This window comes from Methylobacterium sp. Leaf91 (assembly GCF_001422815.1).
In the GTDB taxonomy this organism is placed as follows: Bacteria; Pseudomonadota; Alphaproteobacteria; order Rhizobiales; family Beijerinckiaceae; genus Methylobacterium.
Genome location: NZ_LMMP01000011.1, coordinates 109,299 through 150,269, shown reverse-complemented (window position 1 = coordinate 150,269; position 40,971 = coordinate 109,299). Strand labels below are relative to the sequence as shown.

The following is a 40,971-nucleotide window of genomic DNA, read 5'->3' as shown; positions in this document are numbered from 1 at the left end:
ACGGCATGGCAATCCTCCCTCATAAGCCCGTCCAGTGAATCACACGCCAGCCAGATCGCCTACCCCAAGCGATTCAACCCGCCAGGGCACGGCTCTAGGGTCGCAGCACCCACCTCATGTCGTCCTTATCGATCAGGCAGGGCAGGTCATGTTTCAAGCTGGTGCTTGGACTCGGACACTGTCCGACATAGCCGTCTTCGATGACATGTTCGTTGCCGCCAATGTCTGTTCCGGCGTCGAAATTGGCTCAGAGCACCGCGAAAACCTCCATGAGCTGATTATCGGTGAGCAAGGCGTAGCTCTGAACGCCATCCTTCGAAGCCATGTTTCCGCTATTGAGAATCATAATGGTAACCTTCGCGCCTTGGGCGAAAGAGTTCCGCGTGATGCGCGGGGGCCGTTCGGTTTGGACGCCTTTTGCGATCTTCCGGCGCAGCCCGACATCGACACTGTGCTTGAAGATGCCGAACGTAGTTTCGCGGCGGCCATGGCTGAGGCCGCGGTTCGCGAACGGCCGATATTCGCTCCGCTCGCACTTCCGACCTTCGACCTCGAAGGCATTGAGGCCGTGTTGGCTCGCGACCTTCCAGGGCTAGAAGCTGCCGCTGCCGAACGTGCGCAGGCTCACCTGTCGGCGTTAGGCAAGGGCGCCGAGGCATGGGTTGCCGAAGGCATGATGAAGATTGCGGACGGGGCCGCCAGTGGCGATCTCGAAGCATGCCCTTTCTGCGCTCAGAACCTAAGTGGTTCTCCTTTGATTGCCCACTATCAAGCGTATTTCAGCGATGCATACGCTGAGCTGAAAGCGGCGATAACGGCAGCAGGCAAAGCGGTTCGTGCCACGCACCCCGACGAGGTGCCTGCGGACTTCGAGCGCCACGTGCGAGTGGCGTCGGAGACGCGAGAGTTCTGGTCCGACTTTGTGAGAGTTCCCACTTTTCAGCTCGATACGGCGGCAATCTCACGGGCTTGGAGAGAGGCGCGCGAGGGCATGTTAACTGCGCTCCGCGCAAAATACGCAGCGCCGCTGGAGCCCACTTCGCTATCACCCACCGTCCGGGCTGCGGTTTCATCCTACGAGGAGTATAGGGCGGTCGTGGATATAGTATCGGCAGCCCTACAGGAGACCAACGGCGAAATTGAGCTTGTTAGGGAGAAGGCCGCTTTAGCAAACCTTTCAACGTTGGAGGCGGCTCTACCTCGCCTTTACGCGGTGCGGTCACGGCACACGCCTGAAGTTGCCGCCGCATGTAATGCCTACTTGGCCGAGAAGGTGGCCAAAGACGTGACCGTAAGGTTACGTACCGACGCGCGTACCGCGCTCGATGCCTATCGCAATGCGGTCTTCCCAGCTTACGAGACTGCCATCAATACCTACCTGAGCCGGTTTGGTGCCGGTTTCAGATTGGGCAGTGTGAGGCAAGCCAACAACCGGGGCGGCTCAACCTGCACATATAACGTGTTGATCAATACGATTGCGGTCTCGGTTCCCTCATCGAGCGGACCATCTTTCCGCAACACACTGAGCGCCGGCGACCGCAACGTGCTCGCCCTAGCCTTCTTCTTTGCATCGCTTCACAACGATAGTGATATTGGCAGAAAAATCGTCGTTATTGATGATCCGATGACAAGCCTTGACGAGCACCGCAACCTGCACACTCTGAACGAGATGAAGCGCCTGCTCGGTCGTGTCGACCAGATGATCGTTCTGTCACACTCGAAGCCCTTTTTATGCCCGCTGTGGGAAAGCACTACGACGAACGACCGGGCCGCTATCAAGATTGGCCGCATTCGCACCCAGCAAAACGAGGACGCCTCCGACCTCACCGAATGGAATGTCCACGCTGATTGCATTTCTGAGCACGACCATCGTCATGGATTGGTGCGCTCCTATCTGCAAAACAGTGCAAGTGCCGACGAGCGCGCTGTTGCAGAGGCCCTACGCCTCATCCTTGAGGCGTTTGTCCGCGTCGCTTATCCCGCGGACTTCAAACCCGGGGACGCGTTGGGTGCGTTCGTGAACGTTAGCCGTCAGCGCTTGGGGACTCGTGGGCAAATTATGAACCAAGTGGATACCGACGAGCTGCGTGAGATCCTGGAGTACGCCAACCAATTTCATCACGACACGAAAACGACCCGTGGAACGGTCTTTATAAATGGCACCGAACTGGCCGACTTGGCTACTCGAACCCTTGCGTTCACTCGCAGAACCTAACGACTGCGAACCTGCCCCGTTATGAGTTGGGGCAGCTAAGGCAGCTTTAACCGTCATCACTGTCCCTGCCACCATATCGAAGTGATGACATTTGATCCTGCGTGCTACGCCATTTGAACCTGCGGGCTGCCGGGGGGCTCCGTGGACCCGGCTTCTCCACCCGGGTCAGCGGGTCGTGAGGGCGGCGATCAGCTTGTGGGTCGTGCTGGTCAAGGCGGAGAACGCCGCGAAATCGATGCTGTTGATGACGACGAAGACCCCGACATCGCGCCCCGGTGCGAAGGCGACGTAGCTCATGAAGCCGGCGCCTCCGCCGCTCTTGGCCAGCATCGCCGGTTCGTTCCCCTTGGCCGCCAGGGCCACCCAGCCGAGGGCCAGACCCGCCATGGGCGACGCTTCGTCGAAGCCGATCGCCGCCGGCATCGATTGGCGCTGGCGGTAGACCGCGTGGCTCAGGGCGAGCGCGCCGCTCGTGGCGGTGACGTTGTGCCGGAGCCAGCGGGCCATGTCGTTGCCGGTGCTGTAGAGCCCGCCGCTTCCCCCCGTCGCCTGGGTGTCGACGCAGGTGGCCGGGCCGCCGAGGCCCGAACCGATCATCAGCCGGGCGCATTGCTCCGGTGTCGGCGAGAGAACCGTATCCAGCATTCCGAGGGGCGCGGTGACGTGGCCGCGCAGCACGTTCGCATAGGACGCGCCGCCTGCCGTCCCGACCGCATCGGCCAGGAGGTCGAACCCCACATTCGAATAGGACGTGACGGTGCCGGGGGCCCAAGGCAGCGAATATTGGCCGAGCCAGGACCAGCGGTCGTCGCGGGTCGGCCAGGCGCGGGGATTCGTGCCTTCGGGAGCGTGTCCCATCTCGCGCGGTAGGGCGCCCGAATAGGTCGCGAGGTCGAGGAGGGTGATGGGGCGCCCTTCGAAGGCCGGAACCTTCATCTGCGGCGCGAAGCTCTGCAGCGGATCGGCGAGGGAGAGCTTCCTCTCCGTAGCGAGGGAGGCGAGCACCTCCGTGGTGAAGACCTTGGTGATGGAGTTGAGCCGTACGAGACTGGTTCCGTCGGGCGTGATGCCGTTGCCCTTCTCGGTCTCGCCGTAGCCGCGGATGAAGGTCCCGTCCCCACGCACGACCACCAGGATCATGCCGGGCGCCCCGGATTCGAGGAACAGGACGTCACCGGTCAAGTCCGTCGCCGCCGCGATCACCGGATCGTCGGCGCTCGCTGCATGTGTCGTCGTCGCGAGCGACAGGGCGAGGGCGAGGGCAACGAATCGCTTGATCACGGCGTGGCTCCGATTCTGGTCGGAACTCTACACGCATCGCACGTGGTGCAAGCCTATCGGGCGTGGGGGCCACCGCGTCGATTCACAGATGTTTGGTCGTGACACTGTTCCCAGGGGCGTTCGCGCATCCGGGAGCCTTTGTTTCAGCCCTCGCCTCCCTTGCCACGATCGCCGGCCAGGGTGGCGCTCTCGCGCCGGAGCGGGCGACCGACGGGGCAGACCTCAGCATCCTCCCGGTGAAATGGAAGCCGCGCCTTGTCCGATGAAGGCCGACCGATTGTCAGATCGCCAGCTTGTCCGGCTCTGGCGTTGCCGCGACCGCTTCAAGCCTGTGCAGCCGCAAAGCCTCGCCCACCATCAGCAGGGCCGGCCCGTCGTAGCCCGATGCCTCCACCCGGTCCGCCAGGTCGGCGGCTGTGCCCGACACGACGGCTTGGTTGGGGCGCGTGGCGTTGAAGACGAGGAGCGCGGGGGTGGCCGGGGCCAGACCCTCGGCAACGGCGCGTTCGAGAAGCTCGCGCAGGGTCTTTTTCGGCATGTAGACCACGGTGGTGACGCTCGGATCGGCGAGCGCCCCCCAGTTCAGGTCCGCCGGCAGGGCACCGCGCCGGTCGTGGCCGGTGACGAATTGCAGGCGTCGCGCCGAGTCGCGGTTGGTCAACGAGACGCCCAGCGATGCGGCCGCCCCCTGCGCCGCCGAGATGCCCGGCACTACGCTCACGGGGATTCCCGCCTGATGGCAGGCGTCGATCTCCTCGCCGGCTCGGCCGAAGACGAGGGGATCGCCGGATTTCAGGCGCACCACCTGCTTGCCGGATTTGGCGAGCTGCACCATCAGCGCGTTGATGTCGTCCTGGCGGCAGGAGGGGCCGTGCCCGGTCTTGCCGACCAGCATGGTGCGCGCCTCGCGACGGGCATAATCGAGGATCTCGGGTGCCACGAGATCGTCGTAGAGGATCACGTCGGCGTTGCGGAGCGCCCGCAGGGCCTTCAGCGTCAGGAGTTCGGCATCACCCGGCCCCGAGCCAACGAGTGTCACCGCCCCACCCTTCGGTGCGGCGTCCGTCTGGCCGAGAAGCTCGGCGAGGTCCGCCTCGGTGGGAACCCGGTCCGGCTCGGCGAAGGCGCGATCCGTGAATCGCTCCCAGAAGGCGCGGCGGTCGGAGAAGGCGTGGAAGCGGCTCGTGACCTCCTCGCGCCAGTCGCGGGCGGCACCAATCCAGGCCTTGAACCCGCGCGGGAGCATGCCCTCGATCCGGGCGCGCACCGTCTGCCCGAAGACAGGAGCCGCGCCCTCCGTCGAGATGCCCACCACCATGGGCGAGCGGTTGACGATGGCACCGAACTTCACGTCGCAGAGATGCGGCCGGTCGACGGCGTTGACGATGGCGCCGGTCGCCCGCGCCGCGGCCACGAAGGCGATGCAATCGGCCTCGTCCTCCATGGCGCCGATGCAGAAGGCCGCGCCCTGGAGGTCGGAGGGGTGCCACTGGCGTTCATGCAGGGTGACGCTGCCGGCGACGATCTCGCCCGGTACCGCGCGCAACTCGTCGCTGGGTTCGGGTGCGTAGACGTCGACATCGGCCCCGGCGGCGGCGAGCAGCTTCACCTTCCACGGCGCGCCGCCATTGGACCCGGCCAGCACCGCGCGCTTGCCCTGCAGCGGCACGAAGACCGGCAGGACCGCCAGCGGTTCGAGACCGGCATGTCCGGCGCCCTCACGGGCGGCGATTCCGGCGGGTCGGGTTTCCCGGGGCTGGCGGGGCGTGCTCATCCGATGAAAATGAGCTTATGCGGCGTCGCGCGCAAGCGCCTGCGGCAGCAGCTTGCGGATCTCTGGGATGCATGAGCCGCAATTCGTGCCCGCCTTGCAGGCGGCACCCACCGCCTCGACGCTGTGGGCGCCGGCCGCGATGGTGGCGGTGATGACATCGAGGCCGATACCGTGGCAGGCGCAGACGGTTGGCCCGGCCGACGCCGTCTCGGCCCGGCCTGAGAGCAACGCGCGTCGGGCGGAGGGTTCGAGATCGGGCGCGGCGAAATACGTCTTCTCCGATTCCCAGCCCGGCTTCGCGTCGCCGGGTGTCAGGGCCAGACAGGCGACGAGACGCTCCCCGTCATAGGCGGCGAAACGGTAGCGGCCACGGGCGTGGTCGGCATATTCGGCGATCTCGAGGCCCTGGAACATCCCCCTCAGCATCAGCGCGACTTCGCGCGAACTCTCCTGGGTGGCGAAGTGCAGCCCGGATCCGCCCTGGATCGTGGCACGCGCCCACCACCAACCGGCGGGAAGCGACCGCTGCTCGCGGGTCAGCAGGAAGCCGCGGCTGCGATAGACGGCCGGCGCGATGGCGGACGGCGTCGCCTTCAACTCGGGCTGCCCGGAGACCGGATCGGGGATGCCGCGCGCGAGGGCGCCGACCCGCCCCTCCGACGCGGTGGCCCCGCTCCAGTGGAAGGCCGCGAAGAGGTCGCCCCGGCGCATACCCTCCCCCACCATCACCTCCAGTACCGCCGCGCCATGCGCGGTGGAGACCGTGGCGAGGCCGCCATGGGTCACGCCCATCGCGGTTGCGTCATCGGGGTGGATCTCGACGAAGGGCACGTCGCGATGAGCCGAGAGGCGCTGGCTCTTCCCGGTGCGCGTCATCGTGTGCCAGTGATCGCGGACCCGTCCGGTATTGAGCACGAAGGGGAAGTCCGCGCTCACGGCCTGGGCCAGCGCCGGGGGCTGCACGGCGACGAAACGGGCGCGCTTGTCGAAGGTGAAGAACTGCCCGTCGGCGAAGAGCCTCTGCCGGCCCTGCTTTCCCCCACGCTTCGTCAGGGGCCATTGCACGGGCGCCGCCCCGGCATAGGCGGTATCGGAGATGTCGCTCACCGCGCCGATGTCGAAGTCGCGGCTGCCGTTATTCTCGAAGGCCGAGAGCGAGGCATGTTCGCGGAAGATCGCGGCGGCGTTCGGATAGGCGAAGGCCTCGCCGTGGCCAAGGCGCTTGGCGACGTCGCTGATGATCGCCCAATCCGCCCGCGCCTCGCCGGGAGACTTGAGGAAGCTGCGCTGACGCGAGATGCGCCGCTCGGAATTGGTGACGGTGCCGTCCTTCTCGCCCCAGGCCTGGGCCGGCAGCAGCACGGTCTTCCGGCCCGTCGTCATGGCGGTGTCGCTGTCGGAAACGGCCTCGGAGACGACGTAGAGATCGAGCCCCTTGATCGCTTCGCGGATCGCGTCGGCACGGGGCATCGACACGACGGGGTTGGTGCCCATCACCCAGAGGGCCTTGATCCTGCCGCGCTCCACCGCCTCGAACAGGGCGACGGCCTTCATGCCCTCGCCGGTGATGATGTTGGGCGCCGACCAGAAGCGGCGGACCCGGTCCACCTCCTCGGGCGCGAAATGCATGTGGGCGGCGAGCATGTTGGCGAGCCCGCCGACCTCGCGGCCACCCATGGCGTTGGGCTGGCCGGTGAGGGAGAGCGGCCCCGCGCCGGGCTGGCCGATGCGGCCGGTGGCGAGGTGGCAATTGATGATGGCGTTGCCCTTGTCGGTCCCCTGAGCCGACTGGTTCACCCCTTGCGAAAAGCCGGTGACGACGCGCTTCGTACGCGCGAACAGGGTAAAGAATTGCCCGACATCCGCCTCCGACAGCCCAGTGGCGGCGGCCGTCGCGGCGATGTCCGGCGCGATCGAACGGGCGCGCTCCAGGGCCCCGTCGAGGCCGGTCGTGTGGTCGAGGACGAAGCGGTAGTCGAAAGCACCTGCGCTCGCGAGATGGACCAGGAGGCCGGAGAACAGGGCGGTGTCGGTGCCCGGCTTCAGGCCGAGGAAGAGGTCTGCCTCCTCCCCCGTCTGTGTCCGGCGCGGGTCGATCACCACGAGCTTGGTGCCGCGCTTGGCGCGGGCATCGACCATGCGGCGGAACAGGATCGGGTGGCACCAGGCGGTGTTGGACCCCACCAGCACGATGAGATCGGCCTCGTCGAGATCCTCGTAGCAGCCCGGCACCGTGTCCGAACCGAAGGCGCGGCGGTGGGCCGCCACCGCGCTCGACATGCAGAGGCGCGAGTTGGTGTCCACATGGGGCGTGCCGAGGAAGCCCTTCGCGAGCTTGTTGGCGACGTAGTAATCCTCGGTGAGGAGCTGGCCGGACAGGTAAAAGGCGATCGAATCCGGGCCGTACTGCTCGGCGACCTTCCGTAGCCCGCCGGCCACGGTGCCGAGGGCCGATTCCCAGCTCGACCGTACCCCATCGACGACGGGATGCAGCAGGCGGTTGTCGAGGGACAGGGTCTCGCCGAGGGCGGAGCCCTTGGAGCAGAGGCGGCCGAAATTGGCCGGGTGCTCGGTATCGCCGGCAATCCCCGCGCCGCCTGCCCCGTCCGGCGTGGCGATCACACCGCAGCCGACGCCGCAATACGGGCAGGTGGTCTTCACGGCGGCGGCGGGTGCCTGGACGTGCGCGTTCATGGCGAAATCCTCGGCGGGTTCCAGGGTTCGAAGGACAGCAAAAGTCGGGCCGGCTGTGCGCATCTCCCTCCCCCCTTGTGGGGAGGAGTTGGAGGTGGGGGTGGTTGGGCGACCCTCAGAGGGCAGAGGCCAGCGGCGCCACCCCCACTCCTAGCCTCTCCCCACAAGGGGGAGAGGGACATGCTCTGCCAGCAAGATCAGGTGTTTGAATTCGATAGCCCGCAAAGGAGGGCTCTTCCCGTTTTCAGTACACGTCGGCCTGATACCGCCCGGTCTTCTTCAGATGGGCGAGGTAGGCCACGGCCTCGTCGGGATTCTTGCCGCCGAACTGACCGGCGACGTCGATGATCGCCCGCTCCACATCCTTGGCCATGCGCTTGGCATCGCCGCAGACGTAGAAATGGGCGCCGCCTTCGAGCCATTTCCACAGGTCAGCGCCGTTCTCGCGCATGCGGTCCTGCACATAGGTCTTCTCGGTGCCGTCCCGCGACCAGGCGAGGGACAGGCGGGTGAGCACCTTGCCGTCCTTCAGCGCGTTCAGCTCGTCCTTGTAGAAGAAGTCGCTGGCCTGGCGCTGATGGCCGTAGAACAGCCAGTTGCGTCCCGGCGCCTGGGTCGCGGCGCGCTCGCGCAGGAAGGCGCGGAACGGTGCGATGCCGGTGCCCGGCCCGCACATGATGACGTCCTTCGACAGATCCTCCGGCAGGGCGAAGCCGTGCGCCTTCTGCAGGTAGACCTTGACCGTGGTCTTCTCGGCAATGCGTTCGCCGAGATGGGTCGAGGCGACACCCAGACGGAGCCGTGAGCGGTGGTTGTAGCGCACCGCGTCGACCGTGAGCGAGACCCGGCCCGGATCGGCCTTCGGCGATGAGGAGATCGAGTAGAGGCGGGGCTGCAGCTCGTCGAGGGCTTCCAGGAAGACCTCCGCGTCGGGCCGGGCGCCGGGAAACTTGTGAAGCGCGCCGAGCACGTCGAGATAGGCGGCGTCGCCGTCCGGGTCCTCGCCCGCCGAGAGCGCCCGCGCCTTCTTGCGCGCCTCCCCCGAGGTGAGGAGGGAGAGGAGCTGGTAGAGCCCATCCGGGGCGGCGCCCAGCGAGTAATCCTTGATCAGCCGGTTCCGCAGGGTCTGGCCGCCGATCATGCGCTCGGGCCGGGTGCCGAGTTCGGCGATGATCGCATCCACCAGGGCCGGCGGGTTCGAGGGGAAGAGCCCGAGGGAATCGCCGACCACGTACTCGATGTGCGTGCCCGTGAGATCGATCTCGACATGCCAGGTCTCCTTCTCGCCGCCCGGCTCGTTGAGGCGGGTGCGGGACAGGAACACGGCCTCCACCGGGTTCTCGCGGCAATAGCCGAGCGGTCCGAGGGGCGCCTCCGCCTTGGCCTCGCCCTCCCCCGCTTCGGCCGCTTTCGCGCCGCCGCTCGCGCCGAATTCCTCATCCAACTTCTTGAGCATGCGGAGGGTGTCTTTGCCCCCCGGCTGGCACAGGTTGAGGCGCTCTTCCTTCTTCAGGAACAGGGCGTTGGCGTAATCCGCGCAATTGTAGCCGCACTGGCCGCAATCCTGCTGCGCCATGGCGGCCATGAGCTTCTGCGCCTCCGGCCGCTCCTTGGCCAACTCCATCCGGTCGGGCAGCGGCATCGACGGATCGTGCCAGGGCGCGTCGTCATTGTCGGCGAGCTTCGGCCCGCCACCCGTATCGCCGGGGGCGAGGGCCGTCGCGCCCTCCACGGCGGGGCCGAGCAGGGCGGCGAAATAGCCGGACAGCCAGGAACGCTGGTCCGGGTTGAACGGGGCGTTCTCGGGGATGAGAACGAGCGGGGGGATGACGTGCTCGCTCATGCTGCGGCCTTCAGGACGGGTTGATCTTCGGCGAGGCTGCGGAGGCTCTCCGGGCCGGTGCGTGCGGTGAAGGCCTGGAAGCTCTCGGCCTGGCTCTCGCGGCGGGCGAGGTAACTGCGCAGCAGCGCCTCGATCCGGGACGGACAATCCTCCGCCTTCACCGCCTTCCAGATCTCGGTGCCGATCTTCGGGCTGTCGCCGAAGCCTCCGCCGACGACGATGTCGTAGCCCTCGACGGTGTCGCCCTCCTCCGAGACGACGACCTTCGCGCCGATGAGGCCGATATCGCCGATGTAATGCTGGGCGCAGCTATGGTGGCAGCCGGTGACGTGGACGTTCACGGGCACGTCGAGTTCCGGCAGGTGGGCCTCCATGTAATCGGCGATGACGAGCGCGTGGCCCTTCGTGTCCGAGGCGGCGAACTTGCAGCCCTTGTTGCCGGTGCAGGCCACGAGGCCGGCGCGGATGCTGGAGGCTTCCGTGGTGAGGCCAAGCGCTGCCACGCGGGCCTGGACCTCGGCCACCTTGGCATCGGGCACGCCGGAGAACAGGAAGTTCTGCCACACCGTCATGCGGATGGCGCCGTCGCCGCATTCCGACGAGATCTTTGCCAATTCCCGCATCTGGTCGGAGGTCATCTTGCCCACGGGCAGGATCACCCCGATCCAGTTCAGGCCCGGCTGGACCTGTTTGTGGACGCCCACATGGGAGAAGCGGTCCATGGGCCCACGCGGGGCGAGATGGGCGGGGTCGACGCGGTCGAGCTTGTAGCCGAGCTCGTCTTCCACGGCGGCGAGGTACTTGTCGAAGCCCCAGGCATCGAGGACGTACTTCATCCGGCTCTTGTTGCGGTTGGTCCGGTCGCCGTTCTTGATGAAGACCCGCAAGATCGCGTCGGCGACCTTGTTGCAGGCCTCGGGCTTCAGCACCACACCGGTATCGCGGGCGAGATCGCGGTGGCCGGAAATGCCACCGAGCACGAGGCGCATCCAGATTCCGGGCTCCACGGCCGCGCCGTCGAGAACCTTCACCGCCTGGAAGCCGATATCGTTGGTCTCCTCCAGCACCGGCATCACGCCGCCGCCGTCGAAGGCGACGTTGAACTTGCGCGGCAGGCCGTAGAGCGAACGGTCGTTGATGATCCAATTGTGCCAGGACTTGGCCAGGGGCCGCGTGTCGAGGAGTTCCTGGGCGTCGATCCCGGCCACCGGCGAGCCGGTGACGTTGCGGATGTTGTCCGCGCCCGAGCCGCGCGCCGTGAGGCCGAGGTCGATCAGCCCGTCGAGGAAGGGCTGGCCATGCTCCGCCGTGATCTCGCGGACCTGGAGGTTGGCGCGGGTGGTGACGTGGCTGTAGCCGCCGCCATGGGCATCGGCGAGATCCGCGATACCGGCGAATTGCCAATGCTGCAGGATGCCGTTGGGGATGCGCAGGCGGCACATGAAATCGCCGCTGGCCGGGGCGAGCCAGAACAGGCCGTGATAGCGCCAGCGGAAATTGTCCTCCGGCTTCGGGGCCTTGCCGGTGGCGGCTTCCGCGATGAGGCGGTTGTGGCCGTCGAACGGGTTCTCCGCCCGCTTCCACTTCTCCTGGTCGCAGAGCTTGCCGCCGGCCTTCACCGTGGCGTCCTGGGCCTTGATGTGGATGGCGTCCGGGCCGGTCGGCTCGGAGGGCGCGGCGGCACCCTGCCCGAGGGCGAGGCCGCCGGTGATGCGCGCGGCTGCGATGCCCGAGGCGAAGCCTTCCAGGTAGCGCTTCTGCTCGGCGTTGAAGTCGTCGGCCATGGAAGCCTCCATCATGCTGCCAGGGATTGGGAATCGGGGGCGTGGACGCGCCCGAACATCAGGTCGTCTCGGTGATCGGCGATGGGTTCGCCGGTGCGGATCAGCGTCTTGCACCAGCCCTGTTCGGCGATGTCGCCGACGAAGACGGCGCCGAGGAGCTTGCCGTCGCCGATGATCAGCTTGCGGTAGAGGCCGAGGCCGGGATCCGACATCACCACCGTCTCGGCATGTTCGGGCGCTTCGATCTCGCCGGCCGAGAAGACCGGCAGGCCCGAGACCTTGAGGCTGGTGGCCAGCGAGGTGCCAAGATAGGCGGCTTCCTCGCCGACGAGGTGGCGGCTCAGCACTTCGGCCTGGTCGTAGGCGGGCTCGACGAGGCCGTAGACCATGCCGCGATGCTCGGCGCATTCGCCGAGAGCGAAGATGCGCGGATCGGAGCTCGTCATCCGGTCGTCGACCTTGATGCCGCGCCCGACTTCGAGCCCGGCGCCCTGGGCGAGGACGGCATTGGGGCGTACCCCCACCGACATCACCACGAGGTCGGCCGGCAGCACCGTGCCGTCCGACAGGACGAGGCGCTCGACCCGGCCGTCGCCCTCCACATGGGCGGTATCGGCCTTGAGGAGGACGCGGATTCCGCGGGATTCCATGGCGCGCTTCACCAGGCCGGCGGCGTGGTGGTCGAGCTGGCGCTCCATCAGCCGGTCCATGACGTGGAGCAGGGTCGTGTCGACCCCGAGCCGGGCGAGGCCGACGGCGGCCTCCAGCCCGAGCAGGCCGCCGCCGATGACGATGGCTTTTGCGCCGGTGACCGCCGCTTTCCGGATGGCCGCCACGTCCGCGAGATCGCGAAACGTGATGATGCCGGGCAGGTCCATGCCGGGCTTCGGCAGCCGGATCGGGAGCGAACCCACCGCGAGGACGAGCTTGTCGAAGGGCAGGACATGGGTCTCGCCGACCATGACGAGGGCGTTCTCCCGGTCGACCTGCGTCACCGGCGCGCCGGTGATGAGGCGGATGCCGTGCGCCTCGTACCAGTCAAGACCACGAAAGGCGCAGGCGGCCTCGTCGACCTCACCGCCCAGCAGCGACGAGAGCAGCACGCGGTTATACGCCGCCTGCGGCTCGGCACCGACGACGGTGACGTCGTAGCGACCGGGCGCGCGCTCGGTCAGCCGCTCCAGAAAGCGCAACGACGCCATGCCGTTGCCGATCACCACCAGACGCTCCTTCATGACCTGCGTCCGATCCTCACGCCGCCATGGCGGGCTTGGCGTGGCGGGCATAGAGGAACTCGAGCACGGCGGCGCGGGCATGGGTGTAGGTCGCGTCCTCCACCAGATCGAGGCGGCGGCGGGGCCGCTCGAGATCGACCTTCAGGATCTCGCCGACCGTGGCCGAGGGGCCGTTGGTCATCATCACGATCCGGTCGGAGAGCAGCACCGCCTCGTCGACATCGTGGGTGATCATGATGACGGCGTTCTTCAGCCGCGCATGGATGTCCATGAGCGAGTCCTGCAGATGGGCGCGGGTGAGCGCGTCCAGCGCCCCGAACGGCTCGTCGAGGAGGAGCACCTTCGGCTCCATGGCCAGCGCCCGGGCGATGCCGACGCGCTGCTTCATGCCGCCCGAGATCTCGTTGGGGCGGCGGTCCGCGGCATGGGTCATGTTCACGAGGGCGAGGTTGTGGTCGATCCATTCGCACCGCTCGGCCCGGGTCTTCTTGCCCTTCAGCACCTTCTCGACGGCCAAAGCCACGTTCTCGCGCACGGTGAGCCAGGGCAGCAGGGAATGGTTCTGGAACACCACGGCGCGGTCCGGGCCGGGGCTGTTCACCTCCTTCTCTTCCAGGAGGACGCCGCCGGTGGAGGCCTTGAGCAGCCCGGCGACGATGTTGAGCACCGTCGACTTGCCGCAGCCGGAATGGCCGATCAGCGAGACGAACTCGCCCTTGTCGATCTTCACGCTCACGTCGCGCAGCACTTCGTTGGTGCGCCCGGAGCGGGTGAAGCTGATGCCGACATTCTCGATGCTGAGATAGCTCATGGGTCTCGTGTCCCTCTGCGAGAGGCGGTCGGGGCACGGCGCGACGGGAAGACCCCGGCGCGCCGCGCGGAGGCGTTCAGGCGGTGGCGCCGCGGGTAACGAGGGTGCCGATGAAAGCCACGAACCGGTCGAGGAAGAACCCGATCACCCCGACATAGACGAGGGCGACGATGATCTCGGAGATGTGCGACGAGTTCCAGGCGTCCCAGATGAAGAAGCCGATGCCGACGCCGCCGATGAGCATCTCGGCCGCCACGATGGCGAGCCAGGACAGGCCGACGCCGATGCGAAGTCCGGTGAAGATGTAGGGAGCCGCCGAGGGCAGCATGATCTTCACGAAGAATTCGAGCGGGTTAAGGCGCAGCACCGCCGCCACGTTGCGGTAATCCTGAGGGATGTTGCGGATGCCCACCGCCGTGTTGATGATGATCGGCCAGATCGAGGTGATGAAGATCACGAAGATGGCCGAGGGCTGGCCGTCGCGGAACGCCGCGAGGGAGAGCGGCAGCCAGGCCAGCGGCGGGATCGTGCGCAGCACCTGGAAGATCGGGTCGAGGCCGCGCATGGCCCAGTCCGACTGGCCGATCAGGGTGCCGACCATGATGCCCACGACGGTGGCCAGGGCGAAGCCGAAGGCGACGCGCTGGATGCTGGCATAGATGTGCCAGAACAGGCCCTTGTCGGTGCCGCCATTGTCGTAGAACGGGTGGGCGATGATGTCCCACGCCTCGGTGACGACGCGCGAAGGCGGCGGCAGGCCGGCGGTGGGCCGCGAGCACAGCAGCTCCCAGATCACCAGGAAGGCGATCAGCACCACGATCGGCGGGATCAGGTTGACGGCGATCTGGCGGAACGTCGCCAGGGTCACGAAGGGCTTGCGCGGGGCCTTGGCCGCCGGCTTCGCGGCGGTCCCCGTCACGGCGATGGTGGAGGTGTTGGCCATCACGCGATCCTCTTGATGCCGAGGCTGGACAGGTAGGCGGCGGGATCGGCGGGATCGAAGACCTTCCCGTCGAAGAAGGTCTCCTTGCCGCGCGACGTGGAGCTCGGGATCGCGGTGACGCCCAGCGCCTTGGCGGCGTCGCGCCAGATATCCTCGCGGTTCACCTTGGCGATGAGCGCCTTGGTGTCGGTCTGCGCGTCGAACTTGCCCCAGCGGATGTCCTCGGTGAGGAACCAGAGGTCGTGGCTCTGGTAGGGGTAGGAGGCGTTGTCGGCGAAGAACTTCATGACGTAGGGGCTGTTCTCGACCACGCGGCCGTCGCCGTAATCGATGGTGCCCTTCATGCGGCCGGCGACGTCGCCGACGGGGATGTTGATCCACTGGCGCTTGGCGACGATGGCGGCGAACTCATCCCGGTTCTCGGGCTTGTCGCACCACATCTGCGCTTCCAGCACGGCCATGGTCAGAGCCTTGGCGGCGATGGGGTTCTTCTCGACCCAGGAGGCGCGCATGGCGAACGCCTTCTCCGGATGGTCCTTCCACAACTCGCCGGTGGTCAGCGCGGTGTAGCCGAGGCCCTGCTGCACGAGCTGCGCGTTCCACGGCTCGCCGACGCAGAAGCAATCCATCGTGCCGACCTTCATGTTCGCCACCATCTGGGGCGGCGGCACGACGATGGTCTCGATGTCCTTGTCGGGGTCGATCCCGCCAGCGGCGAGCCAGTAGCGGATCCAGAGGTCATGGGTGCCGCCGGGGAAGGTCATGGCCGCCTTCACCGACTTGCCGGCGGCTTTCTTCTTGTCGATCGCGGCCTTGAACACCTTGGAATCGAGGGCGACCTTGGCGTCCAGATACTCCTTGGCCACCGAGACGCACTGGCCGTTGGTATTGAGCCGGGCCAGGATCTGCATCGGCACGGGGACGTTGTTCTGCGTCACCCGACCGGCGCTGATGAGGTAGGGCATCGGCGTCAGGATGTGCGCGCCGTCGATGCCGTTGCCCTCGGAGCCGAGCACGAGGTTGTCGCGGGTAGTGCCCCAGCTCGCCTGTTTCAGCACCTCGACGTCGGGCATGCCGTGCTTGGCGAAGAACCCCTTTTCCTTGGCGACGAAGAGCGGGCCGGCATCGGTGAGCGCGATGAAGCCGAGCTTGGCGCCCTTCACCTCGGGGCCCGCCCCCTGCGCGAAAGCACCGCCGGGCAGCGCAGTGCGCGCCAGGGCTGCCAGCGACAAGGTCGCGGCGGCGCCCTTCAAGAGGCTGCGGCGGCTGTTCTGAAACCCGTCAGTCATGGAAAACTCGATCCCTCGAAGCTTAAGCAGTCGACCCGAAGACGAAAAAAAACCGCCGCCCAAACGCAACCGAAGGCAGCCGCGAAAGCGCGCCAACGGGTTACTTGGGTCAGCGGCTCTGCCGACATTCGTGCCCGTCGCCGTTGACGAGCGGGATAGGCACAGCAGGTTCCGTGCCAAACGCCGCTCAGCCTGTAACGGCTCTAAGGCCGAAGGCGGTTCGGAGGGCGCGAGGAGGCATACGGCCCGGCCGCGGCGGCGGGGCGTGCGTTGCACAATCGTGAGGCTTGTCGTGCCGCCAAAAGCGGCGTCCGGCCCCGATCAGCCGCTCAGAGCGGCATCGAACAGGTCCGGGCGGTAGATCGCGCGAGCGGCGGAGCGAAGCTCGTCGGAGGCGACAAGCTGTCCGGCGCGCTCCGCCTCACCGATGAACCAATCCGCATGGGCGGGGTCGGGCCGGTGCGCCCGCTCGCCGAACAGGCTGAAATGCGGGTCCCGCCGCCGGCGTCCGTCGGTATCGACCACCACGTCCCCCGTGAGCGCCCGTTCGAGAATCGGCGCCGGTACATTCAGGTAGCCATCGCGCGAAAGGAGGGAGGCGAGTTCGGCGCTGTTGTCGAGATCGGCGCACCAGCGCCCGGCGCGGTCGAGGGCCCGCACCAGGGAGGCGCAGCGCGACGCCTCGGATTCCGGAAGGGCCAGAACCTTTTCCGGGCAATCGGGCAGGAGCTCGCTGCCGAGGACCGCGATGCGGCCATACCCCTCCGCCACGGCGACGCTGTTCCAGGGGCTGCCGACGCAGAACCCGTCGATCAGTTCGCGCCGCAGCGCCTCGGCGATCTGCGGCGGCGGGATCACGACGAGGCGCGTCTGCGTGTCGAGGTCGAGGCCGCCGCGCTCGGCGAAGATCCGGAGCTGGTAGGTGTGGCTGGAGAACGGATGCACCGTTCCCAGCGTCAACGGCCTCCCCTCCCGCTCCCGCCGCAGGGCGATGCGCGCGAAAGCGGCGGCCACTGTGTCCACCTCGTCGTCCGCCGCCTCCATCGCCTCCCACAGGGGGCGGGACACCGTGATCGCGTTGCCGTTGAGGTTGAGCGCCATGGGCACGCAAAGCCGGGTCTGCGGCCCGCTCAGCCCGAGCGCGCTGGCGATGGCGAGGGGCGCCAGCATATGCGCGCCGTCGAGATGGCCCACCGCCAGCTTGTCGCGCAGGGTCGCCCAGGAGGGCTCGCGCACGAGGTCGAGGGTGAGCCCCTCGGCCCGTGCGAATCCGAGCTCCGCCGCCGCGATCAGGCTCGCGGCATCCACGAGGGGGACGTATCCGAGCGCGAGCCTCATCCGAACAGGTCCGCCGTGGTGACGATGGCGCGGGCGATGTCGGCGATTTTGCTCTTCTCGTTCATGGCCTTGCGCCGCATCAGCTTGTAGGCCTCCTCCTCGCTCAGGGAGCGGGCGGCCATAAGGATGCCCTTGGCGCGCTCCACGATCTTCCGGTCGGCGAGTTCGCCCCGCGCCTCCACCAATTCCCGCTGCAGCCGGGCGAAGGCCTGGAACCGCAGGATGGCGATGTCGAGGATCGACCGGATGCGCTGGGGGTGCAGCCCGTCCACCACATAGGCCGAGATGCCGGCATCCACCGCCGCCTGCATCATCGGGGCGTCCGAGCGGTCGACGAACATCGCCACCGGCCGCTCCACATGGCGGGACAGGCCCGACATCTGTTCGAGGATGTCCCGGCTGGGGCTCTCCAGGTGGATCACCACCACGTCAGGATTGAGGGCGGCCACCTGCGCCGGCAGGTCGGCGGTATCGGGGATGATGACCACATCCGCGATTCCGGCGGCGCGCAGGCCCTCTTCGAGGATCGCGGCGCGGGCCCGGCTCGGATCGATCACGGCGACGGTGAAGGAAGGTTCTGTCATCGGAGCCCAATGGGGGGCGGGACGGCCGGTTCGTGCCGGCGGGAACGGGCAAGAGGCGTACCTAACACAGCGCGCGACCGCACGGATCTACCCGAAAATCGGCATCGCCGAAAAAGTCCGTGGCCAAATCGTCGGTTCAGGTACCTTTCGATACGTTCGGGAAAGGAAATGGCCCAGCTTCCGCCGCAAACGCGGGCGCTTATGGCGTTGTCGAAGGTCGGGGTGAGGTGTTCGGATGGTGGAGTGCCGCATATCGCAGCCTGTCGAGAACGCCCTCGCCTCCGAGGCGGGGACCGGCATGGCACTTCCCCTCCTGCCGACGATCGTCGTCGCGGTGATCGTGTCCGCCGCCTCCTTCCTCTGCCAGACGCCCTCCGCGCCCATTCCCGAGACGCGCGCCAGCACGCGGATCGTCGAGATGGAGAGCCGGACGGCGCAGGCGAGGCCGATCGAGACCGCCGATCTCGGTACGGCCTTCGTCCCGGCCGCTTTCGCCTTCCGTGATCAGTTTCCGCTGCGCGATACGGTGACCACGACCGCCAGCATCGCGCCGCGTCGCGCGACATCCCGCACCGCCGCCGTAAAGCCGTCTCAACGCCGGCCCGATTCCGCGCGGTCCGAAATGGCGAAGACCGAAGCGACGAGACCGGACGCCAACCGGGTCCCGTCGGTCGTCGCCGCGAAGGCCGCCATCTCGCCCGAGCCGTTCCGGGTGGAGGCCGAGGCGGACGAGGAACTCATTCCCCATCTCGCCCTGCCCTTCGCGCCGGCCATCTCCGCGATCACCCGTGCCGGCAGCTTCGTCGGCACCCAGAGCGCGGCGGTGGGCGCCGAGGCCATGGCCCTCGGCAGTGTTGTGACCGGGCTCGTCGACCGCCTGCCGTTGCAGCCCTGATCGCACCGCGCTGCGGGGCACGCGCGGTTTCGGGCCGGTCCGGCCAGTCTTTCAGAGCTTTGCCGCTGGATTCTCCCCCTGTCGGGGACTAGGTGAGCCTTCGTCGACGAGACGGGCGCGACGACCGCATTGCCGCGGGGGCCCGGCGGCAAGGATGGGCATGGCGGGACGGATCGAGGATTACGCGCTGGTCGGCGATGGCCGCACCGCTGCGCTCATCGGGCGCGACGGCAGCATCGACTGGCTCTGCTGGCCCCGTTTCGATTCCGCCGCCTGTTTCGCCTCCCTCCTCGGCACCGAGGAACACGGGTTCTGGAAACTGTCCCCTGTGGATGGCGAGGCCACGGTCACGCGCCGCTACCGCGAAGGCAGCCTCGTCCTCGAGACGCGCTATGTGACCTCCGCGGGCGAGGCCAGGGTGATCGACTACATGCCGGCCAATGACGGGTCGCACATGGTGCGCATCGTCGAAGGCCTCTCCGGCTCGGTCGACATGCGCATGGTCCTGGCGGTGCGCTTCGATTATGGGCTCGCGGTGCCGTGGGTCTCCCATAACGAGCTCGGCGACCTGCGGGCGATTTCCGGCCCCCATAAGGTGGTCCTCCGCACCCGCGCGCCCCTCGACGGCGTCGGCCAGACCACGGTCTCGGACTTCACCGTGGCGAAGGGCGAGAGCCAGTCGTTCTGCCTCAGCTACGGCCTTTCGCACGAGGACGATCCGCCGCCGATCGAGCCGCGCAAGGTGCTGTTCCAGACCGACCGCTACTGGCGCGACTGGTCGAGCCGCTGCGCGTCCGGCACGCCCTGGGACGCGATCCTCAAGCGCTCGCTGCTCACGCTCAAGGCTCTGATCTACACGCCGACGGGCGGGATCGTGGCCGCGCCCACCACCTCCCTGCCCGAGGAGCTCGGCGGCGTACGCAACTGGGATTACCGGTTCTGCTGGCTGCGGGATTCGACCTTCACCCTCATCGCGCTGATGGATGGCGGCTTTCTCGACGAGGCGAGGGCCTGGCGCGACTGGCTGATCCGCGCCGTCGCCGGCAATCCGGAACAGGCCCACATCCTCTACGGCATCGCCGGGGAGCGTCTCCTGCCCGAAATCGAGCTCGACTGGCTTCCCGGCTACGAGGGGTCGAAGCCGGTGCGGATCGGCAATGCCGCGGTCAACCAGTTCCAGCTCGACGTCTACGGCGAGATCTTCGACGCGCTCTACCAGGCCCGCCAGCGTGGCCTGCTCGGCGATGCCGATGGCTGGCGCGTGGGCCTCGCCCTGCTGGAGCATCTGGAGAAGGTTTGGAGCGAGCCCGACGAAGGCATCTGGGAGGTGCGCGGCGGGCGCCGGCACTTCGTCCATTCGAAGGTCATGGCCTGGGTCGCCTTCGACCGGGCCATCCGCTCCTTCGAGATGGGCGACGGGCCGCCCGCCCCCGTGGATCGTTGGCGCGCGATCCGCGACCATATCCACGAGGAGGTCTGCGAGAAGGGGTTCGACAAGGAGCTGAACAGCTTCGTCCAGTATTACGGGGCCAAGACCCTCGATGCGAGCTTGCTCCTCATCGCCCATATGGGCTTCCTGCCCCAGGACGACCCCCGCGTCGTCGGCACGGTGGAGGCCATCGGCAAACACCTGATGCGCGACGGGTTCGTGCTGCGCTACGACACCGAGGATGACAATACCGATGGTCTGCCCGGCGGCGAGGGGGCTTTCCTGCCCTGCAGCTTCTGGTACGCCGACAATCTGATCGGTCTCGACCGCTGCCACGAGGCGCGGGAGTTGATCGAACGCCTCATCGGCGTTTGCAACGATGTCGGGCTCGTGGCCGAGGAATACGACGTGGGAGCCAAGCGCCTTGTCGGCAATTTCCCCCAGGCGTTCAGTCACGTCACGTTGGTGAACACGATTTTGAACTATAGCCGTGCCAGCGGGCCGGCGCGGGAGCGCAGCGAGAAATCTGCCCTCGCCCGGGCCACATCGCCGAACCGGGCGAGTTCTCCCAGCCAGCCGAACTCTCCCAGCCAGGCGAGCTCTCCCAGCCAGGGTGGCGCAAATCTAGAAGGCGCCGCAGCCCAGCACAGCTGATCGCCGCAGCCCCGTAAAGAGTAGGAAGACGAGACCATGAGCGGAGCCGAGACCAAGCCGAAGGGTGAACTGAGCGAGATCGACAAGCTCTCCATCGACACCCTGCGTACCCTGGCGATCGACGCGGTGCAGAAGGCGAATTCCGGCCATGCCGGCGCGCCGATGGCCCTGGCGCCCGTCGCCTACACCCTGTGGAACCGCTACCTGCGCTACGACCCGGCGCATCCGCACTGGCCCAACCGCGACCGGTTCGTGCTCTCGGCGGGCCACGCCTCGATGCTGCTCTACGGGTTGCTGCACCTCGCCGGTGTCGCCCAGACCGATGGCGGCAACGAGCCGGCCATCACCATCGAGGACATCAAGAACTTCCGCCAGCTCGACAGCAAGACGCCGGGGCACCCGGAATACCATTTCACCACCGGCGTCGAGACCACGACCGGGCCGCTCGGCCAGGGTGTGGCGAATTCCGTCGGCATGGCGATGGGCGGCCGCTTCCTCGGTGAGACCCTGAACCGCCCCGACCTGCCGCTGTTCGACTTCAATGTCTACGCGATCTGCTCGGATGGCGACCTGATGGAGGGCGTGGCCGCCGAGGCCGCCTCCATCGCCGGGCATCTGCGCCTGTCGAACCTGTGCTGGATCTACGACAACAACACGATCACCATCGAGGGGCACACCGAACTCGCCTTCTCCGAAGAGGTGGCGACGCGCTTCCTCAGCTATGGCTGGCAGGTCCTGCGGGTGGCCGACGCCAACGACGTCCATGCCATTTCCGCCGCCCTGGAGACCTTCCTCCAATCCAGCGACCGGCCGACGCTCATCGTCGTCAACTCGATCATCGGCTTCGGCGCGCCCAAGAAGCAGAACACCTCGAAGGCCCATTCCGACGCCCTCGGCGAGGAGGAGGTGAAGGGCGCCAAGCGGGCCTATGGCTGGCCCGAGGATTCCCAGTTCCTGGTGCCGGACGGCGTCATCGAGAACTTCCGTAGCGGCATCGGCCAGCGCGGCGCCGAGCTGTTCGCCACCTGGGAAGGCTTCATGGCCGAGGCCAAGGCCTCAGATCCGGCCCTGGCCGAAGAGATCGACGCCCTCCTCACGGGCCGCCTGCCAGAGGGCTGGGACAAGGACATCCCGGTCTTCCCGGCCGACGCCAAGGGCATGGCCACCCGCGAATCCTCCGGCAAGGTGCTCAACGCCATCGCCAAGAACGTGCCCCACCTGCTCGGCGGCTCGGCGGATCTGGCCCCCTCCAACAAGACCAAGCTCGAATTCGAGGGGGCCGGTACGCTCTCGCCCTTCGAGCCGGGTGGACGCAACATCCATTTCGGCGTGCGCGAACACGCCATGGGCTCGATCGTCAACGGCCTCGGCCTCGTCGGCCTGCGGGCCTATGGAGCGACCTTCCTGGTCTTCGCCGATTATATGCGCCCGCCGATCCGCCTCGCTTCGCTGATGGAGCTGCCGGTCTTCCACGTCTTCACGCACGATTCGATCGGCGTCGGCGAGGACGGCCCCACCCACCAGCCGGTGGAGCAGCTCCTGACGCTCCGCGCCATCCCCGGCCTCGTGACCCTGCGTCCGGCGGATGCCAACGAGGTGGCGGAAGCCTACCGGGTCATCATGGGGTTGAAGGATCAGCCGGCGGTGCTGGCCCTGAGCCGCCAGCCGCTGCCGACCTTCGACCGGACCAAGTACGGCAGCGCCGCCGGCGTCGCGAAGGGCGGCTACGTGCTGGCCGATTGCGACGGTACGCCGGAGGTCATCCTCATCGGCACGGGCAGCGAGGTGCAGCTCTGCGTCTCGGCCTACGAGGCGCTGACGGCGGAGGGCATCAAGGCCCGCGTGGTCTCGATGCCGTCCTGGGACCTGTTCGAGCGTCAGGACGAAGCCTACCGCAACACGGTACTGACGCCGGAGGTGCTGGCCCGCGTCGCCGTCGAGCAGGGCTCGGTGATCGGCTGGGACCGCTATGCGGGCTCCGCCGGCGCGATCATCGGCATGCATACGTTCGGGTCCTCGGCCCCGATCAAGGATCTGCAGACCAAGTTCGGCTTCACGCCGGAGAAGGTGCTGCAGGCCGCCCGCGACCAGATCGCGCGGCACAAGAAGTAGGTCTCGCGGGTTCCCTGAAGGACGGAACGCACGTCCCCCTCCCCCTTGTGGGGAGAGGTCAGGGGTGGGGGTGGTTGGGTGACCCGCGGGCCGCGGAGGCCAGCGGAGCCATCCCCACCTCCGGCTCCTCCCCACAAGGGGGAGGAGAGGCGCGCATCCTGACAACGATTGCTGAACGACGCTGCCTTTCGCGCGCTACTCACGACGACCGACGACGAGGAGTTTTTGCATGAACCCGCTGAAGGCTCTCTTCCCTGAACAGGGCCAGGCCGTGTGGCTGGATTTCGTGGCCCGCGGTTTCATCGCCGATGGACGCCTCAAGAAGCTGGTGGACGAGGACGGCCTGCGGGGCGTGACCTCGAACCCCTCGATCTTCGAGAAGGCGATCGGCGATTCCGCGGAATATGACGGCGCGCTGAAGGAGGTCATGGATGCGGGCGATGCCCGCGTCATCGATCTCTACGAAGGCTGTGCCATCGCCGACATCCAGGCGGCGGCCGATGTGCTGCGCCCGGTCTACGAGGAGAGCGACGGCGCCGACGGCTATGTCAGCCTCGAAGTCTCACCTTATCTCGCCCTCGACACCGAGGAGACCCTCGACGAGGCCCGCCGTCTGCACAAGACCGTGGCCCGCGACAACCTGATGGTGAAGGTGCCCGCCACCCCGGCCGGCATCCCGGCGATCCGGGCCCTCACCGCCGACGGGATCAGCATCAACGTCACGCTGCTGTTCGGCCAGGATTCCTACGAAGAGGTGGCGCGCGCCTTCATCGCCGGCCTGGAAGAGTTCGGCGCCAAGGGCGGCGACGTCTCGAAGGTCACCAGCGTGGCGAGCTTCTTCATCAGCCGTATCGACGTCACCATCGACAAGGCCCTCGACGCCAAGATCGCCGAAGCCAACGATCCCGACGAGAAGGCGGAACTGGAAGCCCTCAAGGGCAAGGTGGCCATCGCCAACGCCAAGCTCGCCTACCAGCGCTACAAGCGCATTTTCGCCGAGCCGAAATGGCAGGCGCTCGCGCAGAAGGGCGCCAAGGCGCAGCGCCTGCTCTGGGCCTCCACCGGCGTCAAGAACAAGGCCTATTCCGATGTGCTCTATGTCGAGGAGCTGATCGGGCCGGATACCGTCAACACCATGCCGCCGGCCACGATGGATGCGTTCCGCGACCACGGCACGGTCAAGCCCGCCATCGAGGAGAATGTCGGTGACGCCGAGGCCGTGATGGCCCGTCTGGCCAAGGCCGGCATCGATATCGGGGCGGTGGCCAAGCAGCTCGTGGAGGAAGGCGTCCAGCTCTTCATCGACGCCGCCGACAAGCTCCTGGGCGCGGTGGCGGGCAAGCGCGCCGATTTCCTCGGCGCCAAGCTCGACGGCCAGACCCTCATTCTCGGCGATGCCATCGGCGCCGAGGCGAAGAAGGCGGTGGAATCCTGGCGCGCCTCGGGCTCGATCCGCCGGCTCTGGACGCATGACAAGACGGTCTGGTCGAATGCCGACGAGGACCAGTGGCTCGGCTGGCTTCGCATCGTCGAGGACGAACTCGCCCGAGTCTCCGAATACCAGGCCTTCGCCGAGGATGTCCGCCAGACCGGCTTCTCCGACGTCGTCGTCCTCGGCATGGGCGGGTCGAGCCTCGGACCGGAAGTGCTGGCCGAGACCTATGGCAGCCGTGACGGTTTCCCGACGCTGCGCATCCTCGATTCCACCGATCCCGATCAGGTCCGCGCCGTGGAAAGCGCGGTCAACCTCGAGACGACGCTGTTCATCGTCGCCTCGAAATCCGGCTCCACCCTCGAGCCCAACGTGTTCCGCGATTACTTCCTCGGCCGGATGAAGGCTCTGGTCGGTGAGCGGGCCGGAGCGCATTTCGTGGCCGTCACCGATCCCGGCTCGGCCATGGAGGCGGCGGCCAAGGCCGACAATTTCCGCCGGATCTTCTACGGTGTGAAGCAGATCGGCGGGCGCTATTCGGTGCTCTCCGCCTTCGGACTGGTGCCTGCTGCGGCGTCCGGCATCGACGTGAAGGACTTCCTCGACACGGCGCGGACCATGGTCCGCTCCTGCGGCCCGGCCGTGCCGCCGGCCCAGAACCCCGGTGTCCTACTGGGCACCGCCATCGCGGCGGCTGCCCTGCACGATGGCCGCGACAAGGTCACGTTCATCGCCTCCCCCGGCATCGATACGTTCGGGGCTTGGGCCGAGCAGCTCATCGCCGAATCCACCGGCAAGGACGGCAAGGGTCTCATCCCCGTCGACGGCGAGCCGGTCGGCGTGCCGGCGGTCTATGGCCGCGACCGCTTCTTCGTCTATCTGCGTCTCGACAACCGGGCGGATGCCCAGCAGGACGAGGCGGTGCGTAGCCTGGAGCGCGAGGGCCACCCCGTCGCCCACATCACCATGGTGAACGAGGAGCAGCTGCCGCAGGAATTCTTCCGCTTCGAGATGGCGACCGCCGTCGCGGGCGCATTGCTCGGCATCAACCCGTTCGACCAGCCGGACGTGGAAGCGAGCAAGATCGAGACGAAGAAGCTGTTCGACGCCGCCGAGAAAAGCGGTTCGCTGCCCTCCGAGACGCCGCTCTTCGAAGACGAGACCATCGCCCTCTACGCCGACCCGGCCAATGCCGGGGCCCTGCCGCAGACTGGAGAGGGGTTCGAGGCGGCACTGAAGGCTCATCTCGCGCGGATCAAGGACGGCGACTACGCCGCGCTGCTGGCTTACGTCGCCCGTAACGAGGCGCACCACGCCATCCTGCAGGAGGCGCGCATCGCTCTGCGCGACAAGCGCAAGATCGCGACCTGCCTCGAATTCGGGCCGCGCTTCCTCCACTCCACGGGACAGGCCTACAAGGGCGGGCCGGATACCGGCGTGTTTCTGCAGATCACCGCCGACCCGTCGGAGGATCTCGCGATCCCCGGCCGGGCGCTGGGCTTCGGCACCGTGGTGGCGGCCCAGGCGCGGGGCGATTTCGCGGTCCTGGCCGAGCGCGGCCGCCGGGCCCTGCGCGTCCACATCAAGGGCGGCGACGTGGACGCCGGGCTGAAGCGCATCGCGGCGGCGATCAAGGCGGCTTTGGCGTGATCTGAGGCCCTCTCCTCCCCCTTGTGGGGAGGAGCCGGAGGTGGGGGTGTTTGGGTGACCCTCTTTCTCCTGAGGCAAGCGGCACGACCCCCACCTCTGACCCCTCCCCACAAGGGGGAGGGGAAAGCAACGGAGATCCCCAATGCAACTCGGCATGATCGGCCTCGGCCGGATGGGCGGCAACATCGTCCGCCGTCTCCTGCGGGACGGGCACACGGCCGTGGTCTTCGATCAGAACCCGGAGGCCGTGGCGGCCCTGGTCGCCGAGGGCGCCACCGGGGCGGCGAGCCTGGAGGAGTTCGTCTCCAAACTCGACGTGCCGCGCGCGGCCTGGGTGATGCTACCGGCGGGCGCGATCACCGAGGCCACGGTGGCGCAGCTCGGCGACCTCATGCAGCCGGACGACGTCATCATCGACGGCGGCAATTCCTTCTACAAGGACGACATCCGGCGGGCGGCCACCCTGAAGCCGAAGGGCCTCCACTACGTCGATGTCGGCACGTCGGGCGGCGTCTGGGGCCTGGAACGCGGCTATTGCATGATGATCGGCGGGAGCAACGACGCCCTCGACAGGCTCGACCCGATCTTCAAGACCCTGGCACCGGGCGTCGGCACCATCCCGAAGACGCCGGGTCGCGAGGGCCGCGACGCCCGCGCCGAGGAGGGCTACATCCATGCCGGTCCGAGCGGTGCCGGGCATTTCGTCAAGATGGTCCATAACGGCATCGAGTACGGGCTGATGCAGGCCTATGCCGAGGGATTCGACATCCTGAAACACGCCAATTCGAAGGATCTGGCCGAAGACCAGCGCTTCGACCTCAATATCGGCGACATCGCCGAAGTGTGGCGGCGCGGCAGCGTGGTCTCGTCCTGGCTCCTCGACCTCACGGCGGGGGCGCTGGCGGGCAACGAGGCTCTGGACGGTTTCTCAGGCTTCGTCGCCGATTCCGGCGAGGGGCGCTGGACCCTGAACGCGGCCATCGAGGAATCGGTGCCGGCCAATGTGCTCTCCGCCGCCCTCTATGCCCGCTTCCGCTCCCGCGAGGACGCCTCCTACGCGGACAAGCTGCTGTCGGCCATGCGCAAGGGCTTCGGCGGCCACGTCGAACCGAAATAGCCTGTCGTGCAGGCAATATAGCCTGCCGGACGGGCGATAGAGGACCAGACCAGGAGGACGCGTCGCCGCATGATCCCGCTACCGAACAACGCGGAAATCTTTCCCGATGGCGAGAGCGTCGCCCGCGCGGCGGCGGACCGCCTCGTGACCCTCTGCGCCGAGAGCAAGCAGGAGCGCATCGCCATCTGCCTCTCCGGTGGGTCCACGCCGAAGCGGCTCTACGCCCTGCTGGGCGGACCCGACTATGTCGGTGCTCTCCCCTGGGACCGGCTGCACTGGTTCTTCGGCGACGACCGGTTCGTGCCCTGGACCGATGAGGCCAGCAACATGCACATGGCCCGCGCGGCGTTCGGGGACGCCCCGATCCCCGAAGGCCATCTCCACGGTATTCCCACCGACGGGACGCTGGACTCGGCGGCCTCCGCCTATGCCGAGACTCTGAAGGGCTTCTACGGCGCCGACGAACTCGACCCGGCGCGCCCGCTCTTCGATCTCGTCCTCCTTGGGATCGGCGAGGACGGGCACACCGCGTCGCTCTTCCCGGGCAAGCCCGCGCTCGCTGAGCGTCAGGCCTGGGTGGCGCCGGTCCCGGAGGCCGGTCTCGCGCCGTTCGTGCCGCGTGTCACCCTCACCTTCCCGGCGCTCGCCTCCTCGCGTCAGCTTCTCGTCCTGGTGACGGGGGCCGGCAAGCGCGATCCCCTCGTCCGGATCGCCAAGGGAGAGGATCTGCCCGCGCGCTACATCTCGAGCATCGGCAACTTGACATGGCTGCTCGACCGCGCGGCCGCTGATTTCGGCTGAGACCGGCGACCGGCGGTCCGTCACTGTCCTGGCCCCTTGGCATGGTCGCATGCGGACCCTACGTTACATGTAACAACTCGGGGAAGGACTCGTCATGTCGGCAACTGTCGGTCAGCGTGTCAGCAAGCGTCGTGATGCGCTCCGGGCGGCTGGCCTCCGGCCCATCCAGATCTGGGTGCCGGACACCCGAAGGGCGGGCTTTGCCGAAGAATGCGCGCGACAGGCTCGGGTCGTCGCGGCAACAGATGCGGCCGATCGGGAACTGGATGCCTTCATGGAGGCCGCGCTCGTCGATATGCTCCCTGAGCGCGAGGCATGAAGCGGGGCGATCTCGTCACCATCGCCATGCCCGACGATTTCCGCAAACCTCGTCCAGCCCTCATCATCCAATCGGACGCGTTCGCTGAGACCGGCACGGTCACGGTGCTGCTGATATCCGGCACGCTGGCCGATGCTCCCCTGATCCGCACGACCATCGAGCCGACTGAGGCCAATGGCTTGAAGAAGCGCTCACAGGTCATGGTGGACAAGGCCATGTCGGTGAAGCGTGAGAAGATCGGCGCACGGATCGGGTATCTCGATGCCGAGACGATGCTGGCGGTGACGCGGGCGCTGGCTGTGTTTTTCGCCATTGCCTGAGCGCGGATCGCTGCCAGGGTGATCGCACTTGGCCGATAAGAAACTTTCCGGGATCGACGGCTACGACTTCAGCACCGGCTCCGAAATATCGCCGCTGCCGCGCCGGGCCAGGTATTCCGGCTGGAACAGGCACATCCGTACCGCGTCGCGATACTTGCCGTTGACGAAGAACTCGTCCTTGAGGATGCCTTCGGGCACGAAGCCGCAACGCTCGTAGATGCGGACGGCGCGGGCGTTGTCCTTGTCCACGTGCAGGTAGAGCTTGTGGATGTTGAGGACGCTGAAGGCGTAATCCATGGCGATGCGGGTGGCGCGCGGGGCGTAACCCTGGCCCTGGAAGGCGGGGTGGATCGCGATCTGGAATTCGCAGCGCCGGTGCAGGTGGTTGATCTCCACCAACTCCACGAGGCCTGCCGGCGCGCCCTCCGAATTGGCGATGATGAAGCGCCGCTCGGTCTGGTTGTGGATGTTGCGCTCGTAGAGCTGCGCCAGTTCGGCGAAGGACTCGTAGGCCTCCTCGAACCAGTAGCGCATGATGCTGTCGTTGTTGTTGAGCTGATGCACGAACATCAGGTCTTCGCGCTCCAGCGGGCGGAGCTTCACCGGGCCGTCGGCCGCGATGGTACGGGGAGCGAACTTGCTCATGGAGTTACGACGCATTCCGAGATGAGACGGCGCATGAACGCCTCGCCGGCCTCGAGGGCGGCAAGGGTGATGTACTCGTCCGGCTGGTGGGCCTGGTCGATGGAGCCGGGTCCGCAGACGACGGTGGGTATGCCCGCCTTCTGGAAACGTCCCGCCTCGGTGGCGTAGGAAACGGAGATGGTGTGGTTGCGACCCGCCACCCGCAAGGCCAACCGCTCGGCCTCCGAGCCCGGCTCGGGGGCGAGGCCCGGCACCGCCACCTCCTCGATGGTCTTGATCCGCCCGTAATCGCCGTAGCGGTTGAGCCGGTCCTTCAGCACCGTCTCGACCTTGGCCGCGAACAGGGCCGGGATCTCGGCCATGTCGAGATCGGGCAGGCCGCGGAACTCCCAGTGGAAGGTGCAGACCTTGGGCAGGATGTTGCGCGCCGTGCCGCCGGAGATCGTGCCCACATGCACGGTGGTGGAGGGCGGGTCGAAGCGTCCCGATACGTCGCCGCGCTCGATCATCGCGTCGGCGATGCGGTTCAATTCGGAGACGAGCTCGGCCGCCGCCATCACCGCATTGGCGCCGAGCATGGGCTTGGCGGAATGCGCCTCGTGGCCGTGGACGGTGGTGAAATAGGTGACGATGCTCTTATGGGCGTCGGCTACGTCGAGATCGGTGGGCTCGCCCACGATCACCGCCCCCGGCCGGGGGAGATCCTTGCCGAACCGGGCGATGGTGTCGGCGACACCGAGACACGTGGTCTCCTCGTCGTAGGAAAGCAGGATGTGGATCGGCCGCTTGAGGTCGGCGGCGAGCATGTCCGGGACGGCTGCCAGCGCCAGGGCGCAGAAGCCCTTCATGTCCACGGAGCCGCGCCCGTAGGCCCGCCCATCGGCGACCCGCAGGGTGAAAGGATCGGTGGTCCAGGCCTGTCCCGTCACCGGCACCACGTCGGTATGGCCGGACAGGACGATGCCGCCATCCATCTTCGGGCCGATCGTAGCGAAGATCGCCGCCTTGTCGCCCGCTTCATTGGGGATGCGCACATGGCTCACGCCCCAGCCGTCGAGATAGGCGCAGACGCTGTCGATGAGCGCGAGATTGGAGCGCGAACTCTCCGTGTCGAAGGCGACGAGGCGCGCCAGCAGGTCGAGCGTGCTCAACCGTTCTCCGCCACCCGACATCGGCCTAAGCAGGTTTCGCAAAAGTGGCCCCCGGTTTTGTGGCAAAAACCTGCGTCAGGGCAAAAACCGAAGCAGGGTGAAGCGTTGGCCTGCCAACGTGAACCTGCTTAGTGGACGCTGCGGCGGACGTGCGGCGAATCGAGGGAGAAGGCGGGGATCTCGGCCTCGAAGCTCTCACCAGCGGTGGTGGACATGGTGTAGCTGCCGGCCATCAGGCCGTCGGGCGTCGTGAGCGGGCAACCGCTGGTATAGCTGAACGACTCGCCGGGGCCGAGAACGGGCTGCTTGCCGACGACGCCGGCGCCGCGCACCTCCTGGGTCTCGCCGCGCCCATCGACGATGCGCCAGTGGCGCGAGCGCAGCTGGACCTGCTCGGAGCCGTTATTCACGATCTCGACGGTGTAGGCGAAGAAATACCGGCTTTCGTCGGGGGAGGATTCCTCCTCGACGAAGCGGGGCTGGACGGTCACGCTGATGCCGCGCGTCTGGGCCTTGTACATCGCCTTCAAAGCCTCCCGTACCGTCGCCCACCCGAAGCGACATAGCCTTTTCGCCGTGGTACGTCCCGGGCGAAATTGCGTCAATCGTGCTGAATGCGGGATAGCCCGCTCCAATCGGAAGGTCGTGTCCCGTGGTCGAGGAGACCCTCTCGCACCGGCCGGCGCCGTCTCCAGGCCGTGCGGTTCTCGCCAGCCTCGCGATCGCGGGTCTCGCCGGTGCCTTCGCCTTCACCATGCCGGAGCGGAACGGCTGGCCGGCCCTGGCCCTGGGCGGCGCGCTCCTGCTCGACGGTCTCGCCCTGCTGGCGGGCGCACTCCTGGCCCGACGCGGCCCCGCGCCCCGAATCGCCGGCTTGCCGTCCGTGGTTCTCGCCTTCGGCCCGGCGGCAGGCCTCGGGGCCGTGCTCTTCGCCGTCGCGCTCCTACTGTGGCCCGCAGGCTTTCCGCCGTTGGCCAGCGCGCTGGCGGGCCTGATCGCCATGGGGGCCATCGCCCGTCTGGTGGTCGCCTGGATCGTGTTGCGGATCGGCAGGGACGAGGAGGGTTAAGGGACCCTTAGAGGATACGCGAGAGACTGTGCGAAACCATGCGGCAGTCGCGATCCCCAGCCGGGGGCGGTGGCCCAGTTCGGAGCGGGCGACGCGAGACCATGCCGGATACCAAGCAGGACACGGCACGACCGGGCCCCTCTCCTTCTGCAAGCCCGCCTTCTATAAGCCCGCGTTCCGGCGGCATCCTGGCCGCGCAGGGCATCCAGGCTTTGCATGCGGCCGGTGCCATTCTCCCCGAAACCCCTTTCGCGGCGGATCAGGTCCAGCCGGCCAGCCTCGACCTGCGCCTGGGCTCTCGCGCTTTCCGGGTCCGCACGAGTTTCCTGCCCGGTAGCCGGCCGGTCTCCGCCTGTATCGAGGCCTTCGCGCTTCACGAGATCGACCTGACCGCCGGCGCGGTGCTGGAGACCGGCTGCGTCTACATCGCCGAATTGCAGGAGACGCTGGCGCTTCCGGCCGATGTGGCGGCCAGCGCCAATCCGAAGAGCTCCACCGGCCGCATTGATGTGTTCACCCGCGTCATCACCGACCGGGGCCAAGCCTTCGATCAGGTCGAGGCGGGCTACCAGGGCCGGCTCTATGCCGAAATCTCGCCCCGCACCTTCCCGGTCCGCGTCCGCACCGGCTCACGCCTGTCGCAAATCCGCTTCCGTCGCGGTGAGCCGCGCCTGTCCGATGCCGAACTCGCTGCGCTGCATACGGCGACCCCTCTGGTCGCTTCGGCCAACCCGTCCTTCCAGGGCGGCATCGCCGTCTCGGTGGACCTCGCCGGGTTCGGAGGGCTGATCGGCTACCGCGCCAAGCGCCATACCGGCCTCGTCGATGTGGACGCACCGGGCCGGCACGCCATCGCGGAATTCTGGGAGCCTCTTCCCGCCGACGGCTCGGGCGCGCTGATCCTCGATCCCGGTCAGTTCTACATCCTGGCCTCGAAGGAGGCCGTGCAGGTGCCGCCGGACTTCGCCGCCGAGATGGTGCCGTTCGATCCGCTGGTGGGTGAATTCCGGGTCCATTACGCCGGCTTCTTCGATCCCGGCTTCGGCTTTGCCGCCGCGGGCGGCGCCGGGGCGCGGGCCGTGCTCGAAGTGCGCTCGCGCGATGTGCCCTTCCTGCTGGAAGACGGCCAGATCGTCGGCCGCCTCGTCTACGAGCGCATGGCCGAGCGGCCCGCCACTCTCTACGGCACGGATGCCGGGTCGAACTATCAGGCCCAGGGGCTGAAACTGTCGAAGCACTTCGTCTGAGACGGCCACCGGCCGAAAGCCGGTCACGAGGAAAGGGGAGGGGTCACGATGTGACCCCTCCCCCTCGCCGTCGTCCTATCGTCGGAGGCGCGTGCGGATCAGTTGCGTCCGCCCGGCATGCCCCCCTCGCTTCTGCCCCCCTCGCCTCTGCCGCGCTCCGCGCCACCGCTCCGGCCGTTCATGCCGGCCGGCTTCATGGCACCGTTGTCGCCGCGCTCGGCGGCGTTGCGGATGCCGCCCTCCTGGCCGCCCGCCTGGCCACCTTCGCGGCCGGCATTGCGCATGCCGCCGCGCTCGGTCTCGTTCCGCTGCATGCCGACCGTACGATCGGCCTCGCCGCCACGATTGCCGTCGCGACGCATGCCGCCTTCGCTACGCATCGTCGCGCGGCCGGACACCCGCTCCTCGCCGCCACGGTAGCGCTCGGTGGTGCGGCCGCTCACCGAAACGCTGTCACGACCGCTCCGCGCGGTGGTGACGGTGAGACGCCGATATTCGGGTGAGCCGTAGACCACGCGCTGGCCGCGGATGACCACGTAGCGCCCGCCTGAGCGCCGCGGACCCGTCTGATGAATCGTGACGAGGCGCCGATATTCCGGCGAGCCGTAGACGACGCGCTGACCCCGGATCGTCACGAAGCGCCGGCGGCCGTTCTGGACATAACGATCGCCGCCCCGGCGCTCGACGACCACGAGCCGACGATATTGCGGCGATCCGTAGACGACCCTCTGCCCGCGAATCGTCACGTACCGCCCGGAACGCTGGCCCCCGTCGAAGCGGCCGCTGACGCGGGTCGTGTTCCGCTCGATGCTGCGGCCTTCACGCATGTCGGCACGATCACGGCTCATGCGTCCCTCGGACTCGGTCCGCATCGACCGGCCCTCGTCGCGCATGCCCTGACGGTCTCCGCCATCCCGCCCGCCCTGACGGGGCATGTCCTGGTTCCGTGATTCGCGTCCGGCCGAATCGCGGCTGGAGGATTCCTGTCGTGCCGAGTTCGCGTCGCGGCTTTCCGTTGCGCGCTGCGCCCCGCCCCGTTCGGCATTCGCGGCCCCGCCACGACCGCCCTGTCCGCTCTCGACGCTTTCGCGCGCGCCGGCGCCTGCCGATCCCGCGCCTGTACCGGTCGATCCCCCGACTGCCGCGCCTTGCGCGAAGACAGATGTCGAGAACAGTAATGCTGCAAGACCCAGTCCGAATTTCGTCATGGACGTTTCTCCCATAGCTTTCGAGCCATCGAAACGTCGAACGTGGCAAAACCGTTCACTCGGTTTAGCGAGTGATCGAACGTCTTACGTGGTTTGCCCCCTCTGCAACCGATGATTTCACGAGCGCATGATTGAGATCGGCCGGCGAATATTGATGATCCCCGGAATGCGCCCAAGCTTTGCTATGGCGAAGGTTCGTCCTCGGCTGCCGGGCTGCGCTCAGTCCCGGCTTGCCGTCCATGGATGAGCCGGGGAGCCGCCCCCGTCGGCGGGTGCCTCAGGCGGGATCGTCGATCCCGGCCTCGACTTCGGCCGGGTCGATGTCATAGCGCCGCGAGCAGAACTCGCAGGTGATGCCGATGCGGCCATCTTCCGCGACCATGTCGCGGCGTTCCTGCGGGGCGAAGGAGCGGATCATGCCGAGGACGCGCTCCGGCGAGCACCGGCAGCGCTCGCGGATGCCCTGCGCCTCGAACACCCGCACGCCGCGCTCGTGGAAGAGCCGGTAAAGCAGCCGCTCGGAGGAAACCTCCGGGTCGACCAGCTCGTGGTCCTCCACCGTGTTGACGAGGCTGCGCGCCTCCACCCAGGCATCGTCCTCCCGGACCTCGCCCTCGCCGAGATGGGCATGGCCCTCGGGTATGTCGCCCGGGGGGAGGTCGGCCAACCGCGCGCGGTCGATGGATTGGGGCAGGAACTGAACCAGCAGTCCGCCGGCGCGGTAGCTGTTGGTGCCGTTGGCGAATTGCTCGGCCACGGCGAGGCGAACCTGGGTCGGGATCTGCTCGGATTGCCGGAAATACTGGTGCGCCGCCTCTTCGAGACTCTGCCCTTCGAGCGCGACGACGCCCTGGTAACGGCTAAAATCGTTGCCCTGGTCGATGGTCATCGCGAGATGCCCCTGCCCGATCAGGTCCGCGCTCTTGAGCGGGGTGGTCCCCAGCGCCTTCACCCGCTCCGCGTCGAACCGCGCCGTCGCGCGCAGACGGTCGGGCGCCTCGAAATCGACCACGATCATTTCGACCGGGCCGTCGCTCTTGGTCTGGAACTGGAACCGGCCCTCGAATTTCAGGGACGAGCCCAGAAGTACGGTGAGCGCCGCTGCCTCACCCAGCAGCCGCGCCACCGGGTCGGGATAGCCATGGCGGCGCAGGATGGTGTCGACGCTGGGCCCGAGCCGCACGACGCGGCCGCGCACGTCCAGTGCCTCCACCGAGAACGGCAGGGCGACGTCGTCCGCGCCCTCGATGACGGTCGGGGAAATCTCGTGTCCGGAGGTCATGGCCTCTCCATGTCTCTTGTCCATCCGGTTCGCGGACCGAACGGAATGGCTAGATGCTCGATCTCATCCTGAGGCGCCGTAGCAAAGCGAAGGCCTCGAAGGAGGCCTCCAGTTCGGGCGACGAACACTGGAAACCTCCTTCGAGGCCGCTTCGCGGCACCTCAGGATGAGGTCGCGCTGGGGATGAGCACCGCTGTGCGGATCGCGACTGTCTGCATCGTCGAGTATGTCACTCGACCGCCGACCGTGCGTCCAAGACCGAATATAGGGATGAGCCCGCCGTTTCACACGGCCTTCAGCCCCGCGCGAACACCACATCCGTCACCGGCGCGGTCGGGAATTCTCGACCGGGACCGTCGTCAGCCGATATGGGCAAGCCGCCCGCTCAGTGTCTCACGCCCCCAGGCACCACGCCAGGATGCCCTTCTGCGCATGCAGGCGGTTCTCGGCTTCGTCGAACACCACCGAGCGGGGACCGTCCATGATCTCGGCCGTCACTTCCTCGCCGCGATGGGCGGGGAGGCAATGCATGAAGATCGCGTCGTCCTTGGCTGCCGCCATCAGCTTGGCATTCACCTGATAGGGCGAGAGCAGGTTGTGGCGGTAATGCTCGTCGTCGTCGCCCATCGAGACCCAGCAATCGGTGACGACGGCATCGGCGCCGTCCACCGCCTCGAAGGCGTCGGTGGTGACGTTGATGCGCGCGCCCTCCTGCTTCGCCCAGGCGAGCAGGGCGGGTGGCGTCGAGAGTTCGAGGGGGGCGGCGATGTTGAGGGTGAAGTCGAACCGCGCCGCCGCGTGGACCCAGGAGGCCAGCACGTTGTTGGCGTCGCCCGACCAGGCGATGGTGCGCCCCTGGATCGGCCCGCGATGCTCCTCGAAGGTCAGCACGTCCGCCATGATCTGGCAGGGATGCGAGACCTTGGTGAGGGCGTTGATCACCGGGACCTCGGCATATTCGGCCAGTTCCAGCATCAGGTCGTGGTCGAGGATGCGGATCATGATCGCGTCGATGTAGCGCGACAGCACACGGGCGGTATCGCCCACGGTCTCGCCCCGGCCGAGCTGCATCTCGCTGCCCGTCAGCATCAGCGTCTCGCCGCCGAGTTCACGCATGGCGACGTCGAACGAGACCCGGGTGCGGGTCGAGGGCCGGTCGAACACCATCGCCAGCATCTTGCCCGTCAGCGGACGATCGGCCGCGACCTCTCCCTTGCGGCGGCGTGCCTTCATCGCAGCGGCGGAATCCAGCACGGAGCGCAGGGCCTCGCCGGAGAAATCCTTGAGGTCGAGGAAGTGGCGGGGCCCGGTTGCGGCCCCGTTGGTGTGGGAATTCATAGGTCTGTTCTTCGTATCGTGCGTCGGGACATCTCGTGCGGGATGGACGGCCTGTCGGTTACTCGGCGGCGCCGCGCATCTGGACTTGGAGACGACCCGCCGTGGCGTCGATTCGCTTCGCCGCCTCGGCCACATCCGCCTCGGAGATGATGAGCGGCGGCAAGAGCCGGACCACATTGTCGCCGGCGGGGATCACCAGCAGGTGTTCGTCGCGCGCGGCCGCCGTGAAGGCGGTGTTGGGCACGTCGAGCTTGAGGCCGAGGATCAGTGCGGTTCCGCGAATCTCGGTGATAATCCCGGGATGGCGGTCCATGACCGAGGCGAGCTGCTGCTTCAGCAGCAGGCCCATGCGCTGGACATGGTCGAGGAAGCCCTCCGCCAGGACCACGTCGAGCACGGCGTTGCCCACGGCCATGGCGAGGGGGTTGCCGCCGAAGGTGGTGCCGTGGCTGCCCGCCGTCATGCCGCGCGCGGCCTCCGACGTGGCGAGGCAGACGCCGAGCGGGAAGCCGCCGCCGATGCCCTTGGCCGCGCTCATGATGTCGGGGGTCACCCCCGACCATTCATGGGCGAACAGCCGGCCGGTGCGGCCGACGCCGGTCTGAACCTCGTCCATGATCAGGAGCAGGCCGTGCTCGTCGCAGAGCGCCCGAAGGTCGCGCAGCATCTCCGGCGGCACCGTGCGGATGCCGCCCTCCCCCTGGATCGGCTCGATCATCAGGGCGGCGGTTTCGGGGCCGATGGCGGCGAGCAGGGCGTCGCGGTCGCCGAAGGGCACCTGGTCGAACCCGTCCACCTTCGGGCCGAACCCGTCGATGTATTTCTGCTGGCCGCCGGCCGCGATGGTCGCCAGCGTCCGTCCGTGGAACGCGCCCTCGAAGGTGACGATGCGGAACCGCTCGGGATGGCCGCCGGCCGCATGGTACTTGCGCGCCATCTTGATGGCGGCCTCGTTGGCCTCGGCACCGGAATTGGCGAAGAAGGCCACGTCGGCGAAGGTCGCGTCCACCAGCCGCCGGCCGAGGCGTTCGCCCCCGGGAATCTCGAACAGGTTCGAGGTGTGCCACAGCTTCTGCGCCTGGGTGGTCAGCGCCTCCACGAGATGCGGATGGGCATGGCCGAGGGCGTTGACCGCGATGCCGGCGCCGAAATCGAGATATCGCTTGCCGTCATGCGCTACGAGCCAAGCACCCTCTCCACGCTCGAAAGCGATCGGAGCCCGGGCATAGGTCGGCAGAAGAGCGGATGTCACGATCCCGACTTCCCGTTCGTCAAAGCGGGCACGCGAGGAGCGCCACCGCACCAAATGAAAGTGCCGCCTCGAATCCGGGCGGCACGGCTGCGATTACTAGAGAATTGCCCCGTTATGTCAATGATGTGGGGTGTTCACAGGACCGACACGCCTTGTGGTTAGGCTGTAGCGACGGGCGCCGGTAACGGCGCGTTCGATCGGGTCCGGTCCATGTCCGGGGCGCTTGGCCCGGTGCTGGAGCTTCGCACTTGCGAGCTTGGCACTTGGCTGCCCCTTTGGTCGACCACTCGGCCGGACGCCAGCGGCTTGCGCGAGATGGCGCGATCATGCTCAGTCCCGCCGCATGAATTCGGGAGCGCCCATCGCCTTGACGGCGATATCCCGGCCAGCTTTGAGGAAAGACGACGGATGAGCACGGTCAAGGAACGCCTGGAAACCCTCGGTCTGGTCCTGCCCAAGGCGGCCTCCCCCGTTGCGAACTACGTGCCGTTCATCCGCACCGGCAACCTCGTCATCATTTCCGGCCAGATCTGCTTCGGCGCAGACGGAAAGCTCGCCGATGCCCACAAGGGCAAGCTCGGCGGCGAGGTCTCGCCCGAACAGGGCATCGCAGCGGCCCGGCTTTGCGGCCTGAACGTGCTGGCGCAGCTGCAAGCCGCCATCGGCGATCTCGACCACGGCGTCGTGCAGTGTCTGAGGCTCGGCGGCTTCATCAACGCCGTGCCGACCTTCGCGGGCCTTGCCGGGATCATGAACGGAGCCTCCGACCTGATGGTGGAGATCCTCGGTGATCGTGGCCGGCACACCCGCGCGACCGTGGGCGTCGCCGAACTCCCCCTCGACGCCGCCGTCGAGGTCGAGGCGATGTTCGAGGTGAAATGACGGTGGGGTCGAACGCCCCTGCCTGGCTGACGGCCAGGCCGATCGCCCATCGGGGTTTGCACGACCGCGCGGGGGGCATCCCCGAGAACACCCTGGCGGCGGCGCGGGCCGCCATCGCCGGAGGCTACGCGATCGAGTGCGACGTGCAGATCAGCGCCGATGGCGAGGCCATGGTGTTCCACGACGAGGCGTTGGGGCGCCTCACCGGCGCCGTCGCCCTCGTGGCCGAGACGCGGACGGACGCCCTCCGGTCCCTGGCGGTTGCCGGCTCCTCCGAGACGATCCCCACCCTGCCCGGCACCCTCGCGGCCATCGCCGGCCGGGTGCCCCTCGTGGTCGAGGTCAAGTCGCGCTTTACCGGCGACCTTCGCCTGGTCGAGCGCGTGGCCGCCATCGTCGCGGAGTATGACGGGCCGGTGGCGGTGAAGTCCTTCGACCCGGCCCTGATCGAGGCCTTCGCCGGCCTCGCGCCTCGGATCCCGCGCGGGATCGTGGGCGAGACCAGCCAGGACGATCCGGCCTATGCGCTGATGACGGAGAGCCTGCGGCATTCGCTCGCCAATCTGCTCCATCTCGAGGCGAGCCGCCCCGACTTCCTGTCCTGGCGGGTGGATGACCTGCCCTGCGCTGCCACCTTCCTCAGCCGCCATCTCGGCCGGATGCCGGTGATGACCTGGACGGTGCGCAACCCCGACCAGCGCCAGCGTGCGCACGAGCATGCCGACCAGATGGTGTTCGAGGGGTTCAGGCCGTAATCGCCCGGGACGGCGATGGATCGTTGTTGGCCCGCCGAAACCGCGGGCCTGCGACGGCCGTGCTCGTCACTCGCGCTTGTGCCCTCGCCCGGCAGGGTTAGATTGCGGTGATGGAAAAGACCGGACCGGCATCAGAGGATGCGCTGGACCCTGCGCCGATGCTGCAGGTCCGCGCCATCACGGGCCTCGCCCAGATCCCCGCTGCGCAATGGGATGCCTGCGCCACGTCGCCCGAGACCCTGTCGGCGGGCGACGAGACCCACAATCCGTTCGTCTCCCATGCCTTCCTGTCGGCACTGGAAGATTCCGGCTGCGTCTCGCGCAAGACCGGCTGGCTGCCGCTCCATGTGGCGGTGGAGCGTGAGGGAGAACTCGTCGGGGTCGCACCGTGCTATCTGAAATCCCACAGCCAGGGCGAGTACGTGTTCGACCATGGCTGGGCCGACGCCTATGAGCGGGCCGGTGGCGCCTATTATCCCAAGCTCCAGGTCAGCGTACCGTTCACGCCCGTCACCGGCCCGCGCTTCCTGATCGCCCCGGGGCAGGATGTGGACGAGGCCGCCTCCGCCCTCATCGCCGGATTGCGTGCCCTCCGGGCGGAGACCAAGGCCTCTTCGATCCACGTCACCTTCATGCGCGAGCGCGAGTGGGAGCAGGCCGGGGAGGTCGGTATGCTCCAGCGGGTCGACCAGCAGTTTCACTGGTCCAACGAGGGCTATGCAGGGTTCGAGGATTTCCTCAGTGCCCTGGCCTCGCGCAAGCGCAAGGCGATCCGGCGCGAGCGCCGCGACGCCCTGAGCCAGGGCATCACCATCGAGCACATCACCGGGGCCGACCTGACCCCGGCGCATTGGGATGCGTTCTACGAGTTCTACTCGGATACCGGCGCGCGCAAATGGGGCCGGCCCTATCTCAACCGCACGTTCTTCGGCCTGCTCGGCGAGCGCATGCCGGAGCGCGTCCTGCTGGTGATGGCCAAGCGCGAGGGACGCTACATCGCCGGTGCGATCAACCTCATCGGCGACGTCGCGCTCTATGGCCGGAACTGGGGCTGCAACGAGGACCACCCGTTCCTGCATTTCGAGGTCTGCTACTATCAGGCCATCGATTTCGCGATCCGGCGCGGCCTCAAGCGCGTCGAGGCCGGCGCGCAGGGAGAGCACAAGCTCGCCCGTGGCTACGCCCCGGTGCTGATGCATTCGGCGCACGACATCGCCGATCCCGCCCTGCGCCGGGCCATCGCCGACTATCTCCGCCGCGAGCGCGAGCATGTCGTCGAGGCGGCCTCGGTGCTCGGCGAGATGACGCCCTTCCGTCGGGACGGCACGAATCCCGCTCCCGAGCCGTCCGATCACGAGGAGACCCGATGAGCCCGATCGACCGTATCCGATCCTTCGCCGACGACCTCACGGCGATCCGCCGGGACATCCACGCCCATCCCGAGATCGGCTTCGAGGAGGTGCGCACCTCGAACCTCGTGGCCGAGCAGCTGCAGAGCTACGGCATCGAGGTCCATCGCGGGCTCGGCGGTACCGGCGTGGTCGGCGTGCTGCAGGGGCGCTCGGCCAAGGGGCGCCGTATCGGGTTGCGGGCGGAGATGGATGCGCTGCCGATCGAGGAGG

General features: G+C 67.6%; 33 protein-coding genes (1 of these 33 cut by a window edge). 15 read left to right on the top strand and 18 right to left on the bottom strand.

Translation table 11 applies throughout. From position 1 onward, the window contains the following. Positions 1 to 205 precede the first annotated feature (205 nt). On the top strand, positions 206 to 2,215 hold the full coding sequence (locus ASF32_RS10905; protein ID WP_162239898.1) for an AAA family ATPase: 2,010 nt from the start codon (positions 206 to 208) through the stop codon (positions 2,213 to 2,215). A 165-nt stretch (positions 2,216 to 2,380) separates the two neighbouring features. Here the strand turns inward: ASF32_RS10905 and ampH are convergent, their stop codons facing one another. From ampH to ASF32_RS10850, 11 genes are all read right to left on the bottom strand, one after another. After that, on the bottom strand, positions 2,381 to 3,496 hold the full coding sequence (gene ampH, locus ASF32_RS10900; protein ID WP_056427674.1) for a D-alanyl-D-alanine-carboxypeptidase/endopeptidase AmpH: 1,116 nt from the start codon (positions 3,494 to 3,496) through the stop codon (positions 2,381 to 2,383). Between the two features lie 280 nt (positions 3,497 to 3,776). After that, a complete protein-coding gene (cysG, locus tag ASF32_RS10895) occupies positions 3,777 to 5,270 on the bottom strand; it encodes a siroheme synthase CysG (protein WP_056427669.1) in 1,494 nt (497 codons plus the stop codon). A 15-nt stretch (positions 5,271 to 5,285) separates the two neighbouring features. Continuing rightward, the gene (locus tag ASF32_RS10890) at positions 5,286 to 7,964 is read right to left on the bottom strand and encodes a nitrate reductase (RefSeq protein ID WP_056427748.1); all 2,679 of its coding nucleotides are present in this window, start codon (positions 7,962 to 7,964) and stop codon (positions 5,286 to 5,288) included. A gap of 244 nt (positions 7,965 to 8,208) precedes the next feature. Further along, a complete protein-coding gene (locus ASF32_RS10885; RefSeq protein ID WP_056427666.1) occupies positions 8,209 to 9,807 on the bottom strand; it encodes a sulfite reductase subunit alpha in 1,599 nt (532 codons plus the stop codon). Then, positions 9,804 to 11,591, bottom strand: a complete 1,788-nt coding sequence (locus ASF32_RS10880) for a NirA family protein (protein WP_056427745.1) — start codon at positions 11,589 to 11,591, stop codon at positions 9,804 to 9,806. The genes ASF32_RS10885 and ASF32_RS10880 overlap by 4 nt, the downstream gene beginning before the upstream one ends. Before the next feature lie 11 nt (positions 11,592 to 11,602). Continuing rightward, positions 11,603 to 12,826 (bottom strand): FAD-dependent oxidoreductase, encoded by a 1,224-nt coding sequence (locus ASF32_RS10875; RefSeq protein ID WP_056427663.1) that lies wholly within the window; start codon positions 12,824 to 12,826, stop codon positions 11,603 to 11,605. 16 nt (positions 12,827 to 12,842) lie between these two features. Beyond that, positions 12,843 to 13,637 carry an ABC transporter ATP-binding protein gene (locus ASF32_RS10870; protein WP_056427660.1) on the bottom strand — a complete coding sequence of 265 codons (795 nt, stop codon included), beginning with the start codon at positions 13,635 to 13,637 and terminating at the stop codon, positions 12,843 to 12,845. Positions 13,638 to 13,713: 76 nt separating this feature from the next. Beyond that, a complete protein-coding gene (gene ntrB / locus ASF32_RS10865) occupies positions 13,714 to 14,580 on the bottom strand; it encodes a nitrate ABC transporter permease (protein ID WP_056427657.1) in 867 nt (288 codons plus the stop codon). Then, positions 14,580 to 15,869: a CmpA/NrtA family ABC transporter substrate-binding protein gene (locus ASF32_RS10860; RefSeq protein ID WP_056427653.1), complete on the bottom strand. Its 1,290-nt coding sequence runs from the start codon at positions 15,867 to 15,869 to the stop codon at positions 14,580 to 14,582. Before ASF32_RS10860 ends, ntrB begins: the two co-directional genes overlap by 1 nt. A 321-nt stretch (positions 15,870 to 16,190) precedes the next feature. Next, positions 16,191 to 17,207, bottom strand: coding sequence for a CmpA/NrtA family ABC transporter substrate-binding protein (locus ASF32_RS10855; protein WP_056427649.1), 1,017 nt, complete (start codon positions 17,205 to 17,207; stop codon positions 16,191 to 16,193). After that, positions 17,204 to 17,791, bottom strand: a complete 588-nt coding sequence (locus tag ASF32_RS10850; RefSeq protein ID WP_018044090.1) for an ANTAR domain-containing protein — start codon at positions 17,789 to 17,791, stop codon at positions 17,204 to 17,206. Before ASF32_RS10850 ends, ASF32_RS10855 begins: the two co-directional genes overlap by 4 nt. A gap of 298 nt (positions 17,792 to 18,089) precedes the next feature. Here ASF32_RS10850 and ASF32_RS10845 point away from each other — a divergent pair, with 298 nt between their 5' ends. The 8 genes from ASF32_RS10845 (at position 18,090) to ASF32_RS10810 (ending at position 28,520) form a co-directional block, all read left to right on the top strand. Then, positions 18,090 to 18,686: a hypothetical protein gene (locus ASF32_RS10845; protein WP_156467762.1), complete on the top strand. Its 597-nt coding sequence runs from the start codon at positions 18,090 to 18,092 to the stop codon at positions 18,684 to 18,686. 160 nt (positions 18,687 to 18,846) lie between these two features. Beyond that, the gene (locus ASF32_RS10840; protein WP_244478036.1) at positions 18,847 to 20,769 is read left to right on the top strand and encodes a glycoside hydrolase family 15 protein; all 1,923 of its coding nucleotides are present in this window, start codon (positions 18,847 to 18,849) and stop codon (positions 20,767 to 20,769) included. Between the two features lie 36 nt (positions 20,770 to 20,805). Beyond that, positions 20,806 to 22,881, top strand: a complete 2,076-nt coding sequence (tkt, locus tag ASF32_RS10835; RefSeq protein ID WP_056427642.1) for a transketolase — start codon at positions 20,806 to 20,808, stop codon at positions 22,879 to 22,881. A gap of 229 nt (positions 22,882 to 23,110) precedes the next feature. Then, positions 23,111 to 25,963, top strand: coding sequence for a bifunctional transaldolase/phosoglucose isomerase (locus ASF32_RS10830; RefSeq protein WP_056427639.1), 2,853 nt, complete (start codon positions 23,111 to 23,113; stop codon positions 25,961 to 25,963). 142 nt (positions 25,964 to 26,105) lie between these two features. Further along, positions 26,106 to 27,080 (top strand): phosphogluconate dehydrogenase (NAD(+)-dependent, decarboxylating), encoded by a 975-nt coding sequence (gene gnd / locus ASF32_RS10825; protein ID WP_056427635.1) that lies wholly within the window; start codon positions 26,106 to 26,108, stop codon positions 27,078 to 27,080. Between the two features lie 69 nt (positions 27,081 to 27,149). Next, the gene (gene pgl, locus ASF32_RS10820; protein WP_056427631.1) at positions 27,150 to 27,881 is read left to right on the top strand and encodes a 6-phosphogluconolactonase; all 732 of its coding nucleotides are present in this window, start codon (positions 27,150 to 27,152) and stop codon (positions 27,879 to 27,881) included. 94 nt (positions 27,882 to 27,975) lie between these two features. Continuing rightward, positions 27,976 to 28,200: an antitoxin MazE family protein gene (locus ASF32_RS10815; RefSeq protein WP_056427629.1), complete on the top strand. Its 225-nt coding sequence runs from the start codon at positions 27,976 to 27,978 to the stop codon at positions 28,198 to 28,200. Continuing rightward, positions 28,197 to 28,520: a type II toxin-antitoxin system PemK/MazF family toxin gene (locus ASF32_RS10810; protein ID WP_056427626.1), complete on the top strand. Its 324-nt coding sequence runs from the start codon at positions 28,197 to 28,199 to the stop codon at positions 28,518 to 28,520. Before ASF32_RS10815 ends, ASF32_RS10810 begins: the two co-directional genes overlap by 4 nt. A 60-nt stretch (positions 28,521 to 28,580) precedes the next feature. Here ASF32_RS10810 and speG read toward each other — a convergent pair whose 3' ends face one another. The 3 genes from speG to apaG all read right to left on the bottom strand — a co-directional run bounded on the left by speG (position 28,581) and on the right by apaG (position 30,837). Further along, positions 28,581 to 29,165 carry a spermidine N1-acetyltransferase gene (gene speG / locus ASF32_RS10805; RefSeq protein WP_018044098.1) on the bottom strand — a complete coding sequence of 195 codons (585 nt, stop codon included), beginning with the start codon at positions 29,163 to 29,165 and terminating at the stop codon, positions 28,581 to 28,583. Beyond that, positions 29,162 to 30,337, bottom strand: a complete 1,176-nt coding sequence (gene argE / locus ASF32_RS10800) for an acetylornithine deacetylase (protein WP_056427621.1) — start codon at positions 30,335 to 30,337, stop codon at positions 29,162 to 29,164. Before argE ends, speG begins: the two co-directional genes overlap by 4 nt. A gap of 107 nt (positions 30,338 to 30,444) precedes the next feature. Continuing rightward, a complete protein-coding gene (gene apaG / locus ASF32_RS10795; RefSeq protein ID WP_018044100.1) occupies positions 30,445 to 30,837 on the bottom strand; it encodes a Co2+/Mg2+ efflux protein ApaG in 393 nt (130 codons plus the stop codon). A 131-nt stretch (positions 30,838 to 30,968) separates the two neighbouring features. On the opposite strand from apaG, the gene ASF32_RS10790 reads away from it, so the two are divergent. Both ASF32_RS10790 and ASF32_RS10785 read left to right on the top strand, forming a co-directional pair. Next, entirely contained in the window at positions 30,969 to 31,385 is a 417-nt protein-coding gene (locus ASF32_RS10790; RefSeq protein ID WP_056427618.1) for a hypothetical protein, read from the top strand. A gap of 101 nt (positions 31,386 to 31,486) precedes the next feature. Next, positions 31,487 to 32,632: a 2'-deoxycytidine 5'-triphosphate deaminase gene (locus tag ASF32_RS10785; protein WP_244478037.1), complete on the top strand. Its 1,146-nt coding sequence runs from the start codon at positions 31,487 to 31,489 to the stop codon at positions 32,630 to 32,632. 98 nt (positions 32,633 to 32,730) lie between these two features. On the opposite strand, the gene ASF32_RS10780 is transcribed toward ASF32_RS10785, so the two are convergent. The 4 genes from ASF32_RS10780 to ASF32_RS10765 all read right to left on the bottom strand — a co-directional run bounded on the left by ASF32_RS10780 (position 32,731) and on the right by ASF32_RS10765 (position 37,712). Next, positions 32,731 to 33,840: a hypothetical protein gene (locus ASF32_RS10780; protein WP_056427615.1), complete on the bottom strand. Its 1,110-nt coding sequence runs from the start codon at positions 33,838 to 33,840 to the stop codon at positions 32,731 to 32,733. A gap of 277 nt (positions 33,841 to 34,117) precedes the next feature. Further along, on the bottom strand, positions 34,118 to 35,122 hold the full coding sequence (locus ASF32_RS10775; protein WP_056427613.1) for an Hsp33 family molecular chaperone: 1,005 nt from the start codon (positions 35,120 to 35,122) through the stop codon (positions 34,118 to 34,120). A gap of 393 nt (positions 35,123 to 35,515) precedes the next feature. Continuing rightward, the gene (gene argF / locus ASF32_RS10770) at positions 35,516 to 36,460 is read right to left on the bottom strand and encodes an ornithine carbamoyltransferase (RefSeq protein WP_056427610.1); all 945 of its coding nucleotides are present in this window, start codon (positions 36,458 to 36,460) and stop codon (positions 35,516 to 35,518) included. A 58-nt stretch (positions 36,461 to 36,518) separates the two neighbouring features. Beyond that, positions 36,519 to 37,712 (bottom strand): aspartate aminotransferase family protein, encoded by a 1,194-nt coding sequence (locus ASF32_RS10765; protein ID WP_056427738.1) that lies wholly within the window; start codon positions 37,710 to 37,712, stop codon positions 36,519 to 36,521. A 408-nt stretch (positions 37,713 to 38,120) separates the two neighbouring features. Here ASF32_RS10765 and ASF32_RS10760 point away from each other — a divergent pair, with 408 nt between their 5' ends. The 4 genes from ASF32_RS10760 to ASF32_RS10745 form a co-directional block, all read left to right on the top strand. Next, positions 38,121 to 38,594 (top strand): RidA family protein, encoded by a 474-nt coding sequence (locus ASF32_RS10760; RefSeq protein WP_056427607.1) that lies wholly within the window; start codon positions 38,121 to 38,123, stop codon positions 38,592 to 38,594. Beyond that, a complete protein-coding gene (locus tag ASF32_RS10755; RefSeq protein ID WP_056427604.1) occupies positions 38,591 to 39,349 on the top strand; it encodes a glycerophosphodiester phosphodiesterase family protein in 759 nt (252 codons plus the stop codon). The genes ASF32_RS10760 and ASF32_RS10755 overlap by 4 nt, the downstream gene beginning before the upstream one ends. 110 nt (positions 39,350 to 39,459) lie before the next feature. Then, complete coding sequence (locus ASF32_RS10750) at positions 39,460 to 40,719, top strand: GNAT family N-acetyltransferase (RefSeq protein WP_056427599.1); 1,260 nt, start codon at positions 39,460 to 39,462, stop codon at positions 40,717 to 40,719. After that, positions 40,716 to 40,971: the 5' end (the start) of a M20 aminoacylase family protein gene (locus ASF32_RS10745; protein ID WP_056427595.1), read on the top strand. 905 nt of this gene lie beyond the right edge of the window; only the first 256 of its 1,161 coding nucleotides appear in the window; it begins with the start codon at positions 40,716 to 40,718; its stop codon lies beyond the right edge, outside the window. The genes ASF32_RS10750 and ASF32_RS10745 overlap by 4 nt, the downstream gene beginning before the upstream one ends.

Coding starts and splice junctions, on each gene's coding strand:
- argF (WP_056427610.1), bottom strand. CDS start 36,460: ATGAATTCCCACACCAACGGGGCCGCAACCGGGCCCCGCCACTTCCTC.
- cysG (WP_056427669.1), bottom strand. CDS start 5,270: ATGAGCACGCCCCGCCAGCCCCGGGAAACCCGACCCGCCGGAATCGCC.
- ASF32_RS10905 (WP_162239898.1), top strand. CDS start 206: ATGTTCGTTGCCGCCAATGTCTGTTCCGGCGTCGAAATTGGCTCAGAG.
- ASF32_RS10850 (WP_018044090.1), bottom strand. CDS start 17,791: ATGACAGAACCTTCCTTCACCGTCGCCGTGATCGATCCGAGCCGGGCC.
- ASF32_RS10890 (WP_056427748.1), bottom strand. CDS start 7,964: ATGAACGCGCACGTCCAGGCACCCGCCGCCGCCGTGAAGACCACCTGC.
- ASF32_RS10775 (WP_056427613.1), bottom strand. CDS start 35,122: ATGACCTCCGGACACGAGATTTCCCCGACCGTCATCGAGGGCGCGGAC.
- ASF32_RS10780 (WP_056427615.1), bottom strand. CDS start 33,840: ATGACGAAATTCGGACTGGGTCTTGCAGCATTACTGTTCTCGACATCT.
- ASF32_RS10755 (WP_056427604.1), top strand. CDS start 38,591: ATGACGGTGGGGTCGAACGCCCCTGCCTGGCTGACGGCCAGGCCGATC.
- ASF32_RS10855 (WP_056427649.1), bottom strand. CDS start 17,207: ATGAGGCTCGCGCTCGGATACGTCCCCCTCGTGGATGCCGCGAGCCTG.
- ntrB (WP_056427657.1), bottom strand. CDS start 14,580: ATGGCCAACACCTCCACCATCGCCGTGACGGGGACCGCCGCGAAGCCG.
- ASF32_RS10750 (WP_056427599.1), top strand. CDS start 39,460: ATGGAAAAGACCGGACCGGCATCAGAGGATGCGCTGGACCCTGCGCCG.
- tkt (WP_056427642.1), top strand. CDS start 20,806: ATGAGCGGAGCCGAGACCAAGCCGAAGGGTGAACTGAGCGAGATCGAC.
- ASF32_RS10880 (WP_056427745.1), bottom strand. CDS start 11,591: ATGGCCGACGACTTCAACGCCGAGCAGAAGCGCTACCTGGAAGGCTTC.
- ASF32_RS10785 (WP_244478037.1), top strand. CDS start 31,487: ATGCCGGATACCAAGCAGGACACGGCACGACCGGGCCCCTCTCCTTCT.
- gnd (WP_056427635.1), top strand. CDS start 26,106: ATGCAACTCGGCATGATCGGCCTCGGCCGGATGGGCGGCAACATCGTC.
- argE (WP_056427621.1), bottom strand. CDS start 30,337: ATGTCGGGTGGCGGAGAACGGTTGAGCACGCTCGACCTGCTGGCGCGC.
- ASF32_RS10875 (WP_056427663.1), bottom strand. CDS start 12,826: ATGAAGGAGCGTCTGGTGGTGATCGGCAACGGCATGGCGTCGTTGCGC.
- ASF32_RS10815 (WP_056427629.1), top strand. CDS start 27,976: ATGTCGGCAACTGTCGGTCAGCGTGTCAGCAAGCGTCGTGATGCGCTC.
- ASF32_RS10870 (WP_056427660.1), bottom strand. CDS start 13,637: ATGAGCTATCTCAGCATCGAGAATGTCGGCATCAGCTTCACCCGCTCC.
- ASF32_RS10760 (WP_056427607.1), top strand. CDS start 38,121: ATGAGCACGGTCAAGGAACGCCTGGAAACCCTCGGTCTGGTCCTGCCC.
- pgl (WP_056427631.1), top strand. CDS start 27,150: ATGATCCCGCTACCGAACAACGCGGAAATCTTTCCCGATGGCGAGAGC.
- ASF32_RS10840 (WP_244478036.1), top strand. CDS start 18,847: ATGGCGGGACGGATCGAGGATTACGCGCTGGTCGGCGATGGCCGCACC.
- ASF32_RS10885 (WP_056427666.1), bottom strand. CDS start 9,807: ATGAGCGAGCACGTCATCCCCCCGCTCGTTCTCATCCCCGAGAACGCC.
- ASF32_RS10845 (WP_156467762.1), top strand. CDS start 18,090: ATGGCACTTCCCCTCCTGCCGACGATCGTCGTCGCGGTGATCGTGTCC.
- ASF32_RS10810 (WP_056427626.1), top strand. CDS start 28,197: ATGAAGCGGGGCGATCTCGTCACCATCGCCATGCCCGACGATTTCCGC.
- ASF32_RS10860 (WP_056427653.1), bottom strand. CDS start 15,869: ATGACTGACGGGTTTCAGAACAGCCGCCGCAGCCTCTTGAAGGGCGCC.
- apaG (WP_018044100.1), bottom strand. CDS start 30,837: ATGTACAAGGCCCAGACGCGCGGCATCAGCGTGACCGTCCAGCCCCGC.
- speG (WP_018044098.1), bottom strand. CDS start 29,165: ATGAGCAAGTTCGCTCCCCGTACCATCGCGGCCGACGGCCCGGTGAAG.
- ASF32_RS10830 (WP_056427639.1), top strand. CDS start 23,111: ATGAACCCGCTGAAGGCTCTCTTCCCTGAACAGGGCCAGGCCGTGTGG.